Annotated in this window: 48 protein-coding genes and 5 pseudogenes (1 of these 53 running past the window's edge); 27 read left to right on the top strand and 26 right to left on the bottom strand. The window is 41.5% G+C overall.

What is annotated here, in order from left to right:
- From Q0541_RS25375 to Q0541_RS25365, 3 genes are all read left to right on the top strand, one after another.
- On the top strand, positions 1–751 hold the 3' portion of the coding sequence (locus Q0541_RS25375) for a GDP-L-fucose synthase (RefSeq protein ID WP_298917328.1). It extends 194 nt beyond the left edge of the window; only the last 751 of its 945 coding nucleotides appear in the window; its start codon lies off the left edge, out of view; its stop codon occupies positions 749–751.
- Positions 752–824: 73 nt separating this feature from the next.
- On the top strand, positions 825–1,400 hold the full coding sequence (locus Q0541_RS25370; protein WP_298917325.1) for a 5-formyltetrahydrofolate cyclo-ligase: 576 nt from the start codon (positions 825–827) through the stop codon (positions 1,398–1,400).
- A 69-nt stretch (positions 1,401–1,469) separates the two neighbouring features.
- Entirely contained in the window at positions 1,470–1,757 is a 288-nt protein-coding gene (locus tag Q0541_RS25365) for a hypothetical protein (RefSeq protein WP_298917322.1), read from the top strand.
- A 128-nt stretch (positions 1,758–1,885) separates the two neighbouring features.
- On the opposite strand, the gene Q0541_RS25360 is transcribed toward Q0541_RS25365, so the two are convergent.
- The gene (locus Q0541_RS25360) at positions 1,886–2,350 is read right to left on the bottom strand and encodes a hypothetical protein (RefSeq protein ID WP_298917319.1); all 465 of its coding nucleotides are present in this window, start codon (positions 2,348–2,350) and stop codon (positions 1,886–1,888) included.
- Positions 2,351–2,400: 50 nt separating this feature from the next.
- Here Q0541_RS25360 and Q0541_RS25355 point away from each other — a divergent pair, with 50 nt between their 5' ends.
- Positions 2,401–3,237 carry a carbohydrate ABC transporter permease gene (locus tag Q0541_RS25355; RefSeq protein WP_298917316.1) on the top strand — a complete coding sequence of 279 codons (837 nt, stop codon included), beginning with the start codon at positions 2,401–2,403 and terminating at the stop codon, positions 3,235–3,237.
- Between the two features lie 21 nt (positions 3,238–3,258).
- Here Q0541_RS25355 and Q0541_RS25350 read toward each other — a convergent pair whose 3' ends face one another.
- Both Q0541_RS25350 and Q0541_RS25345 read right to left on the bottom strand, forming a co-directional pair.
- On the bottom strand, positions 3,259–3,972 hold the full coding sequence (locus Q0541_RS25350) for a sugar transferase (protein WP_298917312.1): 714 nt from the start codon (positions 3,970–3,972) through the stop codon (positions 3,259–3,261).
- 358 nt (positions 3,973–4,330) lie between these two features.
- Entirely contained in the window at positions 4,331–8,377 is a 4,047-nt protein-coding gene (locus tag Q0541_RS25345) for a hypothetical protein (protein ID WP_298917307.1), read from the bottom strand.
- A gap of 556 nt (positions 8,378–8,933) precedes the next feature.
- On the opposite strand from Q0541_RS25345, the gene Q0541_RS25340 reads away from it, so the two are divergent.
- The 4 genes from Q0541_RS25340 (at position 8,934) to Q0541_RS25325 (ending at position 12,531) form a co-directional block, all read left to right on the top strand.
- Entirely contained in the window at positions 8,934–9,635 is a 702-nt protein-coding gene (locus tag Q0541_RS25340; RefSeq protein ID WP_298917304.1) for a Crp/Fnr family transcriptional regulator, read from the top strand.
- Positions 9,636–9,645: 10 nt separating this feature from the next.
- Positions 9,646–10,383: a DUF2232 domain-containing protein gene (locus tag Q0541_RS25335; protein WP_298917301.1), complete on the top strand. Its 738-nt coding sequence runs from the start codon at positions 9,646–9,648 to the stop codon at positions 10,381–10,383.
- 69 nt (positions 10,384–10,452) lie between these two features.
- The gene (gene cobT / locus Q0541_RS25330) at positions 10,453–11,640 is read left to right on the top strand and encodes a nicotinate mononucleotide-dependent phosphoribosyltransferase CobT (protein ID WP_298917297.1); all 1,188 of its coding nucleotides are present in this window, start codon (positions 10,453–10,455) and stop codon (positions 11,638–11,640) included.
- Positions 11,641–11,943: 303 nt separating this feature from the next.
- Entirely contained in the window at positions 11,944–12,531 is a 588-nt protein-coding gene (locus Q0541_RS25325) for a PEP-CTERM sorting domain-containing protein (protein WP_298917294.1), read from the top strand.
- A gap of 286 nt (positions 12,532–12,817) precedes the next feature.
- Here Q0541_RS25325 and Q0541_RS25320 read toward each other — a convergent pair.
- From Q0541_RS25320 to Q0541_RS25310, 3 genes and pseudogenes are all read right to left on the bottom strand, one after another.
- Positions 12,818–13,309: pseudogene (locus tag Q0541_RS25320) on the bottom strand (transposase family protein); the annotation flags it as partial.
- Positions 13,310–13,363: 54 nt separating this feature from the next.
- Positions 13,364–14,674, bottom strand: coding sequence for a calcium-binding protein (locus tag Q0541_RS25315; protein ID WP_298917291.1), 1,311 nt, complete (start codon positions 14,672–14,674; stop codon positions 13,364–13,366).
- Positions 14,675–15,791: 1,117 nt separating this feature from the next.
- Positions 15,792–16,163: a hypothetical protein gene (locus Q0541_RS25310; RefSeq protein ID WP_298917288.1), complete on the bottom strand. Its 372-nt coding sequence runs from the start codon at positions 16,161–16,163 to the stop codon at positions 15,792–15,794.
- 356 nt (positions 16,164–16,519) lie between these two features.
- Between Q0541_RS25310 and Q0541_RS25305 the strand changes: the two genes are divergently transcribed.
- Entirely contained in the window at positions 16,520–17,677 is a 1,158-nt protein-coding gene (locus tag Q0541_RS25305; protein WP_298917286.1) for an extracellular solute-binding protein, read from the top strand.
- Positions 17,678–17,789: 112 nt separating this feature from the next.
- Here Q0541_RS25305 and Q0541_RS25300 read toward each other — a convergent pair whose 3' ends face one another.
- The 3 genes from Q0541_RS25300 to Q0541_RS25290 all read right to left on the bottom strand — a co-directional run bounded on the left by Q0541_RS25300 (position 17,790) and on the right by Q0541_RS25290 (position 22,129).
- On the bottom strand, positions 17,790–18,287 hold the full coding sequence (locus tag Q0541_RS25300; RefSeq protein WP_298917368.1) for a hypothetical protein: 498 nt from the start codon (positions 18,285–18,287) through the stop codon (positions 17,790–17,792).
- 235 nt (positions 18,288–18,522) lie between these two features.
- Positions 18,523–19,296 (bottom strand): class I SAM-dependent methyltransferase, encoded by a 774-nt coding sequence (locus Q0541_RS25295; RefSeq protein ID WP_298917365.1) that lies wholly within the window; start codon positions 19,294–19,296, stop codon positions 18,523–18,525.
- Between the two features lie 421 nt (positions 19,297–19,717).
- Entirely contained in the window at positions 19,718–22,129 is a 2,412-nt protein-coding gene (locus Q0541_RS25290) for an AAA family ATPase (protein WP_298917283.1), read from the bottom strand.
- Positions 22,130–22,430: 301 nt separating this feature from the next.
- Here Q0541_RS25290 and Q0541_RS25285 point away from each other — a divergent pair, with 301 nt between their 5' ends.
- Positions 22,431–22,661, top strand: a complete 231-nt coding sequence (locus Q0541_RS25285; protein ID WP_109012102.1) for a type II toxin-antitoxin system HicB family antitoxin — start codon at positions 22,431–22,433, stop codon at positions 22,659–22,661.
- A 41-nt stretch (positions 22,662–22,702) separates the two neighbouring features.
- Here the strand turns inward: Q0541_RS25285 and Q0541_RS25280 are convergent.
- The 4 genes and pseudogenes from Q0541_RS25280 to Q0541_RS25265 all read right to left on the bottom strand — a co-directional run.
- Positions 22,703–22,819: pseudogene (locus Q0541_RS25280) on the bottom strand (Uma2 family endonuclease); the annotation flags it as partial.
- Positions 22,820–22,855: 36 nt separating this feature from the next.
- Complete coding sequence (locus tag Q0541_RS25275) at positions 22,856–24,658, bottom strand: ABC transporter ATP-binding protein (protein WP_298917363.1); 1,803 nt, start codon at positions 24,656–24,658, stop codon at positions 22,856–22,858.
- Between the two features lie 242 nt (positions 24,659–24,900).
- A complete protein-coding gene (locus Q0541_RS25270) occupies positions 24,901–26,031 on the bottom strand; it encodes an aldo/keto reductase (protein ID WP_298917274.1) in 1,131 nt (376 codons plus the stop codon).
- Positions 26,032–26,137: 106 nt separating this feature from the next.
- Positions 26,138–26,635 (bottom strand): bifunctional nuclease family protein, encoded by a 498-nt coding sequence (locus tag Q0541_RS25265; RefSeq protein ID WP_273768592.1) that lies wholly within the window; start codon positions 26,633–26,635, stop codon positions 26,138–26,140.
- A 340-nt stretch (positions 26,636–26,975) separates the two neighbouring features.
- Between Q0541_RS25265 and Q0541_RS25260 the strand changes: the two genes are divergently transcribed.
- Complete coding sequence (locus Q0541_RS25260) at positions 26,976–27,656, top strand: riboflavin synthase (RefSeq protein ID WP_298917267.1); 681 nt, start codon at positions 26,976–26,978, stop codon at positions 27,654–27,656.
- A 55-nt stretch (positions 27,657–27,711) separates the two neighbouring features.
- Here the strand turns inward: Q0541_RS25260 and Q0541_RS25255 are convergent, their stop codons facing one another.
- Together Q0541_RS25255 and Q0541_RS25250 are read right to left on the bottom strand one after the other, a co-directional pair.
- Positions 27,712–29,268: a M23 family metallopeptidase gene (locus Q0541_RS25255; RefSeq protein WP_298917264.1), complete on the bottom strand. Its 1,557-nt coding sequence runs from the start codon at positions 29,266–29,268 to the stop codon at positions 27,712–27,714.
- 90 nt (positions 29,269–29,358) lie between these two features.
- A complete protein-coding gene (locus Q0541_RS25250) occupies positions 29,359–30,177 on the bottom strand; it encodes a biotin--[acetyl-CoA-carboxylase] ligase (RefSeq protein ID WP_298917261.1) in 819 nt (272 codons plus the stop codon).
- Positions 30,178–30,254: 77 nt separating this feature from the next.
- On the opposite strand from Q0541_RS25250, the gene pgeF reads away from it, so the two are divergent.
- Positions 30,255–31,028 (top strand): peptidoglycan editing factor PgeF, encoded by a 774-nt coding sequence (gene pgeF / locus Q0541_RS25245; RefSeq protein ID WP_298917258.1) that lies wholly within the window; start codon positions 30,255–30,257, stop codon positions 31,026–31,028.
- 208 nt (positions 31,029–31,236) lie between these two features.
- On the opposite strand, the gene Q0541_RS25240 is transcribed toward pgeF, so the two are convergent.
- Positions 31,237–32,712 (bottom strand): glycosyltransferase family 87 protein, encoded by a 1,476-nt coding sequence (locus Q0541_RS25240; protein ID WP_298917255.1) that lies wholly within the window; start codon positions 32,710–32,712, stop codon positions 31,237–31,239.
- Positions 32,713–33,140: 428 nt separating this feature from the next.
- The gene (gene csaB / locus Q0541_RS25235; RefSeq protein WP_298917249.1) at positions 33,141–34,184 is read right to left on the bottom strand and encodes a polysaccharide pyruvyl transferase CsaB; all 1,044 of its coding nucleotides are present in this window, start codon (positions 34,182–34,184) and stop codon (positions 33,141–33,143) included.
- A 223-nt stretch (positions 34,185–34,407) separates the two neighbouring features.
- Between csaB and Q0541_RS25230 the strand changes: the two genes are divergently transcribed.
- From Q0541_RS25230 to Q0541_RS25215, 4 genes and pseudogenes are all read left to right on the top strand, one after another.
- Positions 34,408–34,743, top strand: a complete 336-nt coding sequence (locus tag Q0541_RS25230; RefSeq protein WP_298917360.1) for a DUF2499 domain-containing protein — start codon at positions 34,408–34,410, stop codon at positions 34,741–34,743.
- Positions 34,740–35,039 carry a DUF3593 domain-containing protein gene (locus Q0541_RS25225; RefSeq protein ID WP_273768584.1) on the top strand — a complete coding sequence of 100 codons (300 nt, stop codon included), beginning with the start codon at positions 34,740–34,742 and terminating at the stop codon, positions 35,037–35,039. Before Q0541_RS25230 ends, Q0541_RS25225 begins: the two co-directional genes overlap by 4 nt.
- A 54-nt stretch (positions 35,040–35,093) precedes the next feature.
- Positions 35,094–35,867 (top strand): 1-(5-phosphoribosyl)-5-[(5-phosphoribosylamino)methylideneamino]imidazole-4-carboxamide isomerase, encoded by a 774-nt coding sequence (gene hisA / locus Q0541_RS25220; protein ID WP_298917244.1) that lies wholly within the window; start codon positions 35,094–35,096, stop codon positions 35,865–35,867.
- 119 nt (positions 35,868–35,986) lie between these two features.
- Positions 35,987–36,142, top strand: a pseudogene (locus Q0541_RS25215) (Uma2 family endonuclease); the annotation flags it as partial.
- A gap of 605 nt (positions 36,143–36,747) precedes the next feature.
- On the opposite strand, the gene Q0541_RS25210 reads toward Q0541_RS25215, so the two are convergent.
- Together Q0541_RS25210 and Q0541_RS25205 are read right to left on the bottom strand one after the other, a co-directional pair.
- Positions 36,748–37,827 (bottom strand): hypothetical protein, encoded by a 1,080-nt coding sequence (locus Q0541_RS25210; protein ID WP_298917241.1) that lies wholly within the window; start codon positions 37,825–37,827, stop codon positions 36,748–36,750.
- Between the two features lie 58 nt (positions 37,828–37,885).
- Positions 37,886–38,869 carry a hypothetical protein gene (locus Q0541_RS25205; protein ID WP_298917238.1) on the bottom strand — a complete coding sequence of 328 codons (984 nt, stop codon included), beginning with the start codon at positions 38,867–38,869 and terminating at the stop codon, positions 37,886–37,888.
- A gap of 1,039 nt (positions 38,870–39,908) precedes the next feature.
- Between Q0541_RS25205 and Q0541_RS25200 the strand changes: the two genes are divergently transcribed.
- The 5 genes and pseudogenes from Q0541_RS25200 to Q0541_RS25180 all read left to right on the top strand — a co-directional run bounded on the left by Q0541_RS25200 (position 39,909) and on the right by Q0541_RS25180 (position 45,065).
- Positions 39,909–40,661, top strand: a complete 753-nt coding sequence (locus tag Q0541_RS25200; RefSeq protein WP_298917235.1) for a response regulator transcription factor — start codon at positions 39,909–39,911, stop codon at positions 40,659–40,661.
- A gap of 53 nt (positions 40,662–40,714) precedes the next feature.
- Complete coding sequence (locus tag Q0541_RS25195; protein ID WP_298917232.1) at positions 40,715–42,034, top strand: ATP-binding protein; 1,320 nt, start codon at positions 40,715–40,717, stop codon at positions 42,032–42,034.
- 28 nt (positions 42,035–42,062) lie between these two features.
- Positions 42,063–42,731, top strand: a complete 669-nt coding sequence (gene phoU, locus Q0541_RS25190) for a phosphate signaling complex protein PhoU (RefSeq protein WP_298917229.1) — start codon at positions 42,063–42,065, stop codon at positions 42,729–42,731.
- A gap of 402 nt (positions 42,732–43,133) precedes the next feature.
- Positions 43,134–43,298 (top strand): annotated as a pseudogene (locus Q0541_RS25185) (helix-turn-helix domain-containing protein); the annotation flags it as partial.
- A gap of 126 nt (positions 43,299–43,424) precedes the next feature.
- Positions 43,425–45,065 carry an iron uptake porin gene (locus Q0541_RS25180; RefSeq protein WP_298917226.1) on the top strand — a complete coding sequence of 547 codons (1,641 nt, stop codon included), beginning with the start codon at positions 43,425–43,427 and terminating at the stop codon, positions 45,063–45,065.
- A gap of 312 nt (positions 45,066–45,377) precedes the next feature.
- Here Q0541_RS25180 and Q0541_RS25175 read toward each other — a convergent pair whose 3' ends face one another.
- A complete protein-coding gene (locus Q0541_RS25175; protein WP_298917224.1) occupies positions 45,378–45,638 on the bottom strand; it encodes a hypothetical protein in 261 nt (86 codons plus the stop codon).
- A gap of 271 nt (positions 45,639–45,909) precedes the next feature.
- Here Q0541_RS25175 and Q0541_RS25170 point away from each other — a divergent pair, with 271 nt between their 5' ends.
- The 3 genes from Q0541_RS25170 to Q0541_RS25160 all read left to right on the top strand — a co-directional run bounded on the left by Q0541_RS25170 (position 45,910) and on the right by Q0541_RS25160 (position 48,874).
- Positions 45,910–46,512 (top strand): DUF3318 domain-containing protein, encoded by a 603-nt coding sequence (locus Q0541_RS25170; RefSeq protein ID WP_298917220.1) that lies wholly within the window; start codon positions 45,910–45,912, stop codon positions 46,510–46,512.
- A 218-nt stretch (positions 46,513–46,730) separates the two neighbouring features.
- Positions 46,731–48,275 carry a hypothetical protein gene (locus Q0541_RS25165; RefSeq protein ID WP_298917218.1) on the top strand — a complete coding sequence of 515 codons (1,545 nt, stop codon included), beginning with the start codon at positions 46,731–46,733 and terminating at the stop codon, positions 48,273–48,275.
- 407 nt (positions 48,276–48,682) lie between these two features.
- Positions 48,683–48,874, top strand: a complete 192-nt coding sequence (locus Q0541_RS25160) for a hypothetical protein (RefSeq protein WP_298917216.1) — start codon at positions 48,683–48,685, stop codon at positions 48,872–48,874.
- Positions 48,875–49,062: 188 nt separating this feature from the next.
- Here the strand turns inward: Q0541_RS25160 and Q0541_RS25155 are convergent, their stop codons facing one another.
- A complete protein-coding gene (locus Q0541_RS25155; protein ID WP_298917214.1) occupies positions 49,063–49,467 on the bottom strand; it encodes a hypothetical protein in 405 nt (134 codons plus the stop codon).
- A 360-nt stretch (positions 49,468–49,827) separates the two neighbouring features.
- Positions 49,828–50,276 (bottom strand): annotated as a pseudogene (locus Q0541_RS25150) (Uma2 family endonuclease); the annotation flags it as partial.
- 56 nt (positions 50,277–50,332) lie between these two features.
- Between Q0541_RS25150 and Q0541_RS25145 the strand changes: the two are divergent.
- A complete protein-coding gene (locus Q0541_RS25145; RefSeq protein ID WP_298917212.1) occupies positions 50,333–50,752 on the top strand; it encodes a hypothetical protein in 420 nt (139 codons plus the stop codon).
- A 69-nt stretch (positions 50,753–50,821) separates the two neighbouring features.
- Positions 50,822–51,211 (top strand): hypothetical protein, encoded by a 390-nt coding sequence (locus tag Q0541_RS25140; protein WP_298917209.1) that lies wholly within the window; start codon positions 50,822–50,824, stop codon positions 51,209–51,211.
- A 92-nt stretch (positions 51,212–51,303) separates the two neighbouring features.
- On the opposite strand, the gene Q0541_RS25135 is transcribed toward Q0541_RS25140, so the two are convergent.
- From Q0541_RS25135 to acpP, 4 genes are all read right to left on the bottom strand, one after another.
- Complete coding sequence (locus tag Q0541_RS25135; protein ID WP_298917207.1) at positions 51,304–51,597, bottom strand: hypothetical protein; 294 nt, start codon at positions 51,595–51,597, stop codon at positions 51,304–51,306.
- Positions 51,598–51,719: 122 nt separating this feature from the next.
- Entirely contained in the window at positions 51,720–53,747 is a 2,028-nt protein-coding gene (gene tkt / locus Q0541_RS25130) for a transketolase (protein WP_298917204.1), read from the bottom strand.
- A gap of 252 nt (positions 53,748–53,999) precedes the next feature.
- Positions 54,000–55,250 (bottom strand): beta-ketoacyl-ACP synthase II, encoded by a 1,251-nt coding sequence (fabF, locus tag Q0541_RS25125; protein WP_298917202.1) that lies wholly within the window; start codon positions 55,248–55,250, stop codon positions 54,000–54,002.
- Between the two features lie 370 nt (positions 55,251–55,620).
- Positions 55,621–55,875 (bottom strand): acyl carrier protein, encoded by a 255-nt coding sequence (gene acpP / locus Q0541_RS25120; RefSeq protein ID WP_273768562.1) that lies wholly within the window; start codon positions 55,873–55,875, stop codon positions 55,621–55,623.
- Positions 55,876–56,295: 420 nt separating this feature from the next.
- Between acpP and Q0541_RS25115 the strand changes: the two genes are divergently transcribed.
- Positions 56,296–57,201 carry a CoB--CoM heterodisulfide reductase iron-sulfur subunit B family protein gene (locus Q0541_RS25115; protein WP_298917196.1) on the top strand — a complete coding sequence of 302 codons (906 nt, stop codon included), beginning with the start codon at positions 56,296–56,298 and terminating at the stop codon, positions 57,199–57,201.
- The last annotated feature ends 470 nt before the right edge of the window (positions 57,202–57,671 follow it).

The following is a 57,671-nucleotide window of genomic DNA, read 5'->3' as shown; positions in this document are numbered from 1 at the left end:
CCACCTAGCAGCTCATGTCGGTGGCATCGGTCTGAACCGCGAAAAACCCGCAGAGTTGTTCTACGATAACTTGATTATGGGAACCCAGCTAATTCACGCTGCCTATCAAGCTGGAGTACAAAAATTTGTTTGTGTTGGCACAATCTGCGCCTATCCTAAATTCACTCCAGTGCCATTCAAAGAAGATGATCTTTGGAATGGCTACCCAGAGGAAACCAACGCCCCCTACGGAATTGCTAAAAAAGCACTTTTAGTCCAATTGCAATCTTATCGCCAGCAGTACGGTTTTAATGGGATTTACCTACTGCCAGTGAATTTATATGGCCCAGAAGATAACTTTGACACTGGAAGTTCCCACGTCATTCCAGCATTAGTTCGCAAAGTTCACGAAGCCCAAATTAAGGGAGAAAAGCAACTTCCAGTTTGGGGTGATGGGAGTCCCACCCGTGAGTTTCTGTATTCAGAAGATGCAGCGCGCGGGATTGTTATGGGGACTGAATTTTATAACGAATCGGAACCAGTTAACTTGGGAACAGGTGATGAAATCACCATCCTTAATTTAGTAACTCTAATCTGTGAATTGATGGAGTTTAAGGGTGAAATTGTCTGGCAAACTGATAAGCCTAATGGTCAACCCCGCCGCCGTTTAGATACTGAACGGGCAAAGCAAGCCTTTAATTTCACGGCTCAGGTGGGCTTTGAAGAAGGGTTAAAGAATACCATTGAGTGGTATCGTCAACACGCTGCATAACGATGTACTGGTGAATGTAGGGTGGTATAAGCTGGGCGATGCCCAGCTTATTTGTTTGAGGCTATAAATTTTCATGGACAAAGTTAATCATCAACTAAATAAAGCAGAACTACGCCGCACTCTACTCAAAACACGTCAATCAATGTCCGTCGAAGAGTGGAGAGAAAAAAGCGATCGCATTTGCTCTCATTTACAAAACTCTACTTTGTTCGCCCAAGCAAAAACAATCCTCGCTTATTTCAGCTTTCGCCAAGAACCTGATCTCAGTCCACTATTTACAGACAGCAAATACCGTTGGGGATTTCCTCGTTGCGTTGATAAATCCCTATGTTGGCATATTTGGGCACCTGAAGATTCTCTCCAAAGCGGCGCTTATGGCATTCCTGAACCGCACCCCGATGCTCCAATATTAGATCCGGCTGAAGTGGATTTGATTCTCGTCCCCAGTGTAGCTTGCGACTATCAAGGATATCGTTTGGGTTATGGCGGCGGATATTACGATCGCTTGCTCAGTTTACCGCAGTGGCAGACAAAGCCGACTATCGGAATAGTCTTTGATTTTGCCTATTTGTCCCAAATACCTATTGAACCTTGGGATAAACCACTACAAGCTATTTGTACGGAAATAGGATTGACTCAAAAAGGCTGAAGGATTCAGGATAATGAAGACATCTCATAAAATGTTTTATGACTAATCCGACATCATCTACTACTGAGCATGAACAAAGATAATGAACTGACTGAAAAGCTGAATAATATGTTGACTGAATCCGCAGATCAAGAAGTTGTTATTAAGTTTTTAAGAGAAAGCAATTATTCCAAAGCTGAATCAATTGGAATTGTCAAAAATACTTTTGGTATTTCTTATGATGAAGCACAAGATATGATTCACAATAGTCAAACATGGAGTGATGTAAAAGAACGTGACGCAAAAATAATGAACGAATTCTTTGATATTCTGGAAAAATTAGGGAGTGAAGAAAGTGATGATACTATGTGTAAATAAATTTAATAACAAAATTAGGTGAATTGCTTAAACCAGATTTTTAAATAATTTCTTCTCTTTTAATTGTAAGCCCCTAAGCGCAATCAATAATTATATCTATAGCTTTCACTGTATTGAACTATTTCAAATTATCCAAGATTTTCCCATTCACCCCATTCATCCTTACACCAGCCAAGACTACGCCAGTGTCCATTATCATCGGATTGTTTTTCAAAAGCAAATGAAAGAAAGCTTTCGCCTGTTTTTAGACGTAAGCGATTGTTACCAGTAGTATCGAATAAGAATAGTAAAATACTAACATGAAAAGTATCCCCCGACTCTTCAGTTCCTATGATATCGCCACCAATTAAGGCTGACCAAGTTACAGATAGAGGGAATTCTCCTTTTTCATCAGTCCATATCCAACGACCAAATGATGGACAATTCGGGTTTTCAATATTTAATTTAATTTCAGGATCGCGGTGAAAATCCTGCCCAACAAACTGAGAAAAATCATCTAACAAAGAATCTATGATTTCATACCATATTTCTTTGCGGTATGCTTGTTCTTGTTTTCCTGCCTTCCAAAGCTTCTGTTCAAGTTCTAAATTCATGTTTTAATATCGCAAAATAGTAGGTTTAGAGTATTTAGGTTATTAATCAAATGCTGAACTGGAAAAAACCACGATCGCAAATTCTGCTAATGTATGCGCTATTGGGAGCGATCGCACTGGTGATGCTCTTTCCTTTACTGTGGCTAATTAGCACAGCCTTGAAATCGCCTACGGAAAATATTTTTCAGTCGCCGCCACAGTTGTTACCTACCTCACCGACACTAAATAACTTCTTTAGTGTCTGGAACTCTCTACCTTTTGGACAATACTTGTATAACAGTAGTTTGGTGTCAGTGCTGACTGTGGGCTTAAATCTGCTGTTTTGCGCTTTAGCTGCGTACCCGTTGGCAAGATTGTCGTTTGTCGGACGAGACTGGATTTTTGTGGCGATCGTCTCCACGATTATGATTCCCTTCCAAATCGTGATGATTCCCCTCTATATTTTGACAGTCCAGTTGGGTTTGAGAAATACTTATTTAGGGATGATTTTTCCTAGTTTAGCTTCTGCCTTTGGCATTTTTCTGTTGCGCCAAGCTTTCATGAGTGTCCCCAAAGAAATAGAAGAAGCCGCTCGAATGGATGGCAGTTCCGAGTTAGGATTGTGGTGGCATGTGATGTTACCAGCAATTCGTCCAGCACTGGTAACTTTAGCTATTTTTGTATTCATTGGTGCTTGGAGTGACTTTTTGTGGCCTTTAATTGTCATCCAAGACGAAAATTTATACACTCTTACTTTAGGAGTTGCAAAGCTAGTAGGTACATTTTCCCTTGACTGGCGGTTAGTAGCTGCTGGTTCAGTGATTGCGATCGCCCCAGTATTATTACTATTTTTGTTTTTACAACGTTATATTGTACCTACGGAAACTGGTAGCGGGGTCAAGGGTTAAACGGGTGCAAGTAGCAACAAATTAATAAGCACCAGTCTTTTTTAATACTACCCAGATAGTTTTAACAATCAGACTCAAGTCGTAAGTTACAGACCACTTCTGTTGATAATCTATATCCATCTTGACAATGGTTTCAAAGTCTTTGATGCTCGAACGACCATTAGCCTGCCATTCTCCGGTAATACCTGGTTTGACTCGCAATCTATCCCAGTGATGTGGATCGTAATGCGTGACTTCATCAGGAGTCGGTGGACGAGTACCAACTAAACTCATGTCCCCTACTAGAACATTCCAAAATTGGGGGAATTCGTCCAAGCTAGTACGCCGCAAAAATTTACCCACAGGAGTAATCCGAGGATCGTCAACAGATTTAAAGATGTGACCTTTGGCTTGGTTTTTGACCAAATGCTTGAGTTTATCGGCATCGACGATCATAGAACGGAATTTCCATATCCGGAAAGTTTTTCCGTTCAAACCGCAGCGCATTTGGGAATAAAATATCGGACTTGGTTCATGAATAACGGTAGCAATTGCTACGGGAATTGCTATTAAAAATGTAATCATCAGCCCCACAATGGCTCCGATAATGTCAATTAATCGTTTAGCCATGCTTACAGTTGAAGGATGTAAGGGCTGTTGTGAGCAATCAACTGAATAAAGATAAAGATGATTCACAAGGGCTAATTTATCTACAACAGGACTTTTTGCATTAGTAGTGTGTGTAGATATGGACATAATTTTGTTAATGCGATTTTTATTGCTTTGACCATTTCTACTGAGTGTTAACATACACAAAAATTAAACAAAAGAAAAACTGAAAACTCAAAATTTACAAAATCTTTCAATTAAGATAATGAATTATAAATTTCCAGTATTTTTCCGTAAAGAATACTGCTACGATTCACAACCAGTAAATTCTAAGTAAACAGTAGTTTTCCTCAGAAAATTACGCATTGTAGCTGGGAAATTTTTGAGAGAGCAGGTTGTCCTGAAGTAATAGTACCGCTTTGTAGAATTCAAAATTAAATATGCTTGTAAGGCAAGCATATTTAATTTTGAATAGTATCCTTATTTACACCGTGATCTACTAGTCTCAATGATCAACCTCTAATGCGAAATTCACCGTATATGGTTCCTCCAATGATTGCTGATTACTAGCCTTAATTGCATCTAAGTAGCGACGCAAAGACAACAGTTGTTGGGAATTGGGACGATAAGTGAGACTCCCTTGTTTTTCAAAAAGTGGGGCTGTAGCGATCGCCTGATAGTCAGGATTTTCTTGCGAACCCTGAGTGAGCCAGGTTGAGTCTGTAACTGAAGGTATCAAACCCGAAGGCAGTTCACCTTCCAAAAAAGCCAGCAGCCGTTGCTGACAAGTGCGAGTATTGATCCCACGACCCTCAAATAACTGGATAACTTCACCAAAAGATAAGGGTCGATCTGGTAGCAGCCGCAGCAATTCTGTAAACAGGAAATAATCAGTGTATTGTTGCCTGGGTATATCTAATATTTGGGGATGCAGAGGCAGCATCGCCAATCCGTAAGCAACCCGACTACAATTGGGAGCGCCGTTTTCGCCGAGATATAAATCTTGAATAATCTTAGCGTTGGGGAGTTTTTGCCGTAACCAGCGGTTTACCGTCCCGATACAAGCCACTCCACCAGTCAGGATCGCTTGATTAATTGCTTCTGTAGGGATGCCACGAGCTACCAATAACTTGTTAAGTTCTCGGTTCAGGCGGCGCACAAACGGGATAAATACCTGGCTTTCTAAGTCTCGTCGCTGCAAAATCCACTGATGATCGGCTAATTCCAGGGTAAAAGAGTCTTGGTGTTGCAAAATCAATTTTAGGGCAAGTGCGGCATCTAATACCGCCTGTCCCAGCAGAGAACTTTCTAGACGCTGTTGGAGGCGAATCCGAGCGGTGATATCTGGTTCCCCGACTCTGGGTAGTTCTAATTCTTCCAACCCTAAACTCTGCCAACGCATTTGGTCTAAACCGGGAATTGATGGTTGCCATTGCCAAGGATTACTAGTAATGGTTTTGCTATCGCTTTGTGTTTGGGGGCGTGATTGCCGAGATTTTGGTGGCAATAGCAGCTGGCAGATAATATCTTGTTCAATTCCCTTGCCAGCATAGGCAAAACTGTGGAGCATGAAATCATTGTATGTCAATTGCAGCAATGTTTCTGGTATATCTACCAGTAACATTTCTGTGGCAGTTGTCCCAATGTTAATCACCAGGGTATTACCCAAAAGAGGATGTTCGCTGGTTTTTGCTGGATGAAAACCCTGATGTTGGCTTAATTTTATTTGCTCACCGTTAGCAGCATCGAGTTCCGGGAGTAGACTAGCGATCGCTTCTTCCACAAAAAAGACTTGCTGCGGATGTTGGATGAGTTTGCTGGTGAGTAAAGCCTCTCGCACGTTGAAGCGGTATTGTTCCGACCAGCTAGATGGGCAGGTGCAAATCACACCAGCAATATTATTGATAATCTGCGGAAAATTTTGTTCGCTGATCCCAACAGCAGCAGCCATTAAACTAGGGGTAGTACTAGTCTGATCGGATTTGAGGGTTAATAGTAGCTTAGAGAGCGATCGCACAACCCAAATCAAAGGCCCCGCCGAAAATTCATTTAATTGCAAAACAGGTTCCCATTTTTGCCGTTCACTCTTGTAGGGAATCGCTACTTGTAAATAGGGCTTCAACTGCGCCGAGTAGAGATTATTTTTCGTCGGATCTGCTGTTGATCTAGGTGTTGCAGAAGTGGTAGCTGAGTGGTCAGGCACTTTATCTTGGGCAACAGCCGCAGGTGCTATCTGCTCATGTGTTTCGATACTTTCATTTTCACTGTGGGGTACAGAAGCTGTAGGCAGATAAACCTCTGTTGGTAAACGAAATGATTCCTGAAAGGAACTTGTTCCTGGCGGATTTTCTGCTGACCAGTAGATAGGATGTACAACAAAAGTCGAGCGATTTAATAATGCGGCAGAAATTCCTGTTGTACCTAAATCAATTCCTAAATACCAAACTGATTCTAGAACATTAAGCGAAACTTCTGGATTGGTGATGGAGTCGGAAATTGAAGGTAAAGAACTGTCTTGAACAGGAGTTGTGACTTCCTTTTTTTTTTCAGTTTCTAACTGGGGAACTGCCAAACTGGAGAAAGCAACAGTTGAGGTGTTTTCTGCTGTTTGGATATTTTCTGTTTGCGGTTCTGGGGAAGTTGTGGGGATTGTGTCTTGAGTTCTATCAATTAGTTCGGAGAAAATATCCAAGTTTATAGCTGGCTCCGACTCAGAATTTAGCTGCCGATCAAAATTAGCCAAATCCCGATCTAATTGTTGCAACTGCTCTTCATCTAAGGAAATATCAGGTAAGATTTGAGCCTGGTTTGACTCTAAAGAAAGTAGGTTTTCTTCGGGTGAAGCAGCAATGTAGTTATCTAAAAACGGTTCTGGCTGCTCATCGTTATTTAATACTTCCGATGTGGCGAGACCTTCTCTACGAGACGCTCCATGAACTGTAGCCTTTGCCAACGCAATTTCTGCTACTTCTGGAGTAACTGGTGCTGTAGTTGTGGCATTATCCACAGAAGATGATACTTCCGGCAGTTGCTGATCACTACCTGCATCAACCAATAGCTCAGTTAGGGTATTAATTGTATCAACACTAGCTGGCTGAGTGTCGAGTTGCAACAAGGAACTGTCTGTTTGTGGCACAGAGTTGCTAAGAGGCGAGTCTTGCTCAGTATCCTCTTCAAAAAATAGTTCTGACTGTGGTTCTGATGAATCTGTGGTTTCTACTGGAGTCTGTTGAGTTGTTTGTGGGTGAGTGTTGCTCAGATCCAACAAATCCATTTCTGGTATCACAACCGCAGAATCCGCGGTTGGAGGCACAGGTGGACTCTCAGCGATGTTCAACGTTGATGGGGAGGCTGGGGAAGCAAATAAGTCATTTGTGACAACCTCAAGACTTGGGTTATTAACATCACCAGTACCAAACAAACTGGCGTAAAGCTGGTCTACTTCATCACCAATTAATGCAGAAATATCTTGCGGTAATTCGGTCGGGGTTTCAGAAGATTGAGACGAGTCTAAGCCAAGCTGCAACAGCACTGCATCTAAATCCTCTGTGAGGGTAGTATCCTGTTGCTCAGAATTAATTGTGAGTGAAGATAAAGTTTCTGGCTGGATCAGCTCCAAGAGTTGGGGCGCGACTTCAGTACTGATCTCGGCTGGGTTTGCCAATGATGGTGGTGTCTCAGATTCTCCCCCAAGGAAAGATGGCTGGGAACTAGGGGATTGTTGCTGCAAATGCTGGGTCAAATTGTTGAGAAAGCTAGTCATCAACTCTTCGCCTTGCATTCCCTTGCTATGCATTCTTGCCAGTGCTTGCGACAGCGACTCGTCATAAGTATTAATGTTGCGCTGTAGTGCCTCAAAGACTACATTCACCGTCCCATCTAGCGATAATAAACGTTGATCCAACTCTCTGGCCAGCTGGGTTAACTGCTGCACGCGGTCTGGTGATTCTAATAAAGGTTGAGTTCCAGAGGTTGCGTGATTAATTCCCCCTGAAGAACTGGTGGAATTTTCCCCCGTCTGTGCTACTACTGGCGTTAAAGTTGGCACAAGGCGACTTATGAGTACCTGTAAAAACTCGGTAATTATTTGCTCCTGGTTTGTCAACTGCTGCGCTAGAGAGTAGTTTTGCAAACGCTTTTGTTCTAGCTGGCGAATTTCCTGGATGAGAGTGGCTCGCTCTTGCAAGAGCAATTCTAATTCCGATCGCAATGGCTCTATCAAGCTCGAAAATTCACTTTTTAATTGTCCTGCCCCAACAGTACTCTCTTCCTGACTGAATTCGAGCGGCGGTAGTGGATACTGATAATAATCATGATCAATAAATTTTGTTAATAAAGGCGTTGGCGGTTCTTCAGAAGACTGATTTGGGATGCCGCTCTCTAATGCTTCTTTTTCTTGTAGCCTTACCAAGAAGTTGCGAATTCGCTCTAAAACCTCTTTAGGCTCTTGCGTCTGACCAGGCAGAAATCTAGACAGGCGCTTACCACCGCTGGCAAGTAAGTTGTCAATGTCTGCGATCAGTTTTTGAATTTCATCTGCACTGGAAGTCACTTTTATCACCTTACCTAAAAATGTATGTTAACTAATGTAACAATTCCTTTCCAATCACCGTACCCCTGTGGGGATCTTGCAACGCGCAGCATCGACCATAGGAGAAGTTTTGAGTGGCAAATGCCGCTGCTTGGATTTATGACTTTCATTATGTTATGGATTACTGGGAGTCGTGGCAATCTTCAGTCAGCATTTGTTTAAGAAGCTTAGTTTTGCAGGTCATTGGTTGCCTATTTTTGAAAATCGCTAAAATACCTGAGCAATAATTTACTCCCTTTAGTATCATTAATGTTGTTTGCCTATATTCTTAACTAATCAAGTTTGCAGTGCAGCTAGCCCCTAAGCAATACAACCGCCGACTATAAACTACTTTTTGCAAAACTTTTACCCCATTTAAACTTATAGGTAAAGATTATTTATAAAAACGTTCAAGTCACTTTCTTATGTAGCATAGTTAGTTTTCCCTTTGAAAGGGGGCTGTGCAATGATAGCTTAGGCTATAAAATGGCGCTCTTGTTTGTTGTGTGTACATAGCAGCTTGAATAAAGATGTCGTAATGGAAGACCGATATAGCTTGCAAGCACAGGCTCATCCCTGGATGATCACATCGGCTCCCTTTTTTCAAGGGTTGCCAAAAACTGCTGTGGAATCAGCCCTCATCCATCTTGTCACCCGCACTCACCCAGCCAATCAGGTGATTCTCCTGGAAAATGACTGGGGTGGTTCTGTGTATTTTATTATGGACGGATGGGTAAAAATTCGCACCTACAATCTGGAAGGAAAAGAGGTAACGCTGAATATTCTTGGCAAAGGGGAATTGTTTGGTGAAATGGCGGCGCTAGATGAAGTACCTCGATCAACAGATGTGATTACCTTGGCCCCGACAGTAATTGGCAGTATGCCTGCTCAGGATTTTATCAAGTTACTTCAGATAGAGCCCTTGGCGGGAGTTCGATTAGCGCAACTAATGGCACGACGTTTGCGGCAAGTAAATCGCCGATTGCGGTTGCGGGAATCTGATAGCCAGTCACGAGTGGCAGATACGTTGTTATTTTTGGCAGAAGGACAGGGAAAAAAAGGGCAAACAGGAACTGAAATCCCCAATTTACCTCATCGGGAATTGAGTAGTTTGAGCGGACTGGCGCGGGAAACTGTCACACGAGTATTGACAAGGCTAGAAAAAAAAGGGTTGATTAAACGGGATCAAGACAATATTTGTATTCCCGATTTGTCAGCCTTGGAAAGAATGATCGTGTAAAGTACCAGATATGAGTATTTTAGATTCTCTGCCAGATGAGCCGCAGGAAGATCCATCCCCTGAATCTCCAACTCCCCGCAATCATTGGTTAGACAAAGAACAGCAATTAACACCTCCTCAACTCAAGGCTGATGCGCCCTTGAGGATGGTGGAAACGGCATTTTTAGCCAGTACCGCTAGCTTAATTTGGTTTATTAATTTCTATTTTCCCTTGGGGCCAGTTTTACGGATATTTTTTCCGGTGCCGATCGCTCTAGTTTATCTGCGTTGGGGCAAGCGGGCGGCATGGATGGCAGCACTCACCTCCGGGTTACTGCTGACGGTACTGATGGGACCAGCCCGCAGTTTGCTGTTTGTCATGCCCTACGGGTTCATGGGCGTGCTTTTGGGGGCGACGTGGTATCGTCGTGTTCCCTGGATTGTTTCTATCACGTTGGGTACACTTTTGGGCACTTTGGGAGTCTTTTTTCGGCTGTGGTTGCTGTCTGTTTTGTCAGGTGAAGACCTGTGGATTTATGTGATTACCCAGGTGACTGAATTCATTGAGTGGGTATTTTTGAAGCTGAGTTTATTGGCGAGTCCCAGTGTATTTTTGATTCAAGTGGGAGCGATCGCTCTAATTGTACTCAACAACTTTATCTACCTTTTTGTGGTACACCTGGCAGCATCGTTTCTTTTTGACCGCCTGGGAAACCCCATTCCCCGTCCACCACGCTGGGTGCAAGTCCTCATGGATTATGAAGGATAGTGACCAGTTGTGAGTTAGGAGTTATGAGTTAAACTCCTAACTCACAACTCCTAACTTCTAACTTTTTAAATGATTAGTATTTATACCCAAGAAGAACAGGGTGAAGAATGGCTACGACGGTATCGTGGTTGTCTACCCGTATTTGCCTGTGTTTTAGGATTTACTGAAACTGGTTTAATTCCAGGGATTTCAGCGGCTGGTCGCACTCCAGAGGATCGAAAATATACTGCTTGTGCCGATGCCGAGTTTTTGTATTACGGCTCAGAACATAAGCCGCAATATCCCCTACCACCATTAGCGGCTGGGGCTTCACCTGTATTGATTTCTCGCGCTGTCTTGGAGTCACTAAAGATACCAGTTCATTTGTTTAATGCTGGTTTACCCCAGCCTCCTGCTGTGCCAGTAATTGATTTGGGTGGCGCTCCTGCTAGATGTTTAAGTGGAGGTGCTGCTATGGAAATCACAACGGTACACCATTTATTTGAACAAGGGCTACTTTGGGGAGAACGTCTTGCTACCAATATCAAACAGGGGTATCTGATTGTCGGTGAGTGCGTCGTTGGAGGCACTACAACTGCCCTGGCAATTTTAACTGGTTTGGGTATAGAAGCTGCCGGAAAAGTTAACAGTAGCCACCCTGTTTGTAACCACGCGCAAAAGTGGGCACTAGTGCAAACTGGGCTGGAGAAGATGATGGGGAGCAGAGGGCAGGGGGAGATAAACTTCCAATCTCCAATCCAAAATCCAAAATCTAAAATCCAAAATTCTGTAGATCCTCTAAAACTCGTCGCTGCTGTGGGTGATCCCATGCAGGTGGTGGTAGCTGGGATGGCGATCGCTGCTAGTCGTAGTTGTGGTGTAATGCTTGCTGGTGGGACGCAAATGTTGGCGGTTTATGCGCTGATAAGTGCGATCGCTCAAGCTTACGCCTTATCATGGCAACCAGAAGCAGTAGTTGTAGGCACAACCCGCTGGGTGGCAGAAGACCCTACTGGGGCTACGGTTGACTTAGCCCTCAATTTAGGAAAAGGCAGCTTAACTCAGAGTGGAGGAACCCCTCCCCTATTAGCAACTCATCTGAGCTTTGCTGATTCTCGTTATCCCCAACTGAGAGCTTATGAGCAGGGCTTTGTGAAAGAAGGTATGGGTGCTGGAGCCGCTTGTATAGCCGCCCATATTAGCCAAGATTGGCAGCAAAGCCAACTTTTGGCAGCGATTGAAGCCCAACTTGAACGGCTAAGTACAGGATTTGATTAATTCGTAGCGAATTAAATTTGGCAGGACTCTGCGCCCCTACCAAAGTTATAAGTGGAGGTTTCCTGGGATCATACTTCTCTGTACGTTTAAAAACGCTACCATTTTATGCAAAGCTGTACTTAGCCAAATCAACAGTTAATAAGCTAATCGTCATTCAAATTGCATCTGTGTTTCTGCCGAACTTTTGATCTCAGGAAACCAGAAGCTCCTGACTTCTCTGTGTGTCTGTAGGTAAGAGCGTCTTTCTAGCAATTTGAACTATGCAACTTTGTTTACCTTCTTGTTTTTCAGGAGAATTATCTGATGAAATTAGTCAAAAAGCTTGGTATTGCTACCGCTAGTGCTGTTATAGGTATCACTGGTGTCGGTGCATCTTCTGCGGCACAAGCTGTACAGCTATTTGATTTTCAGTACTCTTTTCCCAGTTATGAAGCAAATGGTACATCGATTTCCACTATCGGCACCCTTATCACCACCGATCTAGATCCCGTAAAAAACAATTACACAATTACAGGAATAACTGGGACAAGGACAGTCCAAGGAATTACCGAGAGAATCATCGGGCTACTCTCACCGGGTACATACGGAATCAATGATAATCTGTTGAATGCGAGTCCGCCGCTGTTAACCCAGAACGGTTTTGCTTACCTGGTTTCCGGAAGCGGGGAAGACGGAAATGGGAATGTTAACGTATTCTACAGTAGTTTCAATGAAGGTTATTCAGAGTTTTCAAGCGATGCAGATTATGGCAGCTTTAGTGTCATACCACGTCCTGTTCCCGAACCCTATACAGTAGGTGGCTCATTGGTTGCTCTTGGTTTTGGCTGGTGGACAAAGCGAAAGCAAGCAGTAGCTTCCCAGAAGAAGCCCCATAAAGGCATTTATCTGTAAAGTTCATGGTGCATCTCCAATCTAGATTACGTTCAAATATAGAACTCTTGCATAAATATTTTGTGGTATGATTGAAGGTTGTTTTAATTTCAAGTTTTGGCAATTAAAATAGTAAGAGTTTATCAATTCTTTCGAGCAAGGATTATAAGCGCGATAAGCCTACGGCATGGCTTCTCTACGAGAGGCTGCGCCAACGCTTACCGCTAACTAAAAAATCGCAGCAAGCATCATTTCAGTTATTGATTAATACTGAAATTATTGGATGAATTTAAATTTTTGATCCTATTTATAGGGCTAAGTCATGATTATAAATTCCGGCAATTAAATTCGACCTTAAGCCAAACCGTCGGTGACGATTTCGATATCTATCAGACAAAATTTTAAAGATTTTTAGACGACGATTAACGTGTTCAACAGTGATTCTTAATCGATTTAGTTCTCGATTATATTTCTTCTGTCCTTTTGTCAAATTCTTATTTTTTGGTTTTTTAATCGGGGTTTCACTTAATTGATGAATTTTATTAATTCCTTGATAGCCTTTATCAGCTATAACTTTGAGTAATTCTCCAAATTTTACCCCACTGTTTTTAAATAGCCTAAAATCATGAATTTTCCCCAAACCATGCCCTAAGCAGATGATTTGACTAGTTTTTTGGTGGATGATAACCTGCGTTTTTAATGTATGTTCTCCTTGTTTACCGCTAAAAAATCTTTTTTGCCCAATATGAGGTCTTTCAATTGGGCTTTCCATCATATCCATTACTACCAAATTTTCTTGTGATGACATTTTCATGCCGCAAATGTGCAACACCGCAGATAAAGAGCTTTCCTTTTAAACAAATATCAAGTCATTAACAATATTGAAACTACTATTGAGAGATGCAATCACCTCATCAGTCCCAAAGTTAAATTGACCATTGCCATTGCCTACTAGAGCAATAAAGTTACTAGAACCTTGGTTAAAGAAGGAATAGTCACTTTTGTTACCGGCTAGTTGAATTTTGTCTTCACCGGAGACAAAATCTTTGATGATAGCTAAGTCCTCGGAACCAGAATTGCGATAAAGGACATTGCCCTTTTCTCCCAAAACAAATGTATCTTGACCAGCACCTCCGAATAAAGTATCTCGACCACCAAAACCATTGATTATGTTGTTTAACTTGTTACCAATAATCGTGTCGTTTTGTTTTGTACCAATGACATTGAAAAAATTTTTGACAGTGCCAACGCTATTAGCAACCCCTGAAATATTAACGCCAATCAACGATTCCTTAGATAAGTCAACATCTACAGAAACAGGACTTTCTAGACTTGAAGCATTAATGGTATTGGCGAAACCAACATCTCCTATAACTATCTCAATTACACTCGGAACGACTTCTTTATCAGTGCCAAGATTTCCTTTTTCGATGCGATCAGGGAAAATAGTAATTGCTTGACCCAAACCAGTGTAATCAAGCGTATCAATGCCATCTCCTCCATCATAGATGTCATTGCCAGTGCTACCGCCTAAGAAATCATTACCACTGCCACCAATGAGTGTGTTATTTAGTTCGTTACCAATAATTGTGTCATTTTGATTGCTGCCAATGACATTGACAAAGTTTTTAATGGTAATTGCCTCAGGAACATCAAAAATATCAAATCTTTCTGCACCCAAGTCGATTAAAGATGCTAAATCTGTACCAGAGATATCGATAACATTTATAAAACCTGGATCAGCAATGATGATCTCTGTACTAGGAGGCTCTGAAGGTCGATCGCTACCAAGACCACCACCCTTTTCTGTACGATCGGCAAAAAGAGTAATTACTTGACCTAAACCAGTGTAATCAAGTGTATCAATGCCATCCCCACCACTGATAATGTCATTACCAGCACTGCCAAATATTACGTCGTCTCCCTTTTCTCCAAACAGGTTATCATTTCCACTGCTACCAAACAGGTTATCGTTTCCACTGCCGCCAAACAGGTTATCATTTCCACTGCCGCCAAACAGGTTATCATTTCCTTCGTCACCGTATAGGTTATCATTGCCGTCATAACCGAACAGATTATCATCGCCCTTGCGACCAAGCAGATTATCATTTCCACTACCGCCGAACAGGTTGTCAGAAAAAGGAGTACCAATTTGTGTGCTCATGATTTATTTTCTCGTTTGATTTACTCAAAATTTAATTTAGCTACGATTAACTTGCGTTGGCAAAGACCCAATCCAACTCCTACAGCTCCCAATACGGTTCTGTTAAGGTTTAAGCAGTGCTGATACTATAAGGTTTTCGATGTCATTTATACAACCAACCAAATCACAAAAATCGTAGTTTACAATAGCAAAAACTGATACCGAAAGCGATAGCCGCTAAAGCACCCCAATGAGTAAAACCCAAACCTGACATTGCAAGCCTCCATGAATAGCAGCAGCAAAGCTTAGTTAAGCATAATCAAGTTACTAGCTATTAATTAGGCTACTAGGTTTTTGCCTGAAAACTCCGATTTTTCGCAAGAAATTGGAACCTTTACAAAACTTTACTTTATAAAGTTCTCAAACTACCGCTCACGCTATCCCTCCCACTTCACCAACTCCCCATCCACAATCGCAGTACCCCACTGCGGAAACTTCGCCAATAGTTTTTTGATCACAATCTGCAAAGCAGGGTCATTATTCCAAAAATGTATTTCGATTGAACAGCGCGTTCGCCCTTGGCGTCTCGTAGAGAGAAATACGAAGTCCTTATTACAAGTCCCTGAATTTATTTATGGGGATCATTAATGCGTGAATTTTGAATTTGGAGCGTACTCCTACGCAGAAGCAAGCTACGCGCAGCGTCTCGTTAGAGAAGCGACGTGACGTATCCCTAGACGACTTGGTATTAGCATAAATATCAGCTGTAGCTAAAATTAAAAGCTTCCAGGATTGTCATTAACCAATTTGATAACAAGATACCAGAAACACTAATGATAAAAACGCGGATTAATCAGAAAAGTTTGGTTTTTGAAGTATAAAGTACCCTAACTACACCAGTCTTAGGGTTATTTTTTTTGTTTCATAGTCAGAGGATACTTTAAAAGTCTATAAATAGATATATCACACTATTACGTAGATATATGTAATAGTGTGTTTAACTTTTTTATCAATTTGATAGCTGGATTAGTTGCTTATACTTAATATATGCCCACAAAGCCATGACTCGACATTGAACCTAAAGGCTTGCGTTCCCTACCTCCAGCCATTTTTTTAATTCGTTAAACTTAGGTTAAATTTAATGAATTCTCTCTCTGAGTAATTGTTCTTCTAAAGCAGCAATGCGATTGTATGCTGCTGTTAATTGTGCTGTCAGTCGTTGTATTTGAATTTCTGGTGTTATGTTATCTCCAGATTGACGATGCATGTCTAGATAAATGCCATCTGTCAATACATCCTTATGTTCCATTTCTGGATTTAAGCTGATACGTCCTTTGAACTGGTAGGCTCCAGCTACGTCATTTTCCTGATAATTATCCTTTGCTTGTGTATTTGCTAAAGAACACTCTGAGAAAGCTTGAGTGACTTTACCATCAAGCTGCTCAATTACTTGGCACAGGGCATCCAGTTTTTTGCTTAAAGTCAGGATCTGCTGCTGTAATAGCTCCATTTAATACCTTTATCCGTACATTTTCTATATGTTATTCAATTTACTCCCAATCTTAACAATACTTATGAATTATTTAAGTATTGATAATTTTTGAGGAAAATGTGACATTTAAATCATTACTTCTAAATATAAGTAAAGATTTACTACAAGTAGCACTAAGGAAATTTATGGGGAAAAATTAATGCTTAGGCAGTTATTTGCCGAAAAACTCCCTAATTTGAGTCAAATATTCAGATTTATCCGTATTATCAAAGAAAAATACCGATAATTTTCCAACTCCACTTTTTCAGCTAGTCAGCTTCTGGTGAATCTCTGCTTAATATTAGGTATAATCCAAAATCTCAAATCCAAAATCAATGGATCGACGGTCTTTTTTGCTAGGTACAAGTACACTGGCACTTTCACAACTGCTTTTTGGCTGTGGTGGAAACAAGCAAACGCAACTAAAAGTACAGTTATTAAAAGGTTCTATACCTGGTCAGGTGGTGAATCAGTTCCACAAAGGTTTGCAGCAACAGGTGCAGTTAAAGTTTGCTCCAGTCGAGCAGATACAGGATTTATTTCGGCAATTACAAAATTGGCAGCAGAAACCAAAAGCCACTGATGAGCAGGGATGGAAACGTTTTATACCCTTTAGGCAAGGTCAAAAAACGGCTGATGTAGACCTAGTGACATTGGGAGATTACTGGCTAAAAGCAGCTATTGAGCAGAAACTGATTCAACCACTCCAAGAGATACAGGGAAACCAATTAAAGCAGTGGTCTGCTTTAGATCAAAGGTGGAAGAAACTGGTAACGCGTAACGACCAAGGGAACTTGGATACTCAAGGGAAGGTGTGGGGTGCGCCTTATCGGTGGGGTAGCACAGTGATTGTTTATAACCGTGACAGCTTGCAAAAATTGGGATGGACGCCCAAAGATTGGAGTGATTTGTGGCGAGATGGAATGCAGCAGCGCATTTCCCTACTTAATCAACCACGAGAAGTTATTGGTCTGGTTTTAAAGAAGCTAGGAAAATCTTACAATACAGAGGATCTTGACCAAGTACCAGACTTGGAAAAGGAATTACAGATATTAAATCAACAGGTGAAGTTCTACAGTTCCGATAACTACTTGGAACCTCTAATTATGGGAGACACTTGGCTAGCAGTTGGTTGGTCAAGCGATGTACTGCCAGTTCTGGGACGTTATCCGCAACTTACCGCAGTTATCCCCCAGTCAGGAACAGCAATCTGGGCAGACTTGTGGGTACGTCCTGCTGGTATTACTACGGGTACTTTATCAGATCAATGGATTGATTTTTGTTGGCAACCAAGCACAGCTAAACAAATTTCGGTGCTGACCAAAAGTAATTCACCAATTTCTACAAATATTGCAGCTGACGATATCCAAGAACCATTATGGAGCCTGTTACAGAGCGATCGCGAAGTTTTCAATAAAAGTGAATTTTTGCTTCCCTTATCCCCACTAGCAATAAAACAATACGAGTCTTTATTCGCTAAAATTAAAATTTAATTGGGTATTGGGCAAAACAGTTTCTCTTTTTTGAATTCTGAGTTATGAGTAAATAAGTGAGATTCCCCATTCAGCACTCAGCACTTAGCATTACTACTCCCCACTCCCTTTTCTATAAAGAACGCTGTAACCCTATCTTGTTCTTAACAGTCGTTTGGATACTGCATAAAGCTGGACTTGTACTAAAGTTGCAAGTGTAGGTTGCCAAGGGTTCTTTTTGATAATTAAATACCCGGACATTGTAACCAAAGTTCCGTGCAGCGCTACCTAAGCGATTTACAAAATCGTAACGCTCTATATACTCTAGTAAGCTCCAAATTTGCTGATTCACGATCAAGTCTACCCGTGCAGGTTCTTTTTCAGAAGCTGGATATGCTATCCAATTGTCCAATAGCTTTTTCTCCAAGTTTTGTTGTGCCCACCATAAACTGGGAACGGTCAATTGTGCTGGGTTAACGGTGTTAGCTGTGATCACATAGTCTTTTGGCTTGGTTAATAAGTCTAGTTCCAGAGGCGCACTAGAAGGCAACGGTATTGGGGGGGTTTGCGCTAGTGAGGGCGGGATTAGTAAAGTAGTGAGGCTAATGGTTAGTAGTAATGAAAACGATATCTGGCGATGGCTGCGCCAACGCCTGCCGTAGGATGCCCGTACCACTTCCCTACGGGACGCTGCGCGAACGTGGAAGCAAGCTATGCGTAGCGTCTCCTTTAGGAGAAGGGCTGTAGGGCGATCGCACAATTTGGGTATATGCATAACTGATACTAATTCGTAATTCGTAATGACGCTGGCGGACTCGCTACCGCTACGCTAACGTAATTAAAGCACAAGTCAAAATTCGCACAATTTAAAGTTTAATAGCAACGATGCGAATTCTTCGATAGTCTGCTGTCCAAGTTCCTTGTTGATACAGCGTCGGCTTGAGATATTCCTCTACGGCGCGAATTACTTGTGTTTGTTGGTCAGCAGGGAGCAATGTTAAAAAAGCACTGGCGAACATCTGAATCCAGTTTGCCATACCTGCTTCTTTGTCTGCTAAAGGAGTTGGACGAGCAAAAAGCATGGCATGAATGACATCAAAGCCTTGCTGTTCCAGTAAGCTGGCGTACTCACCAATACTAGGGTAATACCAAGGATTTAGGGTTTGTGCAGAAATATTAAATGGTTCTAAGGCGCTTTCCAAAGCTGTAACGATCGCCTGTATATTCCCCTTACCACCAAATTCTGCGACAAAACGCCCTCCGGGTTTTAGGGATTGATGTATGGAAGCGATCGCACTATCTGCTTCTTTCACCCAATGTAGTACAGCGTTGGAAAATACAGCATCCAATGGCTTGTCTACTTGAAAATTCCTAGCATCAGCAACATCAAAGCGGATATGGGGATAGTTTTGTCTTGCCTTCTCGATCATCGTGGCTGCATGATCAACTCCCATTACTTCAGCCCCAGTTTGGGCAATTTTTTCTGTGAGTTGTCCAGTACCACAGCCAAGATCCAAAATCGATTCTTCTGGCTTAGGGTTGAGGAATTTTAGTAAGTCCTCGCCATACTGCCAGACAAAAGCGTGTTTGTCTTGGTAAAGGGCAGTATTCCAATTATTGGGTATGGAAATATTATGCATAACTGTAAAAGTACAGATTGTTGGCTTGCCAATTTTCAACCATATGTCTGAGGTGGATGATTGGCTGATCATCACAGTAAAAAAGATTTTTACTTATATCCAATATATATTTTCACCTTAACTAATATTTTAAAGATATCCGACTCAGTAAAATTTTGTACCCGCATTCTTGCGTTAAACCGATCAAAACCGAAGTAAATCGTATCTGCCCCATTTTCCACAGCAGCTTTAACACAATTCCAATTACCTACTGGCGTGAGTAGTTCAGAACATTGAAGGGAAGGTTGGGAAGCGATCGCTTTTGATCAGATTTAGGAAGGGTTAACTAGCACCATAGTAATTTTATCTAAGTTGGTGGGGGATGGTGGGGAAAGCATAGGGTGAGGTTTGGTTCTTTAGCATCCTGATAATGAATTTTTACTTAAGTCCAACGTTGACTGATGCGTTCTCGTAATTTTCTTTGGCTATCATAAATTTGTTTTTGAGGTAAAGAAATATATAGACTATCTTGTTGCAAGCAATATTCAACAAATAACTTAATAATAACTACCCAATCTTGTCGAGTTCTTTTCTTTTTCATAAAATCACGCACACGCACAAGATAACTTTGACTAGCGATAGGCGTATTTAAAGCCATTTGACCTATATAAATTCCTTCTTTTTCTTCAACAGCAAATTCGTAATGTATACGTCCGCAAGGAGTAATTTTAACTCTTTGTAATTCGTAAATATTTGCATCAGTTGGGTCATAGGTTTCAATGAGGCGATAATCCAGAAGAGCCTTTAAGTGTTCCTTAACTAGAATCCTGTTGATTGTCACAGGCTCAAAATAATTTAGAATATCATCAATATACAGATAATTCTTTTCTGCATCTGAGTTCTCAGAATATGTGTCAGATAATAAGCGTAGTATAGATAACCTCAGTAGTGGGCTTGTAATACTGCTAGGTTGAACTTCAAAAAGGTTTAAAATAAAATTGCTATCTTTTTGATAAAAGTGATTATAATCTCCAACTAATAGTGCTTTTTTTATTTGCCAATGACTGATTTGAGACTTTTTACCAATTACATAAGCATTTACAAGTAAAGAAATATCAGTGATAGGTGAAGTGATAATTCTTCGAGCAATTTGTAAACTTCTTCTGATATCATGATTAGAGAGCCACCCTACTACGCGTCCTATGTAATCTTCATTAATAAATATATCTTCTACAGCAAAAGCAAAAGCACTAATGTTAGGAATTGATAAACGAATACCTTTTTTAGTAAAGTATTTTTTGCTCGCTTCTGAATCTTCTATTGCTTTTTCTTTTATAAATTCTATCCGTTTAGCTAAAACGTCTTTTGTAGACGGTACAGGAAGATAAAAAGCTTGATTTTCATATGACTGTAGTGGACCTGACTTTGACAACTGCCAAATCGTTCGATCTGTTATTGGACAAATAATAAATGAAAAAACTTTTCTATATATAGATTGTGCATATTGAAACACTGCTTCTTGGAATATCTGTGGGAAATGATCAGTGTTATCAAAAACTATACATGGCATTAATCCTCTTGCTTTTGTAGCATTTTTAATCAATTTCATTACATAATCATCTGGATGTTTTTCAGTAAAATCTGCTATATATTCTCCAAATTTTTCCTTAAATTCATTTTTGTTCCTTTCATACAAAGGCTTACGCTCTCCACATCTCCATCTTTGATATTCTTGAAAAAATACTCCTTGAAGTTCGCTATATGATGGATATTCACCTTTAAATAAGCCATTCTCTAACTCAATTTTTAGTTGCTCTGTTAGCCAACTAGTAATAGTAGCTTGTTCACCATTGGAATCAGCTAAATCAACCCTAATTAATAAACAATGTTCTCTAAGATTTTTGTCTAAGATTAGACGAAAAAATCTATCTATAAATGTAGTTTTTCCAGCTCCTTTATTACCTATTATTAAAACAAATTCTCCTTTCTGTAATTCTACAGCATTACGGATTTGATTTTGTAGCTCAATACCCTTCGCCGAATTAACAATATCAATCCTATTCAATAAATTTCGTGTTATTTTTTGTAAATTTTCATCGGCTTCTCTACTTTCTTTTGATTCCACAAAACATTTGGCAAGCATATCAGGATCGTCTTCCCCTGACATACTAGTGAAAAAGCTGTGGTAGACATTCTCAATATCTTTGAATAATGCAGACTTTGTAAGTAAATATCTATCAGAATTCTCAACTACTGAATAAAGAGATTCATTATGACTAATTTTTAATCCTTCTGCCTCATATATGTACGTTTTGTATAAATCTTCTAAAATTCCCTCTCGTGAGAACACGTCGTAGAAGGTAGCAAAATTCTGTTGAATAGATTCAAGGTTAGGGAATACAATTGCTTTACCCTCACTTGGAGGCGTACCGTCAGTACGAAGGGCCCAGAAGCCAATCCACTCAAAACCTGTTGTCAAAGCACAAAACAACACAGCTTTGTCAGTACAATAGCGTTTTGCTTGATTTAATCCATCTGCTGCTGACTCAAGCGCAGAACCACCAACTTTGTAGCAAGCCATACGTGGTTGACGAGTATCAATCAGTAGCTTTGATGTTCGCTTCGCCTCCACTACAAGCCTGCTGCGTCCTCTAGACGTTATTAGGTAATCAATATAGCCACTGTCTGTATGAGGCTCTGTAAGAATTTCTTCTCTCTGCCATCCCAAAACTTCTGTCAAAATGCGGTCAATAACTTGGAACCGTGCATCCTGTTCAGTCTCAATTTTTATGCAGCTTTGTGTTAATTCTGTGTATAGTAAGTTAAATTTTTCTTTTGCTTGATCAATATTCATTAGCATCTAATCCTTTGCAGATACTATAGATTAGCGGCTTGAGGCTGCTATTAGTATAAATATACTAATATAATTTAGAGTAAAAAATAATTCTTATTCTCTAGTTGTGGATGATACCTTAACTTTTATTGTTACTAACCCTATTTGATAGGTAGGAGAGTTTACGAAATATCCACTATCTGCTTTGGATAAGCAAAGTAATCGCTCAATTAAATCAGATGATCACCTTAGTCAGTAAAGATGAATTAGGCAATCGCTCTATCAACTTTATAGGCAACAATAATTATATGGCGTAGGAATAATGAGCGATCGCTACAGTATGGTAATTCAATGGTCAGACGAGGATAATTGCTACTTGGTACACTTACCAGAATTTCCTTGGCAGCAATTCCACACTCATGGTAAGAGTTATGAAGAAGCCGCTAAACATGGGCAAGAGGTAATTGAATCTCTGATTGAATGGTATGAAGAGCAAGGAAAACCTTTGCCAGAGCCAATTACTTTTCCTCAGAAACCGTTAAAAGTGGCTTAAATCTTTTTAAGATACTCTGCACAAGTAAAGCGATCGCACCCCTACCCCAATCCCTCAACATCAGCACTTTCCCCTTCCGACTCAACAACCTCAAACTTCACCTTGTTATATAAATCCTGTAGGGAAATCTCAAAGGGTACGGTTACAAATGCGATCGCTATCTGAATTCACAAAGTAACTGTTAGCTTCCTTTCCTACTGATAACCAGCTGCTTGTAACTGAAATAATTTGGCATAACGTCCTCGTACCTGTAACAATTCTTTGTGAGTTCCCTGTTCTATAACTTCCCCGTTTTCTATTACTAAGATTTTGTCAGCCATCCGTACCGTTGAGAAGCGATGGGAAATCAATAGTACCATCTGATTTTGAGTAGTAGCGCGAAAATGATTGAAAATCTCAAACTCAGCTTGGGCATCTATTGCTGATGTTGGTTCATCTAACACCAAGATATCTGCTTGCGATCGCATAAAAGCACGAGACAGGGCAATTTTCTGCCACTGTCCCCCAGAAAGTTCCTGTCCTTCCTTAAACCAACGACCAAGCTGAGTTTGGAAGCTTTGGGGTAATTGGTCAATAAAAGATTGGGCCATGCCTTTTTGGGCAGCAGTTTGCCAGTTGGTTTTATTTTCGAGATGTTCTACATCGCCCACGCCAATATTCTCACCCACAGTGAACTGGTAGCGGACAAAGTTCTGAAAAATTACACCAATGCGACGCCGCAACACATCTACATCCCATTCCTGCAAATCCAAGCCATCTAAGAAAATTCGCCCAGAGTCAGGAGTGTAGAGTCGGGTAAGTAGTTTGATTAAGGTAGTTTTACCAGAACCGTTTTCACCCACAATTGCCAGTTTCTCTCTGGGTTTCAAATGCAGTGAAATGTTTCTCAAGGCTGGCTTGGAACTTCCTGGATAAGTAAATGATACGTTCTCAAAACGGATACCATCTTGGGGATTTAAACCAATGGTTGCCTTACCCCAAGTTTGTGGTACTTTCTCTTCGAGGAAATCGTAGAGATTTGATAGATATAGGTTGTCTTCATACATCCCTCCAATAGAAGTGAGGGCATTGGAAAAAGTAGATTGTCCTTGGCGAAACACAGTGAGATACATTGTCATATCTCCCAAGGAAATCTTACCTAGCACTGTTTCCAACACAATCCAAGCATAAGCTAGGTAAAAAGCACCAGTACTGACTAAACCCAGGAGATACCCCCACAGTCCTCGCCGCAGAGTCAAATCGCGGTCTTCGCCATAGAGTTGATCAAATAGGTTGCGGTAACGTCCTAGCAACATCTCTCCCAGCTGGTAGAGTTTGACTTCTGTGACAAAATCTTCTCTTGCTAGCAGATTTTCTAAGTAATGCTGTTCACGAGTTTCTGACGCACGCCAACTAAACAAGCGAAAGGCTTCTCCAGCAAATTTAGTTTCCGCAATAAATACAGGCATGGCTGCCAAAATCAGTACCAGCACCGCCCAAACTGAGAAATTTACTAGCAAAATACCGTAGGTGATTAGGGAAAGAGCATTTTGCACTAACCCAAAAGTGCGGCTTACTAGGGAAAGGGGACGAACTGATGCTTCTCGTCGGGCATTGGTCAATTTGTCATAAAATTCTGAGTCTTCAAACTGCCTAAGATCCAGTGTCAGCGCCTTTTCTAAGATGAGTACATTCACCCGCTGACCCATTAGCGCCCGCAATAACGACTGACAAATGGTGAGTCCCCGCTGACTGCCTGCTAGTAGAGTTATAGCGATCGCTTCTAATCCAACATAAAATAGCGAGGGATAAATATTGACAAAACCATTGTGTGAGTTAACTTGAGATGCAAATACCACTGCATCAACAATTAATTTACTGATGTAGGATATCGCCGCCGGTAAAAGACCAGCAACTATTGTTAAACTTGCCAGAAGAATAGTAAGCGATCGGCTAGTAGTCCATACTAAGCTTACAGCCCGTCCACTGTAGCGGAAAACCGTCAGTGATTGGCGCAGGACATTTCTTTTTTTTTAATTTTCATCTTTTTTTGGACGAGATACCCCAGGTGCAGCGGATCTTCCTAACTCTTTTAATCTTTATAAATTTTACATTTTTATCGGCTGTAATGCTGTGATAGGCGCAAAATATAAAAAGAGAGAAGCTTTAAAATCTTACCCTCCAACGCTTGTAGCGTTGGAGTTGGGGGTTAGGTCTGTATTCCATCCAATTAAGAATCGCTATAGAAATCAGAAGAGTGTCAATCCCATAATCTCCTACCTGCTTTCCCACTTAATTTTTGGTGAGTATCTTTCAATAAAGCTGGAATATCTAAGTTTTCTGGACACCGAGGCAAACAGTCACCGCATTCTGTACAGCGGTTGGCTTTCATTCCAGGGAACCAGTGACCAGCATTTTCAAACATTCCGTAACGATATTGTCCATAATCTTTCATGTCGTATGCTACTGCAAGATTACGTAACCGCAACACCTCTGGAATATTGATATTTTCTGGACAGGGTAAACAAGCATAACACTGGCTACACTTATCAGTTTGCAAAGCAACTTTTTGGTGATTTTCTAATTCCTGGAAAGCAGAAATTTCTGCTGATGTTAACTCTCCATCATAGTCAGCTATTTGCAAAAGTTGCTTTAATTCATCTGGGTTTGCTGGCCCGATACTTAAAGTAGTAATACGGCTATCTGCAAGTAAAAAACGATAGTTTAGCTCTAAGGGTGAATACGGGTGACACAGGTCTATTAGGGTTTGGGGTGGCGTATAGAGGCGTCCTCCCTTGTCAGCAGGGGAAATTATAAAAATGCCCATGTCCTTTTCGGCAGCTAGCTGAATCGCTGGTGCGTGCCGTTGGAAAAAATAGTAATAATGCAGATAGACAAATTCAAAAAAATCTGTATTGATTGCTGCCTGAATTAGCTCTAATGGCCCGTGGGTGGAAAAACCAACGTGTCGGACTCGACCATCAGCGATCGCTTCCTCTACGGCTTGCATACAGCCATTTTTGGCTAGTACCCACTCCAAATGTTGCCAAGTGTTCAAGCCATGAACACCTAAGCAATCTAAATAATCTAGCTGTAATCGTTCTAGGGATTCATCGATGTACCGACGCATGGAATCAGCATCTGCTGTGGCTGGGATTTTGGTAGTGACGTGAAGCCTCGTTCGGGGTACTGACAACCCAGCTTTTAGCGCCCTACCAAGATACTCCTCACTTTTGCCGTAACCTTTGGCGGTTTCTAGATGATTAATTCCTAGCGCTAAGGCTTGTTCGATAGTCTGGTGAGCATTTTCAAAAGAAGCCAGGTAGCGCATTGTTCCCAGAGAAAAAACCGATAGGCGCAGATTCGTTTTCCCAAAACGTCGGTATTGCATCTTTAACAAAGTTAGGAGCCATTCAATTTTAGATTTTAGATTTTGGATTTTAGATTTTAGATTTTTCCTTCAATCTAAAATCCAAAATTCAAAATCTAAAATTGGCCTAGCTGTCGCCATTACCAAAGCGCTTGATCAAATCTTCAGGACGGAGATTGGAAATAAATTCACGGAAGGCTTGCTGTTCGGCTTCATCTGCATCGCGATCAACAGGGATAGAAGCATCGGCAATAACTTCTTCCATTACCCATATAGGGGTATTTGTACGGAGGGCAATGGCGATCGCATCGCTAGGACGCGCGTCAATTTCTTTTTTAACATCGCCTTGCTGAACAATTAAAGCCGCATAAAATGTATCCTTTTGCAGGGAATGAATAATCACCTTTTCTAGAGTCATGTTCCAGGTCTCTAGAAGATTCACAATCAAGTCGTGGGTTAAGGGTCTGGGAGGCTTCTGATTCTCCAATGCACCCATAATTGCCCTAGCCTGTTCCTGACCGATGTAAATTGGCAAAGCCCGCCGATCTGAAGAATCTTTCAAAAGGACGATCGGGCTGCGGGTTATGGCATCTAATGCTATGCCAGCGACTTTCATTTCAATCATTGGCTAAGCCTCTACAATCCTTTGAGAGCCTTGGATGCTGTGTAACAAATAGTACCCCTTATTGGGCAGTTTGGCGAGAGTAATAAACATAAGCATTCGTTCTCTATAATTGCTTCTATTAAACTCCGAACTTGTGGTGAAAACCAGAGTAAGTCAAATTGGTCTTCTTAGACAATAACCTTCTTACCCAAGTATGCCTCGTGAAGGATGCTAATGTGTTAATATTCCTAGATGAAAAAAAGTCAGAAAATATACTTGGATGTTCTAGATTTCTGTGACAATTACCAATTGACTTCAGGCACAATTAGGCAATAAATAGAGTTAGTTTGACAAAAAAGCCGTGTTTACAGGATTAATCCAGGCATTAGGAACGATGGAACCCTTAGGGGGTGATTCTTGGCAAATTACTTGTGTAAGCCAGCCGGGTGAAGTAATTATGCAAGATTTGGCTTATGGTGACAGTGTTGCAGTAGATGGCGTTTGCCTGACAGTAGAAAAAGTTTTAAACGACGGGTTTATCGCCACGGCTTCACCGGAAACGCTACGTCGCACGACGTTGGGAGGTAAGCAAACGCAACAGAAATATGTCAATTTAGAAGCGTCGCTAAAGGTAGGCAGCAAAGTTGGCGGTCATTTTGTGATGGGTCATGTAGACGGCATAGGTCGATTGCTAGTGGCAGAACAAACGGCTAGTTCTTGGGAAATGACCTTTATTGCATCCCAGGCGATCGCCCGGTACATTGTCCCTAAAGGTAGTATTGCTGTCAATGGCATCAGCCTCACAGTAGCCTCATATGAGCCAGAACTCTGCCAATTCAAGGTGGCAGTGATTCCCCTCACCTATGCCGAGACAAATCTTCGCTATTTGGTTCCTGACAGTTTGGTGAATCTAGAAGGGGATATTCTCGGCAAATATGTGGAAAAATTCTTTTCCTCTGGCAACCCACACACCACAGCCCCTGATGAAACTAGTATAGATGGCATTACACCCGCATTCTTAGCAGAACACGGGTATCTCTGAATTTTAGATTTTGGATTTTGGATTTTAAATTAATCCAGAATCCAAAATTTCCAATCTAGCTGCCTGGTTGTTGGCTTACCTGAGCAGTTTGCGAACCTCGGACTAACTGGCTGAGGGCGGACTGTAATTGCACGCCTGGGTCAGTCGCAACCCACCCATCTTGTGTTAGGTGGCGAACTTCAAAGTGCAGGTGAGGGCCTGTGGAGTTCCCGGTGCTGCCAACTAGCCCGATCACAGTTCCAGGTTGTACCCACTGACCAGGTTGAACAAGGATCTCTGACATGTGACCGTAGAGAGTTTGTTCAGCGGATTTGTGATTCAGGATAACGGTTAAACCATAACCACCCACCCAGTTAGCAGTTTCCACTTGACCAGCAGCTGCTGCCAAAACTGGTGTTCCCATAGGCGCACCTAAGTCTGTACCAGCATGGAAGCGTTGATTACCTGTAATTGGATGAACTCGCCAACCAAACAAAGAAGTAATGGGAGCGGGAATAGATAATGGATACATCATTCCCGTACCACTATAAGCGACTACCCCAGTGTAGGGGATTTGCGGTAATACTGATGCCAGCGAGAAGTCGTAAGCTACGGTACTGGGGCGGGGTGCAATGTTGCCATCTGCCATTGGTGGAGGTAAAGTCCCGCCACTCGGTGCGATGGGAGTTGCACTCACTGTTGTGGGGCTGAACTCGCCAGGACTCGGGATAAACCGATTCGGGCGAAATGCGCTCTTGGTGACACCACTAGAACCACTTTGAGTAGGACGCCATCTGCTGGTGTTGCCAGTAGTTGCAATCTGCCGCACGGGTGGAACTACTGCTAATTGGGCATTTTGACTTCTTTTGAGCCAATTAGGTGCTGGTTTACCATTAGAATCAGCTACACTCCCCTGGGGTACTTTGGCACAAACGCCGCCTAATACACTTTGCCCTGAAGGTAAAATGGCTCGACAACCACTGGCGCGTTCTGTGAGGATTACGGAATTTGGTGCTTGATAAATACCTGTGGCACCACTGTCATAACTATTAGGATCAATATAGGCGTTATTATAATCCTTGGTTTTCCCCGCCGTTGCACTGACAGTGCTGTTCGAGTTATTTGCTGGTTGAGCAACTTCTCTTAGTTTTTCAGGTAAAGAACGGGCAGGGGTATTGGGTTTTTCCAGTCTCACCCTTGCAGGAATAACCTGGGAGGTTTCTACCTTGGGTTTTGACTGTCTGATAATCACAACAGCTTGGGCAGCCTCGATTTTGGGTGTAGACTGCCTAACTGGCTCTTTTGATTGAGCAACCTTTGGCTTATGTAATCTCTGGCTGAGTCTAGCTCGTCGTTGCGAAAATTCCGGTTGCGCTTGAGCAGCTTCCGGTGCTACAGCCTGTTTTTTTACTGGATTTGTAACTGCTGTTGGTTGGGAACTTTCAACAGTGGGAACAATATTGTCTACTTGTGTTTCCGTTTGGGCAAACACAAAGCCGCCGCTAAGGAGGCTGACGCTACTCAGCCAACAAAGACTCTGAGCTGGTAGCGTTGAGGCAAAACGTTTTTTCGTTAGACCTTGCTGCCATAAGTAATGCAAACGATGATGGGCAGAATTATTGCGCTGCGTCATTTGTTCTCTCAGTTGTGTGTAATTAGCCTAAAGAGATGATGCTAATGGTTTGTCTTGCCCAAAGAGCGAAATTTTGAACAAACCTCAAATTTAAACGGAAGATTTTTGGTACCCCAAACTGATTGTACCGGGTTCAATATAAATTTCCGGTGTAATTAGTTCCTTTGTATCATCTGTTTCTAAATCAACTCGTAAATTTCCTTGAGGAGTCACCCCAACTACAGTACCTGAAAGATTATTGACGTACACTTTATCACCCATGTTTGTAAGCAAATCTAAATAGCGAGACAAGAGTATGCTTACTCCTTCTTGACAAAGGCACTCCATACCGGATTCTATTCCCAGTAAGACTGTAGAGGTTAGCATTTCCAGACAAGAAATTGGTCTGAAATCTTGGGAACCTTGCCACGATTCCAGATTGATTCCAGTTTCCGGTACTGGGTTTGTCCAATTAATACCAACACCAATTACTGCTTGGGTGATTTGTCCTTTGTTTACTTTGGTTTCTGTCAAAATGCCGCCTAGTTTGCGACCATTTAAAACTAAATCATTGGGCCATTTTATCCCAACATCTACACCGCATTGGCGTAATTGAGACGCAATTCCCCAAGCACTAGCAAAAGTTAGCTGGTAGCTGTCAGTAGCCTCTATTTTGTAGTCGAAAGAAATTGCCACCGAAACATATAATCCCCCAACAGGAGAAATCCACTGGCGTCCCCATTGTCCCCGCCCAGCAGATTGCACAGTTGCAATTACTACTGTTCCTGAAATAGCCCCTTGGTTGAGCAAGTTCCAGAGAGTTTGGTTAGTTGAGGAGACGCTTTCAAAAAAGTGAAGAGAAAATGGTAAATATGTATACTTACGCCCTGCTTTCAAGGCTGCTTCCAAGTTTTGCAGATTAAATTCCACAGGAGTTAAGCCAAATTCGGTTGTTCAAGTTAACATTGATTGGCTGATGAGTGATTTCTGTTTAGGTTTGGTTGAAGATGCACACTTGGTACTGGCGCAATTGGGAAGGACTGCCCTATTTAACTTGTAGTATTCTGGAACATTGGCATCACGGCTTCTTTACCCAGCAGTTTTGGCCGCGATCGCCACAAGTTATCACAGAAGTATTGCAACCAGCGGCATCAGTCTATCGCTTAAAGCAGGTTCATGGCAATACTGTTCTCACTCCCCAAGAAGTTGAGAGCTTCTTAAGCACTGTTGGGGAGGATTTAGCATCAGCGGATGGTTTAATTAGTGAGCAGCCTCTACAAGCAGTCTGGGTAGCTAGTGCAGATTGTACACCCGTACTGATTGGGGATGTGGTAACTGGACGGGTGGCAGCATTACACGCAGGCTGGCGGGGGACTGCGAAGAAAATTGTGCCCTTAGCGATCGCTCGACTCCAATCTCAAGGCAGCAAACTCGATGATTTAAGAATTGCGATGGGCCCGGCGATCGCTGGTGAGGTTTACCAAGTGTCTATCGAAGTGGCTGCCGAAATTGGGGCTAGTATTATACCACATGATGATCAAGAAAAAATTTTAACTGCATTACATGAGCTACCCAATTCACCCTTGCTGGAAGATCCCAATCCTGAAAAGGTAAAGCTGGATGTGCGGCGAGTGAATACCTTACAACTGGAAAATTTGGGGATTAGTGCAGAACAAGTTGCGATCGCACCTTATTGTACTTTTCAAACTCCAGAACATTTCTTTTCTTACCGCCGGGAGAAAGAGAAAAAAGTTCAGTGGTCAGGAATTGTCAGCGCTTAAAGGCAAAATTGATTTTAAATTGTAGCATCAAGATGATTCCTGGTGTTCTAAATTGACGTGAGTTCAACGAACCTCTCCCTGTGCTTGAACTAAGTTCAAACCTTTCCCTCTAGCCCGTTGCAGAGGGAAAGGTCTTGTGTAGTAAAACCTTTTAGAGGTTTTTTATTCGACTAATTAGGCGAACACTATATGACCCCTTGAACTCATGTTAAATTGACACCCGATTCAAAGGTTCAAATTTCAGAACCTGTTTTTGACGAAGAGAACTAATTGCTAAAACTAAAATACTCAAAGTAATTCCTAAAACCGCATAACTCGGTAGGGCGAAGATAGTTACCTTCATGATGTATGGCAATTCCCCTGCTTTCACATTCCAGCGGTTTGCTAGAGAGTGGATGAGCCAGCTATGAATAACTGCTGTTTGCACTGCTAGACAGCAAACCCCTGCTAACCAAACAGACATTCTTCTCCTAGAGAATTTACAATGCCTGATCTGATACAGCAAATCATTGAGCAAAAAAACAACAGCAGGTATTAACATTACAGAACTAGTTTCCTGCGAATATGTGATGGCAATACTCAAGCAAGAAACTATTACCATTTCTGCTAAATATATTTTTTTTGACCAGTCAGTGAAAGATTGTTGTAGATACCAATACCAACCCGCCAAACCAACAAGTATCAGAACAATTAAGTTTGACAAAAGCTTGGCAAAAAATGGATTATTGGGAAGTAATCTCGGTCCAACAACCATCAAATCGAGACGACTGATCGATATATAAGGGCTAACAGAGGGATCGTTTTGCCAGAGGGAAAATCCACGAGATGCATCCGACACGAATTGTGTCAAAGAATTACCTGTCAATGCTAGACCTAAAAATGCTAAAGAAGTTACTATGACAATAGATACAAAAACTAGAGAGTACCGTTTTTTAAGTAGAAAGTACAGAATGAATAATCCAGCTAATGTTGGTTTACAAAGGGCAAGCCCTAAGCAAATTCCTGCTGGAATATCCTGATTTTTTCTAGCAAAGATAAACATCCATAAAATCAGAACTGCAATGAAAATGGCAATATTACCAACTTGAAAATCGCGAACTAAGCCATAAATCAAGGCAACCGAGATTGTGCAAATAGTTCTCAAAGCTGGTGACTTCGACTCTAAGAGGATATTCGCTCCCCATAAGGCCAAACCGATTGCTAATATATGCATCACAATCGAGATTTTAAATGCAGTATTCATCGAAAAATAACCGAGAAACCAGACCAGAGGAATAATATTAGGTGGATAGACAAACGGTGGAAGAGATCCACACACTTTAGTTATGGTACAGAAAGTTTGGTTAAAAATCTCGACATTAAAGGGACTCAAATGTTGATGAGCCAATTTACTCGCCACATAATACCACTGAAAATCCCATAAGGGTGGATGTGGTTGGTTTAGGAAATAAACTAGCCAACCTGTATAACAGAGAAATCTTGTAACGACTAATACAACAGTTGCTTGGACGATAAAGTTAACAATTGGTTGACGAAAAAATTGTATCAACCGTTGAATCACAGAAGATTTTAAGAATAAAGAATTTTCCCAGGCTGCCTTTTCACCATCTAATTGCCAATTATTTTTGATAACTAAAGCAATTACAATTACTATAATTAGGTTCCAAAAGCCAAAGCTGATCATTTGAATAATCTCAATAATTATTTCTGTATTTCAGAAATAATATCGCTGAAATCGATTTTTCTAACAGATACTTAAGTAATTTTATAATCACTTTATAAAATTTTGACAATTACTCTCTTCCCGCCATAAGATTACCAGCGAAGACGCGTCTTTCCACGCCACTTGCTTCCAGGACAGAAACCTTCCGTACTCCTACGGTGAAGGAAGCTAGCAAGAGCGTCTTTGTCCCTTGTGCGTCCCGTAAAGCCTACGGCATAGCTACGCTTAGGGTGCAGCCTTTCGTAAAGAAGGAAAGCGAAGGAGAAGTAGCTGTAGGGTGTGTTACGGCTTCCACAGGGCACTATTTCAGGTTTTCGGTGCGTTACGCTACATCATTTTATAATTATTTGCGCTTACTTACTTAAACGAAGTTTTGTATTTTTTTAGTCTTAATTATTAAATAAAGCTTGACTCAATAACTCACGATGCATTAACGCTCTATCTACCAAAGATTGTATTTGGTCAGGTGATAACGGATCACCGTTAGCGTAATGCTCCATCCAAGTCAGACTAATCAAATTAGGGTCTTCGGGTAAACTCGCTAAATCCCACCCAGGCATTTCCAAGTCTTCCATAAGACGATTTACCTTAGGGTCATAACTGAGAGCAAAACAGCGACAACCTTCAGCCGCAGCCATAATCAAGCTGTGTAGGCGCATCCCAATTGCCATCTCGACACCGCGAAACACACCTTTCAAAAGTTGCGGATCTTCCAGACACAAAATCTTGCTGACATCTTTAAGTTGGGGTTGAATAGCTTCGGCAATACTTAAATCTTCACTTTTTTGAAACGGCAGTAGTAAAATGAAAGCCTGCGTGGCTTTTTGAAAATCCACCAAAGCCCGAGTCAAGTTTGCTAGGCGTGTTTGAGTCAGTTGGGGATGCGATCGCAACGTTAGAGCAACTCTCGGCGCAGGTAAATCCCAAAGTCCTGGTACTGGTTTAGATTCCAACGCCCAAACTGGGTCAGGAGCTATAATACAAGGAATTTGCCAATCAGATAATAAAGCAGCACTGGCGCGATCGCGGACACTAACTTTGGTACAATTAGCAAAGGTTTGCCGTGCTAACCAGTTAGTTTGCGGACGCACTAACGGGCCAATACCCTGCGCCCAAGCAACAGTTTTCAAACCCATTTTCTGCGCCAACGCCATCAGTCCCCCATAATAAAATGGGCTGATGGTACTGGTAACATCCTGAATGAGACTGCCGCCGCCCCAAATCAAGGCATCGCAAGAGCGTAAAGCTTGCAGTACAGGTAAGGGAGCCATGCGATTGTAGGTTTCTACATTGTAGCGATCGCGCGTTTCCTCTGGATTCCCCGAAAGCACCACAGGCGTAACATCTGGTGGTAACATTTGCAAAAGCGTTGCCAACAAAGCTTCGTCACCACCATTACCTTTACCGTAATATCCAGACAATAACGCCCGCATCTTGACCATTTTGGATTTTAGATTTTGGATTTTAGATTATCAGCTTTTTTCTAAAGAGTTGATGGGATGTCTACCATCCTGCCAACGAAAGATGAATTTTCTTGTGGGAAGATCAAGTTATGGAAAAACAAGAAAATTCCTGACTCCTGTACAGACGCGATTAATCGCGTCTCTACTCCTGACCCCTGTACAGACGCGATTAATCGCGTCTCCTAACTTTCTTATGCACGCTCTATCGATTCCCACCTGGATTATTCATGTTTCTAGCGTTATTGAATGGATTGTCGCCATTTGGTTAATTTGGACTTATGGCGAACTCACTGGTAATCGCAATTGGTGGGGATTATCCCTTGCCATGTTACCAGCTTTAGTCAGTGCCATGTGTGCCTGTACCTGGCATTATTTTGATAACGCCGAATCTTTAGAATGGCTGGTAACGCTGCAAGCTACCATGACATTAATTGGTAATTTTACGCTTTGGGCAGCGGCGTTTTTGATTTGGCGTTCTACCAAATCTCCTGACACTGTTGAACCAAAACCTATTAAATCAGAGCAATGATTTCTAAAGAAACCCTATTTGCGCTTTCACTGTTTCCCTACTTGGGTTTCTTGTGGTTTATCAGCCGCAGTCCGCAAATGCCGCGTTTAGCGCTATATGGATTTTACGGCACTCTCGTCTTTGTTGGCGTTACCATCCCGGTAGGGATTTATGCTGTATTGCATTATGGCAAGTCTTTGGCCAATGTAGATTGGTTGCACGGCGGTGCAGAAGTATTTTTGACCCTTTCTAACATCTTGCTTGTGGTGGGTTTTGGGCAAGCTGTAAGGCAATTAAAAATGAAAAATGAAAAATAGTAAGTTCAGCTATAGCTAGCGGTTTGATTGCATTGAGTTATGAGGAACAAGTAAATGGATGTAATTCCAGCGATTGATTTACTAGAAGGTCGGTGTGTGCGACTGTATCAGGGAGACTACGATCGCTCGCAAGTTTTTAGCGAAAATCCTGCTGATGTTGCCAAACAGTGGGTAGCGCAGGGTGCTACTAGATTACACATAGTTGATTTAGATGGTGCTAAGGCAGGTAAAATAGTAAACCTGGGGGCAATTGAAGCGATCGCTCATGCGGTGTCAGTACCCATTGAAATTGGTGGAGGATTGCGCGATCGCACCAGCGTGCAACAATTATTCAATCTAGGCGTACAGTGGGCAATTCTCGGAACCATCGCTGTAGAACAACCTCAGCTAGTGCAACAACTCTGTGAAGAGTTTCCTGGACAGATTATTATTGGCATTGATGCGCGTAACGGGCGAGTAGCAACTCACGGTTGGTTAGAAACCTCGGAAGTTTTAGCAACCCAACTGGCTGTACAAATGCAAGAATTGGGCGCAGCCGCCATCATTTACACAGATATCCACCGAGATGGTACACTCACAGGCCCTAATTTTGAAGCTTTGCAAGAACTTGCAGCGGTAATTTCCATCCCGATAATTGCTTCTGGCGGGGTAAGTTCTGTCACCAATTTGTTGAGTTTATTGGCGTTAGAACCTCAAGGTGTAACTGGTGTGATTGTCGGACGTGCCTTGTATACTGGGGATATTTTACTCAAAGAAGCATTACGAGCGATCGGCCCTGGGCGGATTCAGGATATTCCACCCAATCTAGGTTTTTCTACTTTTGCTTGACATTTTCTGTGTATTTGGTGACATCCACACACTGACTCGGAGTATCGAGTCCAGTGGTGGCTTTCTTAACCAGTCTGGCTATTTGTTTTAGCTAAACAGTGAAGGGTACGGAGGATAAAATGGTTGTGACACTGCAACTGCGCCAGATCGACGTTCACCCAGGGCAGTGTTTGACATTGCGCGAGATCAGTTGGGCAGAGTTTGAAGCAATTTTAGAGGAACTTGGAGAACATCGCGCTGCACGAGTTGCTTACTATCAAGGGGTGTTAGAGATTGTGATTGATAGCATCCTCACCACATAGACGAGTTTCTATTGTCTTTCCTAGTGGGAAACTTAGATACTTAGGCGTTAAGGATTAAGCCGTATGGTCAGTATTCCCGGATATCATTTTACATTACCTATTTTATCCAGCCGCCAAGCGATCGCTGACTCATATATTAAGATTTATATTTATCCCGTTAAAACTGAAGGTTCCTACAGGGGTAACATTATCTACTAACTTTTTTTGGTTAAACTTAAATTTTCTGTGATATATTTCTGTAATCTCCAATACCCGTGGTGTAGATAATATTGTCGTAGATTTAAAAATTTAGTCTTATGTCTACTCAAGAACCAAATTCCAACCAAGCATTTAAGCTAACACAGGCTACCGTAACAAAGAAAAAGAAACCACAACCTCCTCCAGACATCAAAAAACCAAGTAAAACCGAATAAAAAGCGTTATATAGCAATCCTATTTGAGTTGTCAAAACTCAGCCTCTCCAGCAGTTGAGAAGAAAATAAATAGAGAATTTCATAAATCATTTAGAACTGCTATAGTTCTTTGTAGAGACTTAAATTAAATTAAGTCTCTACAATTCTTATGAAAAAGAAATCAGCTTATTTGTTTTTCGCTTGAGTCTTCGCTTGTTCTAAAGCTATTTCTTTGATTGCCTGATATGAATTAACATTTGAAGTACCTTCAATAGCTTTAACTGCCAAATCTTGAACTTGTTTGAGAGCAGATTCAAGTTGTTTAGAAAGATTTTGAATCCGAGTCTCTTGATTAGTAATAGTTTGTTCTAGAGATTGCAGTCTTTGTTCATAGAAACGCTTTTGCCCTTCCACTTCCTTAGAATATAAATCTGATTTTACTTTAGCTTGGTAGTGGGCGATGCCTTTGCCTTCTTCTGTAGCTTTTTTTATAGCTGCTTCTTTGTCTTTCGGAAAAGCCTCTACCTTGGCTTTTAATTCTTCAAATTGTTTCTCTCTCTCAAAAATTGCTTTCTCCCGTTCAGCCCACTGTTTTTCTGTTACTTGTAGTAATTCTTCCAGTTGCTTATATAGTGCTTTCTGCTCTTGTTCATATTCGTCACTTCCTAGTTGTCGCTGGAGTTCTAAATTATATTTATACTCTGACGCATCGCGTTGTCGAGTTTTATTCGAGTTTTCATTCTGTTCTTTTATCGCCCGTTGCTGTTCCTCTTGTTCTTTTCCCCAAGTATTCCTTTGCTCTAGTATTTGTTGGAATAATACTTCAGAACGCTGGCTATATTCTTCCTGATAAGCTTTAGTATTATCTTCATAAGCTTGGATGAGAGTATCCAAGATATCATCAGAAATTTCCAAGTTGTGCAACTGTGCTAATTGTTGGATTTCTTCTTCTAAAGTTCGCCTGATTTCTTCTAATTTAGAGGCTTTTATGGTTAGCTGTTCGGATAATTCATTAGCAGCACTGCCAAAACCTAATTGAATCTTCGCCAAGCTTTCAATTGTATTGTTCATCTTTTGTTGGACACTAGAAAGCTGATTCATAGCTATTTTTTGTTCTAATTTAGGCTGTTCTTTAGTTACAGACTTGTTTTCTTTGGCAATTTGATCAAACTCTGATTTTAGCGCTGCTTTTTCTTTAGTTAACTCCTCATATGCCTGAAGAATTTCTACTTTAGTATTCTTATCAGTCGGTTTTTTTCCCACCACAATAAATCTCCTGTTTAGGAATTAAAAATGATTAAGATGCTACACTACAGACTTATAACTATTTTGAATTAGAATTACCAAAAGCCCTCAGGGCTAAGTCTTGTGCTTGTTTTAATGCAGTTTGCAATTGAGCAGAAATACCTTCTATTTGCTCAGACTGTTTCTTAATTGTTTCTTCCAGAGATAGAATTTTTTGTTCATAACTCTGTTTGTTAGATTCCCATTCTTTTTCAAATAAATCAGCTTCAATTTTAGCTTTTTGGCTTATTTCTTTAATAGCTTCTTCTCTAGCTTTCTTAACTGCTTCTTCCAGTTCATTAGGAAATGTAGCTACTTTTTGTTGATAGTCTCCAAAGAGTGGTTGGTGTTCAGCGAATAGCTTTTCTCGTTCTGCCCAATCTTTCTCTTTCTTTTGAGAATTTTCTTGTATTTCCCTTTGTTGTTGGCGTTTTCTCGCTTCGTAGCTGTCTGCATTAAGTTTACGAGTAGTTTCTAACTTATACTGAGATTCTTCTTGTTCTTGCTGGCGATCTTTAGCTAATAAATCGTTATATGCTTGAAGTTTTTCTTCATACTCTGCTTGTTCTTTTTGCCATTCTTTCCGCCTGATTGTAATTTCTTTTTCTAATACTTCCCTTTTACTGATAGTATCTTGTTCTAAGGTTTTTAATTTTTCTTGATGTTCTTGACTTAAAATGTCTAGACTATCCGCTATAACTCTAATTTTTTGAAGCTCTTCTAGGCGTTGAGTTTCAATTTCTATAGCTCGGTTTAATTCATCTAACTTAGAGTTTTCCTGAGCTAGTTTTTCAGATAATGCGTTGAGAATACTACCAAACTCCAATTGTAAATCAGCTAAACCTTTGACAATACTATCAACTGTATATGCAGAAGCTGCTTGCAAAATTTCTTGACTTTTTGCCTTATCTGCTTCCTCTTGTTTAGTTGCTATTTTAGATTCCAGCTTTTTTCTTTGAATAATAATTTGTTGAAATGCTTGCATTAGTTGTTGTTTGCTGTCCTTGACTCCAACTGTAGTCATCTTCCAACTCCCTTCAATAGCAATGATTTATGGGGTAGCAAGCCATACTCAAGGACTACCCTATGCAGATATCAGGGTAGCCTTTGAATAAACATTTTTAACCCAGTGGAAATACTGAAATAACCAATATCTCACACTTAGGTGGGGTAAGAATTTTCCACGCCTATGTCTTTCTGTTTTTCAGGTATATAGCGTTTCTCAGTTGAGGTCTAATAAAGACCTAACAAGAACAGCCCCTTCGCTATAAGACAAGGGGAGTAAGATTCAAAGCCTTTCTCCTAAAAGAAGAGAGGTTAGAGTGTATTTCATACAAACGAGAAGCACTATAGCTTTCACTCAAAATATAGTATTTTTGTACTAAGATAAATATACCTAACCTAACCTGCTCTTGTCAAGACAACCCTTCATGCAATTCCGTCACACAACAAAATATGAAAATGTTTTTTCTATAGCGGTTCCTGCATGGGTAAAGTACGGAAAAAATAATTAACCACAGATGAAGACAGGTACAAGGTAGGGACACGGCAATGCCCATAGGTGTCAACTTAAGCCAAAACTCCTTTAAAATCTCGTTTCCAGCCAGAGGCTGGAAATGCTCTTCAATTGCGGCTCTGCCGCTAGTTTTGAGGCGGAGCCTCTCATTAGGCATTCCCAGTCAGAGACTTCTTTTCGAGACAATCTCTAAAAGCTGGTTCTAGACTGGCTTTCACCTTAAGTTGATAGCAATGGGCAATGGCGTGTCCCGACTCGTGTACATCATTCCAATGAGAATCGTTATATCACCTATCACCTGCTCCCCATTGTTAAGACAGAATGAAGCTATTTAGGAATTTGAATATGCAAAGTCCTTAATTAAAAGACTATTAGAAGCTTGCAGCCACAGAGATTATGATTTAGGAGGGTGCTGTGGTATATGTTACTTTTTGTAAAGAAAATCTAAAAGAATAAACTCTAGTAGAAGCACGGTTGCACTAAGGCGACATAATAGATTAAATCATTCTAATTGATACAGGCACAGTCCCAGACTTTTGTGATATCAATGTATACCAGTGAATCGACCAAATATTCTGCCACAACGGACATTGGACAAACCAGCCGTATTCTAGTAGTAGAAGATGAAGAATTAATCCAGGAAATGCTAGCTGTAGCCCTGGAAGAGGAAGGTTATCGGGTGATAACTGCCCCCGATGGGCGGTCTGCTATAGAGTATCTCAAAAGTTTTGAAACCAATTCAGGAGAACTTCCCTTTGATTTGATCATTCTTGATTTGATGCTGCCTCAAATCAATGGGTTAGATATTTGCCGTTTGCTACGTCATCAAGGAAACCCAGTACCTATTTTAATCCTCAGTGCTAAGGGTAGTGAAACTGACCGTGTTCTGGGGTTAGAGGTGGGAGCAGATGATTACCTGACCAAACCCTTTAGTATGCGTGAGTTAGTGGCTCGTTGCCGCGCTTTACTCCGCCGCCAACGTCTAAGTAATTTACCACAACTGCCAGTATTAAAATTCAAGGATGTCACATTGAATCCCCAAGAATGTCGCGTGCTGGTTCGTGGTCAAGAGGTGAATCTTTCTCCCAAAGAGTTCCGCCTCCTGGAACTGTTTATGAGTTATGCCCGTAGGGTATGGTCACGGGAACAATTGCTCGACCAGGTTTGGGGGCCAGATTTCGTCGGCGATAGTAAAACCGTAGACGTTCACATTCGGTGGTTGCGCGAAAAATTAGAGCAAGACCCCAGTCATCCCGAATATATTGTGACTGTCCGAGGTTTTGGCTATAGGTTTGGATAATTAGTTTGGATAGTTGTTAGTTTTTAGTAGTCACGAAGAAACTAACAACTCAAATGCTTTTATTGGGATTTTTTCTGGGTTTAGCGGTAGGCATTGGGTTTTGGGTTTGGCAACAGGTTCAACTTAATCGCTACCTGGGGCGCTTACTCCGACCGTTAACCTCGCACTCTGACAAGATGGGACTGCTGCTGATTCCTGCGTTGCGGCAGGAAATAGCGATGGTGAAACAGCAGCGGCAAGATTTGCAGCAGTCGTTGCAAACTTACCAAGACCTACTAGATTTTGCACCAGTGGGATATTTGCAGGTGGATGAAGAAAATCAACTGCTGTGGTGCAATCAGCAGGCGCAGGAAATTTTGTATCTGCAAAGGTGGCAACCAGAACAGGTGCGCTTGTTACTAGAGTTGGTAAGGTCTTACGAACTTGACCATTTAATTGAGCAAACTCGTGATCGACAAAAACCACAGACGCGAGAATGGATATTTCATCCATCTTGTGATGATGCGGCAGAGATGGCAACAATAAAATCTTTGGCTTTGCGGGCGTCTAGCTTGCCTTTACCCAATGGACAAGTGGGAGTCTTTTTAGAAAATCGTCAACCCCTATTAGATATAAATCAAATACGCGATCGCTCTTTTTCTGATCTAGCACACGAACTCAGAACGCCGTTAACATCGATTCGCTTGGTTGTAGAAACGCTACAAACCCGCTTGGAACCACCTTTAGATCGCTGGGTTAACCGCCTAATGCAAGAAGTTGATCGGCTGATTAACTTAGTGCAAAGCTGGTTAGAACTTACCCAAATGGAAGCAAACCCAAATATGCAATTGCAAGCTAAAGCTGTAGAATTGCGATCGCTAATTGCATCTGTTTGGGAAACACTAGAACCCTTGGCAGGGCGCCAACATTTGTCTCTTGCTTATTCTGGCCTAGAAAATCTTTGGATTAAGGCAGATGAAGCCCGTATTTACCAGGTTTTTCTCAACTTGCTAGACAATAGCATTAAGTACAGTCCTCCTGGTACAAGTATTCACGTTGAAACAAAAATCTTATCAACAAAAGATAATGATGGGGCTTCCCCAATGCTGGAAATAAATCTGATTGATTCTGGAGTCGGGTTTTCTGAGGCAGATTTACCCCACGTTTTTGAGCGATTTTATCGAGGAGATAAAGCGCGAACCCATTTCCCCCAAGATGGTAACTCCATAGGGGCGATCGTTGGCAATGGTTTAGGATTAGCGATCGTTGAGCAAATTCTTCTCGCCCACGGTGGTTCAATCAAAGCTATGAACCATCCAGAAACTGGCGGTGCGTGGATGCAACTCCAATTTCATGAAGTTATGGCAAACTCCTTAAGCCAAGACTATAGTTAATTATATCTTCACGTTTGAGACAACAAGTGTGAAAGCTGTCGATTATACTCCCAATCCTCAAAGACCCCAACTCGCACGCGCCATTAGGCGCTTAGAACGGGATGTATTACGCATGGGTGCTTTGGTAGAACAATCATTTCGCCTCAGCCACCAAGCGTTATTTGCTCGTAACTTAACAGCAGCTGAGGAACTTCCCCGATTAGATAAAAAGATTGATCGCTTTTATAGGCAAATAGAATCAGAGTGTACGGCGATTATGACGCTGCAAGCGCCTACAGCACAAGATTTGCGCTGCTTGAGTGCCTTTATGCAGTTGGTGCGAGACTTAGAGCGCATTGGCGATTATGCTGAGGATTTAGCTGAGATTGCGATTAAAATTTTTCCTTATGCGCCTCATACGTGTTTGCCAGATATTGAAGCTATGTCCCTTCACGCGCAGGCGATGCTAGCAACTAGCTTGAAGGCTTTGGGAGATTTCGATGAGGCTGGTGGACGCCGTTTAAAGCACCTAGATGATACTGTAGACGATGCCTACGATCGCGTTTATCAGACTTTAGCTCAACAACGCGATGTGCCAGGGGTAGTCGAGCCAATTGTGCTGCTGGCACTGGCAATTCGTTGTCTGGAACGCATGGCAGATCATGCCACTAATATTGGTCAAAGGGTAGCATATATTGTTACCGGTCAACGCTCTTAATTGACGTGCTGCCCAGCTCCCCGACTTCTTCAAGAAGTCGGGGAGCTAAATCCAGCGATTTAGTAAGCGCCATTTCACCCTATATCTTCATAATTATTTGCGCCTACATACTTACTCAGTCTTCAGAAAATACCAAATTATTAAAATAAGTTAACTAAATATTTTACTAAAAGCTTACCTTTTCTTAAACTTGCACAATTAAAGTAACAGATAAATAACTGAAAAATTCCGGTCTATCTTACTGATAGATACCTTAAACCAGAAGTTGTTGCCATGAAAAGATTTGGAGTTAGTCCCTAGCTCTGATTCAGAAGAATACACCTTCAGATATACAGGTAAATTTTGATCCAAATCATTAGAGTTTCTTAATCATTGTAAATAGCGAGATTCCCTGATAATTATGTTACCCATCAAGATATTGTTGAAGTGTTAAATACCATATTAATAACAGTTACCCGACTCCTACAACAGTTGCAGGAAAAAGGAACAGTTTTACGTCACAAACGCCGCATTATTTTGCGCTTACCAAATAAATTAATTGAAAATTATAGTTCAGCACTATATTAAATGACTTGTATTTATCACAGTATAAAGGTATAATCCGGACTGTGATTGTGTGTAAAATTCCTGAAAGTAAAGTGTTATAAGCATTTTACGATGATTGGATTAGTAGGTGTGAGTGAGCTAAAAAACATGACAAAACGATTCTGGAATCTTTTTAAGGTTAGTCCGGTTATTGTCGCTGCTACATTTTTCGTTGCAAATAGTGCTTTAGCCGCTGAAGTCAACGAACAGGTAACAAATGTTGCCCAGTTATCTGAAGCTCAAGACTCTGACAGCATGAGTCAGGTAACATCAGTTTCGCAATTTTCGGATGTGCAACCCACGGATTGGGCATTCCAAGCTTTACAATCTCTAGTTGAGCGCTACGGCTGTATTGCAGGTTATCCCAACAGTACCTATCGTGGGAACCGGGCTATGACCCGTTATGAATTTGCCGCAGGTTTGAATGCCTGTTTAGATCGGGTTAACGAACTGATTGCTACAGCTACAGCCGATTTGGTCACTAAACAAGACCTGGCTACTTTACAGCGTTTACAAGAAGAATATTCTGCTGAACTAGCAACCCTGCGTGGTCGTGTAGATGGACTAGAAGCTCGCACTTCTGAGTTGGAAGCCAATCAGTTCTCTACTACTACCAAGTTGGTTGGAGAAGCAGTTTTCGCCGTGTCTGATGTTTTTGGTAACAATAGAGCAGTTCCTGGTGGTAATCCGACTCAAAACTTGGATTCTAACACTACTTTTTCTGACCGCGTTCGTTTGAACTTGTTGAGCAGTTTCACTGGTAAAGACCAGTTGCAAATTCGTCTGAATGCTAACAACACCATCTCTAATGCTGCTGTGAGCGGTACTAACATGACCCGCTTGGCCTTTGACGGTAATAACAACAACTCTGTTGTAATCGATAAACTCAATTATGCTTTCAACTTTAATAATGCAGTGCGTATCAAAGTTGATGCTACTAATGCTGAGTTATACGAAAACGTTAATACCTTCAACCCTGACTTTGCTAGCTCTGCTAGAGGTGCTCTCTCCCGCTATGGACGTTTCAGCCCCATATATCGTCAAGGTCAAGGTGGCGCTGGTTTGACTGTTACCTTCAATCCTAATGGCCCTATCAGCTTGACTGGTGCTTATATAGCTAGGACTGCTAATGACCCTACCCTTAATAATGGGCTATTGGATGGTGATAACGCTATATTTGGTCAGTTATCTTTCCAACTCACCAAAGCTTTTAACATTGGTCTAACCTACGCCCGCACTTATCAAACTGATCTTGTTAACAATAATGTTAACAACAACCTTTTCCAAGGTACAGGTAGTACTTTTGCCAACAATCCCTTTGGGAATAACACTCGTACCGAATCCAATAACTACGGTGTAGAAGCTACCTTCCAATTTAGCAAGTTGGCTATTAGTGGTTGGGGAGGTTATACAACTGCTGATGCTCAGACTGGTGCTAATGCAGGTACAGACGCACATATTTGGTACTGGGCTGGATCGCTTGCTTTGAGAGACTTTGGTGGAAAAGGCAACGTCTTAGGTGTTATTTTTGGTCAACCACCGAGAGTTACGGGTGGCAGCATAAAAAATGTTGCTGCCAATGTTAACTTAGATGACGATATATCTTATCACTTAGAGGGTCTTTACAAGTTAAAGGTTTCCGATAATATTCAAGTCACTCCTGGCTTGTTGGTAATCTTCAATCCAGAGCATAACGATGCTAACGACACTGAATACGTAGGCACTCTACGTACTACCTTCACCTTCTAAAATTGGTGATGGTAAACAAAGCTCAGAATTAGGTCAGCAAAAGCCCACTTTAAAGTGGGCTTTTGTTTGTTATTCACAGTGATTAATAAGGGATTTCCAAGAAATAAATTATCCAAATAAACGTAGACGCGCAGCGGCTTGTCGCAGGCTACCACTCCAGACGCAGAGAACACAGAGAGGAGAAAGAAAGAGGATTTTTGCGTCAGTTTTGGGATACTTTTTTATTTGGAAGTCCCTAAGAGTCTAAAATGCAGTTAGATTTTGTTCCTCAAGTAAGCAGGTAGAGTTTTATAAGTTATTTAATCCACTTTCCTATGTGGGATTATAATCTGGCTGATTAGATATATCTATTGGGGGGCGATCGCTACTCCAAGCCCACCATACAGAACCACAGTGACAGTAGTAAAACTCTTGCCATTTGCGACGACGGTCTTCTGTAAGTACAGGCGATCGCCGATTTAGCCAAACTTTTTCAGCTTCTCGGCTACTTGAGTGGCAGCTAGGACAGCAAAACTCATAGGCATGTATTGCCTTATTGGTCCATTCAGGCGGGAGGGTAGCAAAAACGTCCATGTCGTTACAAGTATAGTCTCAATGGTTATCCAAAACTTTGAGGTTTTAAACTTGGGGGCAAACCGATACCATAAAATCCCGCCATCCTATCAAACTGCTTGATCAATATTTTTATGGCTTTGTCTGGTCTATTCACAAATCGCAATTTGTAGAGGTTTTCAATAATAGAACAGCTATTTTTAAAGATTGCTAAAGTATGTCACAAATAAAAGGTTAACACGAATAGTAACTAAAATAGTTACCATGCACATTATGGCTAATAATTAAATTTATGGAGCCAAATGTTGAAATTCGCCGTTTGTTAGATGTGATGCCTGCTTCTGGTCGGATGACGACAAAAGTCGTTAGTAAGCCAGAGCAGGCAAAAGTGATTGACGCCTCCTTTCCCCAACCCTGGAATCAGGCGCGACCGATATATATTAATTTTGATTTGTGGCGTCGCTTGACCAAGCCGCAACGAGACTTGCTGCTGTTGCAGATGGTTAGCTGGTTGACGGGGGTAAAGTGGTTTAAACCCGACATTTATCAAGGTGTGGTGCTGGCCGGGCTGTTAGGCGGATTCTTGGAAGCAGCACAGTCAGATGTGGTGGGTATAGCCGTAGCTGGGGGATTAAGTGCGATCGCTGCTTTTCGGATCTGGCGTACTAACAAATCTCAAGAGTCAGAGTTAAATGCCGATGCAGCAGCAATTCGGATAGCACAGCGGCGCGGTTATTCAGAAGTTGAAGCAGCGCAGCATCTGTTATCTGCAATTGAAGCGGTAGCCAAAATTGAAGGGCGTTCTGGTTTAAATTTTACTGAGTTGATTCGTTGCCAAAACTTACGAGCGATCGCAGGTTTGTCACCAGTGGGTATGCCAGAAAGTTATAAGTAGAAATCAGGAGAATGATCTGTTTCTTTTCTTCTTTTTTCTACGAGACGCTTTGCGTTCAAGTAGTGTCTGGTAGAAAAGTCACCTTCTCTACCAGATCAGGGGCGTTAGCAGTAGCCTGCGGCAAGCCGCTGCGCGTCTACGATAGTTTTCACAACTCATTTAGGATTGCTATATTGCTATATAACTTTGATCCAAATAAATTTCATTTTTAACTAACAATGTTAAACGAAAAAATTACCAAATATACTTCAACATTACCTTTTCATTCTCCTTGGTTTATTATCATTATTTTTTCGGTTCTTGGTTTAATAGGTATTCTCAACCATTCGATGTGGCGAGATGAACTAAATCCCTGGCTTATTGTCAGAGATAGTGAATCTTTAGGGGATTTAGTTGCAAATATCCATTATGAAGGTCATCCTGTTTTATGGTATTTTTCTCTGGCACTTCTGAGAAAAATAGTGGATAATCCTATTATTATGCAAATTTTTCATTTGGCAATTACTGTTGTTTCAGTTACTGTTTTTTGCCTATATAGCCCTTTTAACTATCAACAAAAGTTTCTGTTTTCCTTTGGTTTCTTTCCTTTTTATGAATATCTTTTAATTTCTCGAAACTATGCCTTTAGTATGTTGTTTATTTTTGCTTTTTGTACAGTTTTCTTATCGAGAAAAATAACTTATGCCTATTTGGCCATTTTATTGGGTTTACTAGCAAATAGTAGTGCTTATGGTTTGCTCGTATCATTTTCTTTATTATTGACTTTGCTAGCTGAATTCAGTTTTGATAGTGAACATCGCCAGCAGTATTTTAGTCAAAGCCAAAAATACGATTTATTTTTAAGTATTTTAATTATCATATTTTCTTTTATTTTATCCCTTTATATTATTACTCCGCCGATAGATAGTTATCTTTATGGTGGGTTAAATAATGGTTGGGTAATACAATTAGATATCCGTCATTTATTGAAAAGCATAGGTAGAATATTTGGTAGTTATTTATTAATTATTCCTCAACACAAAAGATGGCTGGATTTAATTGTTTGTACGATAATTGCTCTATTCATTGTAATTTTAACTTTGATTAAATTATCTAAAAAGCCAATTCCTTTCTTTTTCTACATTATAGGGAATTGTGTGATATTTGCCTTTACATACTTTAGATTTATAGGTATGCCTCGGCATTTTGGACATTTCTATTTAGTTCTAATAGCGGCTTTATGGCTGGGAAGTTATTATCAAGACTCTAGAGTTTTACTCGATAAGTTTTCTGCTCGTCCAAATTCAATTACATTTGTTCAAAAATGGCATCATATTGCTTTTATGTTGATTCTTTATGTCCAGTTTTTAGGAGGTATTTATAGTTTTTCAAGAGATTTAATTGTACCATTTTCTGCCAGTCGAGAAACATCTCAATATATTCAAAAAGCTGGATTAGATAATGAGTTTATTGTTGCCAGTCGAGATGCAAATATGGCTCCTTTATCGGGTTATCTGAATCGAAAGTTTTACTATCCTGAGCTTCAAAAAATGGGAAGCTTTACCCTATTTAAAAAAGGTCGTCAAGATGTTGAAGAAACTGAAATATTAAGCCAAATTAATTCTCTACTCAAAAATCAAGGTGACCAAAAGAAAATTTTGCTGATTCTAAATAAAAAACTGAATGTCAACCGGAATGACTTGAAGATTGTTCCGCTCAAAGATTTTAAGAGAGGCTGGGTGGATAGTGAACGATATTATCTTTATTGGGTAGATGAAGCATAAAGATAATGTGCCACAGAATTTTGGAGTTCTCAGGCAGATTGCGGCAATCGATAGCAAAAGATATTTTATTAAAGCTACAGCAAGGAACTAATCCTGCTCTGTTGGGCATTTTACAGCTCTGTTCTGTCTTAGAAACTATAGGCTTAATTGTTATACAAGCAACGTGTATCGCCAAAAAACCCCAGAAATAAAGCTTTTACATCCTTTCACCTAGCTTGCCACCACTGATAACTAGCTGCAACACGTGAGGCTAATCTACACTGGAATAAGAGAATGTATGTTTAACTGACTTAGATGTCAGAGAGTGAGGAGTTTTGTCATACTTTCTCGGTGTTGGTTATGAAGTGCTTACCTTGTGTGGTAAAACTTAATTTAAATTCTGTCAGTTACTAACGGAGTTGATGGGAATGGGTAACTTTATTTTTTTTGTTTTGATAGTAGTTTACGGAGGCGGCGTTTGGAAGTTTTGGAATGGGTTTGGGCGGACTAATTTTAATCCAACTCTGAGCAATCGCATTGGTTTAGCTTTGCTATGGCCAGCTTTGTTTATTACAAATCAATCCTATCGTCGAAACTTTAGAAAGGCGTTGAAGGGTTAGAGTTTACTATTAAGTCTAACGTCATCCATTATTGACGGTGGCATCTATCTCGATATAAATCTAACCCCCCAACCTCCCTTCCTTACTAGGGAAGAGAGGTTGGGTTAGCTCCTTTTAGGAAGGAGAGGAATTAGGGAGAGATAAGTTCGTTAACGGTTGGAAAGTATTTCAGCGGATGAATTTAGAAATTATTTATGATTGGTTAATAGATGGATTGCTCCACCGACAGCTGCACCATCAATAGCATTGCCAACGGTATGTCTGCCATCACCAGTAACTGCGCCAGTCAATGCGCTAGCCCCTGCACCGACTCCGACATCTTGAACAACGTTCCGGTTACGACGATGGTGATGGCTTCTTAGACCATTTGCACCATTGACAGCTGCACCAGTGACACCACCTTTGGCAGCATTGCCTAATACACTACCATGTCCCCTAACAGCTCCTGTTACTACATTAGTAACAGCCCCAATACCTACATCTCTTAGTACTTGGTCATCAGCAGCAGCTGGTTTTGCTGGAACTAGGGTGACACCAGCTAGACTTGCAGCCATGAGGCTGGGTAGAAGTGTGCGCTTGAGGATATTATTCATTGTGTTACCTTTTTAAAACATCAAACAATTGGCTAAAAACCAAAGTTACTAGAGTCGGATAAAATCTGAATTTTTTTACCTGAACAACAGCAACTGTTTATTGTTCGAGTACATATGTATAATAATCGCATTTGCAAAGTCATAACTGCATCCACTGAAAGCATGAATATAAATTCAGTCTAGAGAAGGCCTTGCTGATTTCTTAAGCAATGCTGGGGATTACACATTGACAAAATAAATTAAATATGCAATTAAGAGTTGTCGGTATGAAAGTTGCATTTTTTCATTACTGGCAAAGGATTCCTAATGATCTACCGCATAGTATTTACCCTATCTATCTAAAGATAGTTGCCAAAATAATTAAACTAACTGCTCGAGGTTAATATTTAATTCTCTTAGTTTAGTAGCCAAGCGTTCCGCTCGTGCTTCTGCTGCTGCGTAGGCGTAGCCCGTCGTAGACATCGCTCCCATCCTGTTTGTAGCAAATTACCCTGATTATCCCACCAGCGCAGCCAGGGTAATTCTAGATTCTGATAGCGCTCTTGCCAAATTCCCAATTCTACACCCATCGGTTCAATAGGATAATGTCCGCGTTCATTGGTAGGTATTAGCTGATATTCACTCCTGAGCAATTGATACACCTGGACACCGACTTTGTTCACTTCATAAATGCCATAGAAGGGAACTCTAATTGCTTGCTCATAAACCCAAAACTTACCTGTAATGGGTGTTTTGTCTCGTTCTTGGGAACTATCCCCTGAGGCAAATTCCAACACAATCAGCGGTGCAACATATTCTTGCCAGAGTACACTTGATATAATATAGTATAATATTTTTGTAATTAATTAATAAATAGAGTAGACAATTGGAACAGAAAAGAGCAAAGAGAGGAAGTTTCCAAGCGCGTATACTTAATCTATTTAGAGACAATCCTGATAAAAAGTTCACTTTTCACGAGATAGCTGATGAACTTGCCGCAACTGCTGGTTCTACCAGTGGTACTCTATCGGTTCTCTATAAAAATGGTTCTATTCAGAAGACTAACGACCATCCAGCAATGTACTTCTATACTACAGATATAGGAGCCAACTCATTCGACGAGGTTAAGCTAGACAATGAAAGTGTTCAGGAGAGCATCACAGAACAGGAAAGACCAAATTTAGCCTTAGTGAACATACTGAATAAACTAAAAAAAGAGCTAGAAGAGGTAGAAGAGCGTCGAGGAAAGCTTAAATCAGCAATAGAAGTATTGGAAGAGCAACTAAATATAGAAAAAATAATATAGATACTTGACTTACTTTCTAAACTTTGTTTATATTATAATAGGTAAATTTAATAGAATTAGGTAATTATAATGAAGGCTAATTTAAAACCAGGAACTCTTCAGTACAAAATTATAGAATTTTTAACCCAACATCCTGATCAGGGATGGGATTATAAGGAAATTGCTCTACGCTTGAATCGCCGTGATGAGTCTGTGAGCTGCTCCCTTTCTGTTCTTGAAAAGAAGAGACTAGTTAGAAAGATAGTAGATTTTAATTCTCGTGCTGCAAAATATTATATTTATAATATAGACCTACCAATTAGTGAACCAACTGTTCCAACTTTTGTTGAGCAGGAACCAAGCGTTCAATATAACCTTATGCAAAGGCTGCACAAAGTTAGGATAGAGACAGAGCAACTTAGAAGGGAAGAAGAGAAATTAGTAACAACTTTAGAAGTCTTAAATGAGTTTCTAAGGTAGCAACTTAGTAATATAGGGTGGTGGTTACAAGAAAATGGAGTAGCAACCTCCCTGTATGATCCAAATTTGTGTCCAGAAAATAAGTCACTTTGTTATTTTCGCTTTACTGCTTCATCGTACATTTTGATTTGCTCTGGCGTCAAATCATTTAATGTACCAGAAACAGCTTCTAAGACAAGAATCTTATCAATTCTGCGTGTCAGTTCATGCTCGGTAATAGTTCTCATTTCCTCTGGTGAGAACTGTCCAAATAGTTCTACTAACATTTCTATCATTTCCTGTTGATTTAATTTAACTTGATATAAGCTATTACCTTTAATTAGCTTTTCAACGATTGGTGATATGTGCTTACTCAGTTCTTGATGATAATTAGCAACTTTTGGCATAATATCTCCATTTATAAAATAATTATCCTATATTATAAACAATCTCCCTTAACGCTCCTCTGCGTAAAAAAAAGGTGGACAAGATGCCCACCTCACACAATTTCGAGAATATTCTGTTGCTATTAACCCAACAATTGTTTAGCCTTAGCAAACACATTATCAACGCTAAAGCCAAACTTTTCTAGACAAACATTGCCTGGAGCCGAAGCACCAAAGCGATCAATACTAACGCAATCGCCTTCAGTGCCTACGTACTTGTGCCAACCGAAACTGCTAGCAGCTTCTACAGACAAACGCTTGGTGACAGCTTTCGGCAAAATGGACTCTCTATAAGCCGCATCCTGTGCTTCAAACAGTTCCCATGAAGGTAGCGAGACAACACGGGCTTTCTTACCTTCAGCCGTGAGTTTTTCGGCTGCGCTGACGGCGAGGCTCAATTCTGAACCAGTGGCAATCAAAATGATATCAGGTGTACCTTCGCTATCCACCACTGTGTATCCACCTTTCGCCACGCCCTCAACCGATGTACCTGCCAAGTTCGGGACATTTTGACGAGTAAATGCCAACAGGGTAGGAGCATTTTCCTTGGCCTTCTCGATCGCTATTTTATAAGCGCCAGAGGTTTCGTTACCGTCTGCGGGACGAAACACCGTTAAATTAGGAATGGCTCGCAAGGAAGCCACAGTTTCAATGGGTTGGTGCGTGGGGCCATCTTCACCTTGTCCAATGGAATCGTGAGTCATCACCCAAATCACGCCAGCTTGGGAAAGCGCGGATAAGCGGATGGCAGCACGCATATAATCTGTGAAGATCAAGAAGGTAGCACCGTAGGGAATTAATCCCGAACTGTGCAGTGCTATCCCATTACAGATTGCGCCCATAGCATGTTCCCGTACACCAAAGTGGATGTTGGGGTTTTCGTAGTGCCCTTTTTGAAAGTCGCCTTTGCCTTTGACTTCGGTAAGGTTGGAGTGGGTTAAGTCAGCCGAACCACCAATCAATTCAGGTAAAACTGCCGCTAGTTTGTTGAGGCAATTTTCTGAGTGTTTCCGGGTGGGGAGTCCTTTGTCTTCTGGGGTGTAGGTGGGTAGTACTTTATCCCAACCGTCGGGTAGTTTGCTGCTTATGTAGCGTTCAAAGTCAGCCGCTTCTTGGGCATACTTAGCTTTGTAGTCTGCAAAAGTCTTGTTCCATTCGTCTTCGTAACCTGCGCCACGTTCTACTGCTTTCCGGGTGTGGTTGAGGGCTTCTTCTGGGACTACGAAAGGCTCGTATTCCCAACCCAAATTTTTCCGAGTCAATGCGATTTCGTCTCCGCCAAGGGCAGCACCGTGAACACCAGCGGTGTTTGCTTTATTGGGGGAACCGTAACCAATAATGGTTGTTACCTTGATGAAAGAAGGCTTATCGGTAACAGCTTTGGCTGCTTCAATTGCTTTGGCGATCGCTTCTAAGTCAGTGTTGCCGTCCTCGACGTGTTGGACGTGCCAGCCGTAAGCTTCAAAGCGCTTAGAAACATCTTCGGTGAATGCCACATCGGTGGAACCGTCGATGGAGATGTGGTTGTCGTCGTACAGAGCGATGAGTTTGCCTAATCCCAAGTGTCCTGCAAAAGAACAAGCTTCACCAGAAATTCCTTCCATGTTGCAACCGTCACCCACAATCACGTAGGTGTAATGGTCAACAATCTTGGCATCGGGTTTGTTAAATTTAGCGCCCAGGTGTGCCTCCGCGATCGCTAAACCGACTCCATTGGCAATTCCTTGACCTAGTGGCCCGGTGGTGACTTCCACGCCTGGGGTCATGAAGTTTTCGGGGTGTCCAGGGGTTTTTGACTCCCATTGACGGAATTGCTTGATATCTTCAATGCTTACACTGTCATAGCCTGTCAAGTAAAGCAGGGCGTACTGCAACATCGAGCCATGACCAGCAGATAAGACAAAGCGATCACGATTAAACCATTTGGGATTCTTAGGATTAAACTTCAAAAAGCGATCCCAGAGGACAAAAGCCATCGGAGCCGCGCCCATCGGCAGTCCTGGGTGTCCCGATTTTGCTTTTTCTACGGCATCAATAGCCAAGAAGCGGATCGAGTTAATAGCCAGTTCTTCGACGGACAATTGTTTGGCGGATTGGGTTGCAACAGTCATAATCTCTTGTATTTAACGACGGGTTAGCACTCTTGGTAGCTTCTCTTGCTGGGGTTATTTTAGATTCCCCACAGTATCCTCATCATCCCACTCCCGCTCGTCGATAAACAAGCGGGATCTCCTGAGTTTCTGGTGATAAATCAAGCTGATAATTGGGTCATGCTGAACGCTTAAGTTATAGCGGAATGATATCTATCATACTTTTGGCACAGTCATCTCAGGAGAGCCGACCAGCAATAAAATGGGAAATTTTTAGACGTATTTCTTAAAGGCCAGTGTGACATTATGACCGCCAAACCCAAAAGAATTGGATATTGCCACCTCGACTTTTTGAGCGCGGCTAGAGTTAGGCACGTAATCTAAGTCACACTCTGGATCGGGATTTTCCAGATTGATTGTCGGTGGAATTTGGTCATTAGCGATCGCCATTACTGTTGCGACTGCTTCAATACCTCCAGAACCGCCCAATAAATGACCTGTCATCGATTTGGTAGAGCTAATTGCCACCTTATAGGCATGTTCTCCCAAGGCTTTTTTGATTGCTGAGGTTTCAGTTGAATCATTAGCTGGGGTGCTAGTGCCGTGGGCATTAATATAGCTGATCTGTTCGGGAGTTATACTGGCATCTTTGAGAGCCAGTTCTATCGCTCTAGCTGCTCCGAGTCCACCAGGGACGGGGGAGGTGATATGGTAGGCGTCACAGGTCATCCCATAGCCGATCATTTCGGCATAAATGTGAGCGCCGCGACTGATGGCGTGTTGCAGTTCTTCTAGAATTAAAATTCCTGAACCTTCACCCAAGACAAATCCGTTGCGATCGCGGTCAAAAGGACGGCAAGCTTTAGTCGGGTGATCATTACTAAAAGAGAGTGCCTTGCAGGCGGCGAACCCAGCTATCGACAATGGTGTTACAGCTGACTCCGTTCCTCCGCAAATCATCGCCTGGGCGTATCCCCCTTGAATGAGACGAAAAGCATCTCCTATGGCGTTGGAGCCAGCAGCGCAGGCAGTTACAGGACAGGAGTTTGGCCCTTTAGCACCCGTGTGAATTGCCGTTAATCCTGCTGCCATATTGGCAATCATCATCGGGATCATGAATGGACTACAGCGATCGGGGCCACGGTTGAGGTAGATAGTTTGCTGGTCTTCTAATACCTTAATGCCACCAACGCCAGAACCGATCATCACACCTACCTGTTCTGCATTCAGTTCATTGATCACTAACTGGGCGTTAGATAAAGCCTGTTTTGCTGCCGAAACCCCAAATTGAGCAAATCGATCCATGCGCTTGGCCTCTTTGCGCTCCAAGTAATCATGTGGATCGAAGTTTTTCACCTCACCAGCAATGCGGCAATCATGGCGAGACGCATCAAAAAGTGTGATGTAGTCAATGCCATTGCGTCCACTTAATAATCCGTTCCAATATTCTGTTGCTGTGTTTCCTATAGGTGTAATCGCGCCAACACCAGTTACAACAACGCGTTTACGTGTATGATCTGTCATGATTAAGTTAAAAATGGCGAAAAAGCAGCAGGCATTAAACAGTGCTGAGTTTCGTTAGCGTTAGCGGGGCGTTTAGCCCGTCCTGAGTTCTGAGTTTTGGAAACAGCCGAAGATGGAGAAAACTCCGAACTTTTGCCTCCTAAAACTCTAACCTCTAAACTTTTAACTACTCAGCACTCAGTCAAAAGTCAAAGCAGCGGTTTTTGCCGTAGATGCCCAGAGGGGGCAAGACAAAGCTATCTGAACTTCTCCCTACAGCCCTTTGGGCATCCTACGGCAGGCGCTAGCCTCTCCCAATGTGAGAAGGGGAGCCACTGCGGTCTTCTCCCAAGGGGAGACGCTAAGGGCCAACGGTGACTCAAAACTTTTTTTAAGCTGATGCGGTAACTTTGTTATTGATGTAATCTACTGCGTCTTGAACCGATATAATCTGCTCGGCAGCTTCGTCGGGAATTTCGATATCAAATTCTTCTTCCAAGGCCATCACCAGTTCAACAGTATCTAAGGAATCTGCTCCTAGATCGTCCATAAACTTGGACTGGGGTGTGATTTTGGCAGGATCGTCAACACTCAATTGTTCGGTGACGATTTTCTTGACCTTTTCAAAAAGTTCCGTTTGGCTCATAAATAATAAAAGTCCTTAACCATTTGCTAGGATCTGCTCTTTAGAGGAGACATTGTTTTGAGCATATACATCTTATCGTCAAGCGCGATCGCCCGCATACTGCCAAGGGTTTTTCTGTTAGAAAACCTTTCTTCTAAAAAGAATAGGATAAGTTTTCTCTTAACACTTGGGCAATGGAGCCGGCTACGCCATCGCCGATACCGTGTAAATGCTTCGGTTTTCCAATTATTGCTAAAATTTTTTACAATGTCTCTATCAGTATTTACAGCCTTGCTAGCAATTAAGAATATGTAGATGCTGCGACTTTGAACCTAGACGGTTAAAGGGTCGTTGAACGTCAAACATCAGAACTTCCGTGCTAACAAGGGATGATAAAACAGTTATTGTTTAGAGCGATCGCTCTAACCCAAACATATTTCTATGCTATCTCACACCCTGAAATACGCTTACTTCCCCGGTTGTGTTGCCCAAGGGGCCTGTCGGGAACTTTACCAGTCAACTCAAGCGCTTACCCAAGCCCTGGGAATTGAACTGGTTGAACTTAAAAAAGCTGCTTGCTGCGGTTCTGGCACATTTAAAGAAGATTCCCAACTGCTAGAAGATACAGTCAACGCCAGAAATATTACCCTAGCAGAAGAATTAAATTTGCCCTTACTTACCCATTGCAGCACTTGTCAAGGTGTTATCGGTCACGTCAACGAACACCTGAAAGAATGCCAGACTTCTGACCCTACCTACATTCAACAGGTTAATGGCTTGCTGCACAAAGAAGGCTGTTCACCTTATCGCGGCAGTACCGACGTAAAACATCTCCTCTACGCCTTGGTAACAGATTACGGTTTAGAGGAAATTACCAAACGTGTCACCCGGAAGTTAACTGGATTAAAATGCGCGGCTTTTTATGGCTGTTATCTCCTCCGCGCCCAAAAGTACATGCCCTATGACGACCCGTTCCAACCGGAAGCGATGGAAAATATGTTTCGGGCGGTGGGTGCAACACCAATTTATTACCGAGGCCGGACACAATGTTGTGGTTGGCCCCTTGCTAGCTATGCCACTACCCAATCTTTCAAGATGGCGGGGATGCATATTCAGGACGCTTTGACTTCTGGTGCTGACTGTATAGTTACACCTTGTCCACTGTGCCACTTAAATTTAGATTCGCGTCAGCCAGAGGTGGAAAAGGTTATTGAGCAAAAGTTAGGTTTACCAGTGTTGCATTTACCCCAGTTGATTGCTTTGGCACTTGGGGTTAGTCCAAAAGAACTGGGTTTAGAACGCCACGTTGTTTCCACAAAGCCAGTGTTGGAAAAATTAGGATTTTAACTTCTGAACCGGACATTCCGAGTTCAAAGGCTCAACTTCCGAGTTCTAAAGCTCAACTTCCGAGTTCAAAGGCTCAACTTCCGAGTTCTAAGCTTGAATGTTGCTGTTTTTGTTTATTTTGTTCAAAAATCAAATCGGATTCCTATAGCTTGTTGCTACTATTCAGTGGTTGAGTTCAAGGCGGAGATTACTGATTTTGGTAAATTAATATGAGAATGTAGGCAATTATCTAAGTTGATGTGTAGGCAATGTTTCCGATGGGCTACGCCTACACACTTTTAGTTTCATCCTTCTATCAAATCAAGTGCGAGAAGGCAAAAGTAAAAAGGCAAAACAGAACTTATTAAGTCTTTTTTCTCTTTTTACTTTTATCTTTTAACTTACTAAACCTCATCTATCTTGAGAACCGTAGTTGTTGCCCTCACCCTAAATCCCTCTCCCAAGTAGGGAGAGGGACTTATTTCCGGCTC

Origin of the sequence: uncultured Nostoc sp. (genome assembly GCF_937863485.1) — a bacterium.
In the GTDB taxonomy this organism is placed as follows: Bacteria; Cyanobacteriota; Cyanobacteriia; order Cyanobacteriales; family Nostocaceae; genus Nostoc.
Note: the sequence above shows the minus strand (reverse complement) of the source record. Positions and strands in the feature narration are given on the sequence as shown.

Excerpts from the sequence above, each read along its gene's own strand:
- Q0541_RS25155 (WP_298917214.1), bottom strand. The coding sequence starts at position 49,467 with ATGAATAATATCCTCAAGCGCACACTTCTACCCAGCCTCATGGCTGCA.
- Q0541_RS25255 (WP_298917264.1), bottom strand. The coding sequence starts at position 29,268 with ATGACGCAGCGCAATAATTCTGCCCATCATCGTTTGCATTACTTATGG.
- cobT (WP_298917297.1), top strand. The coding sequence starts at position 10,453 with ATGATTAGTATTTATACCCAAGAAGAACAGGGTGAAGAATGGCTACGA.
- Q0541_RS25325 (WP_298917294.1), top strand. The coding sequence starts at position 11,944 with ATGAAATTAGTCAAAAAGCTTGGTATTGCTACCGCTAGTGCTGTTATA.
- Q0541_RS25285 (WP_109012102.1), top strand. The coding sequence starts at position 22,431 with ATGAGCGATCGCTACAGTATGGTAATTCAATGGTCAGACGAGGATAAT.
- Q0541_RS25175 (WP_298917224.1), bottom strand. The coding sequence starts at position 45,638 with ATGGACGTTTTTGCTACCCTCCCGCCTGAATGGACCAATAAGGCAATA.
- Q0541_RS25355 (WP_298917316.1), top strand. The coding sequence starts at position 2,401 with ATGCTGAACTGGAAAAAACCACGATCGCAAATTCTGCTAATGTATGCG.
- Q0541_RS25340 (WP_298917304.1), top strand. The coding sequence starts at position 8,934 with ATGGAAGACCGATATAGCTTGCAAGCACAGGCTCATCCCTGGATGATC.
- hisA (WP_298917244.1), top strand. The coding sequence starts at position 35,094 with ATGGATGTAATTCCAGCGATTGATTTACTAGAAGGTCGGTGTGTGCGA.
- Q0541_RS25165 (WP_298917218.1), top strand. The coding sequence starts at position 46,731 with ATGTTAAACGAAAAAATTACCAAATATACTTCAACATTACCTTTTCAT.
- Q0541_RS25205 (WP_298917238.1), bottom strand. The coding sequence starts at position 38,869 with ATGACTACAGTTGGAGTCAAGGACAGCAAACAACAACTAATGCAAGCA.
- Q0541_RS25200 (WP_298917235.1), top strand. The coding sequence starts at position 39,909 with ATGTATACCAGTGAATCGACCAAATATTCTGCCACAACGGACATTGGA.
- Q0541_RS25180 (WP_298917226.1), top strand. The coding sequence starts at position 43,425 with ATGACAAAACGATTCTGGAATCTTTTTAAGGTTAGTCCGGTTATTGTC.
- Q0541_RS25115 (WP_298917196.1), top strand. The coding sequence starts at position 56,296 with ATGCTATCTCACACCCTGAAATACGCTTACTTCCCCGGTTGTGTTGCC.
- acpP (WP_273768562.1), bottom strand. The coding sequence starts at position 55,875 with ATGAGCCAAACGGAACTTTTTGAAAAGGTCAAGAAAATCGTCACCGAA.
- fabF (WP_298917202.1), bottom strand. The coding sequence starts at position 55,250 with ATGACAGATCATACACGTAAACGCGTTGTTGTAACTGGTGTTGGCGCG.
- Q0541_RS25360 (WP_298917319.1), bottom strand. The coding sequence starts at position 2,350 with ATGAATTTAGAACTTGAACAGAAGCTTTGGAAGGCAGGAAAACAAGAA.
- Q0541_RS25270 (WP_298917274.1), bottom strand. The coding sequence starts at position 26,031 with ATGCAATACCGACGTTTTGGGAAAACGAATCTGCGCCTATCGGTTTTT.
- Q0541_RS25295 (WP_298917365.1), bottom strand. The coding sequence starts at position 19,296 with ATGCATAATATTTCCATACCCAATAATTGGAATACTGCCCTTTACCAA.
- Q0541_RS25310 (WP_298917288.1), bottom strand. The coding sequence starts at position 16,163 with ATGGAGCTATTACAGCAGCAGATCCTGACTTTAAGCAAAAAACTGGAT.
- Q0541_RS25225 (WP_273768584.1), top strand. The coding sequence starts at position 34,740 with ATGATTTCTAAAGAAACCCTATTTGCGCTTTCACTGTTTCCCTACTTG.
- pgeF (WP_298917258.1), top strand. The coding sequence starts at position 30,255 with ATGCACACTTGGTACTGGCGCAATTGGGAAGGACTGCCCTATTTAACT.
- Q0541_RS25170 (WP_298917220.1), top strand. The coding sequence starts at position 45,910 with ATGGAGCCAAATGTTGAAATTCGCCGTTTGTTAGATGTGATGCCTGCT.
- Q0541_RS25265 (WP_273768592.1), bottom strand. The coding sequence starts at position 26,635 with ATGATTGAAATGAAAGTCGCTGGCATAGCATTAGATGCCATAACCCGC.
- Q0541_RS25305 (WP_298917286.1), top strand. The coding sequence starts at position 16,520 with ATGGATCGACGGTCTTTTTTGCTAGGTACAAGTACACTGGCACTTTCA.
- Q0541_RS25140 (WP_298917209.1), top strand. The coding sequence starts at position 50,822 with ATGAAGGCTAATTTAAAACCAGGAACTCTTCAGTACAAAATTATAGAA.
- Q0541_RS25350 (WP_298917312.1), bottom strand. The coding sequence starts at position 3,972 with ATGTCCATATCTACACACACTACTAATGCAAAAAGTCCTGTTGTAGAT.
- csaB (WP_298917249.1), bottom strand. The coding sequence starts at position 34,184 with ATGCGGGCGTTATTGTCTGGATATTACGGTAAAGGTAATGGTGGTGAC.
- Q0541_RS25195 (WP_298917232.1), top strand. The coding sequence starts at position 40,715 with ATGCTTTTATTGGGATTTTTTCTGGGTTTAGCGGTAGGCATTGGGTTT.
- Q0541_RS25230 (WP_298917360.1), top strand. The coding sequence starts at position 34,408 with ATGCACGCTCTATCGATTCCCACCTGGATTATTCATGTTTCTAGCGTT.
- Q0541_RS25290 (WP_298917283.1), bottom strand. The coding sequence starts at position 22,129 with ATGAATATTGATCAAGCAAAAGAAAAATTTAACTTACTATACACAGAA.
- Q0541_RS25365 (WP_298917322.1), top strand. The coding sequence starts at position 1,470 with ATGAACAAAGATAATGAACTGACTGAAAAGCTGAATAATATGTTGACT.
- Q0541_RS25240 (WP_298917255.1), bottom strand. The coding sequence starts at position 32,712 with ATGATCAGCTTTGGCTTTTGGAACCTAATTATAGTAATTGTAATTGCT.
- Q0541_RS25370 (WP_298917325.1), top strand. The coding sequence starts at position 825 with ATGGACAAAGTTAATCATCAACTAAATAAAGCAGAACTACGCCGCACT.
- Q0541_RS25335 (WP_298917301.1), top strand. The coding sequence starts at position 9,646 with ATGAGTATTTTAGATTCTCTGCCAGATGAGCCGCAGGAAGATCCATCC.
- Q0541_RS25160 (WP_298917216.1), top strand. The coding sequence starts at position 48,683 with ATGGGTAACTTTATTTTTTTTGTTTTGATAGTAGTTTACGGAGGCGGC.
- tkt (WP_298917204.1), bottom strand. The coding sequence starts at position 53,747 with ATGACTGTTGCAACCCAATCCGCCAAACAATTGTCCGTCGAAGAACTG.
- Q0541_RS25135 (WP_298917207.1), bottom strand. The coding sequence starts at position 51,597 with ATGCCAAAAGTTGCTAATTATCATCAAGAACTGAGTAAGCACATATCA.
- Q0541_RS25315 (WP_298917291.1), bottom strand. The coding sequence starts at position 14,674 with ATGAGCACACAAATTGGTACTCCTTTTTCTGACAACCTGTTCGGCGGT.